This window comes from Peribacillus aracenensis (assembly GCF_025175645.1).
In the GTDB taxonomy this organism is placed as follows: domain Bacteria; phylum Bacillota; class Bacilli; order Bacillales; family DSM-1321; genus Peribacillus; species Peribacillus aracenensis.
This window is the reverse complement of the sequence record NZ_JANZMJ010000017.1, coordinates 57,672-115,342: the sequence shown is the minus strand read 5'-3', so window position 1 is coordinate 115,342 and position 57,671 is coordinate 57,672. Positions and strand designations below refer to the sequence as shown.

Below are 57,671 nucleotides of genomic sequence, written 5' to 3'. Positions count from 1 at the left end.
TTTCCTGTAGGAAGATGGGCAGCTTTTCCGGAATCCCCAGTCAGATTCACGTAATCTTGACCGTTCAGATTAAATCGACTGAGCACTCGCTCGACAAGTTCCGATGGATTTTGCGGAAGTACCCCGAGATGATCGCCTTCCTGATAATGTATTCCCTCTGGCAGAGTTAATTCTATATGCCTTGTACTTCTTCCGCTATCTTCATGTTGTAATTCTACATTCCTTTTTACGATGGAAGTAAAAGCATGATGGGTGCGGGCAAGTGGTGTGCCGCTCACATCACTTACGAAGTTCATCGTAATCGAGCTGACTGCCCGATCATTCCTATTCACTTCAATGTTCAGGGTTTTGGCGAGATTCGGCCAAAGGGCTTCTGTCCATTTCTCGTAATCTCCTTCAAAGTCATCGCTTGCATCTCCATAGCCTGTTTCCGACAGCCGCACTGCTCCTTTTTGTTCCAGCTGCTCATCAATGAGGATCGGAATGCGTTGGTACGTATTGGCCCAATTGCGGTCCCCGCAGCCGAAGATCGCATATTGAACACCATCCAATGTGTTACCCTTGCTTTCCTTCAGCCATGAAACGAAGTCACCTGCATTATCCGGTGGATTTCCATTATAAGATGCCGTGACTATAAGAACAGCTCCTTCTTGGGGAAGCCGATCGGTGTAATCATTTAAAGGGGCAACCTTGGCATTGAAGCCTTGTCGCTTCCCTGTTTCGGCAAGGTCACGAGCAATCCCTTCCGCTGTTCCCATATTTGATCCAAACAGGACGAGTAATGGTGTCCCATGTGCTGATTCGCTTGAAGATACCGTGGCTCCTTTGTCCGCTGGCTTTGATTCTGGAGGAGCAGCGGTAAATGACATCGCCGGCTTCCTCGGCGAAACGCGCATGGTCAATCCGTCCGGTTTGAGAGTCAAAGTTTCTTTAACATCCAATTGATATCCTTCATGATCAATCAAGTCAAAGTGCTGTAAAACCATACCAAGCATCAGTGTCGCTTCATGAAGGGCAAACTGCTGTCCGATACAGGCGCGCTGCCCGTTTCCAAACGGTTTATAAGCATGATAAGGGATGGAATCCAAATCCTCGAACCGCTCTGGAATGAACGATTCAACATCATTACCCCAAACGGATGGATCACGGTGAAGTTCGGGAATGAGCAGCGAGAACACATCACCTTTCTTCACATTATATTTTCCACCCAGCATGGTATCTTCTTTCGCATAAACGGAAAACGCCGGAGCTGTCGGCCACAGACGAAGCGTTTCATTCAGCACCATCCTTACATATTTCAGCTTTTTCACTTGTTTGTAATCAGGAACATCATCACCTAGCACTTCATCGACTTCCTGCTGCGCTTTTTTTAACTTATCTTTGTTATTCATGAGGAAATAGATGGCGAACGATAGGAGACCGCTCGTCGTTTCATGCCCAGCTATTAAAAAGGTAATGATTTGAAAGCGAATATTTTCATCATCCAGTGATAGGCCCGTTTCGGGATCGACTCCTTTCAACATATGGGAAAGAAGGTCATCTTCTCCCTGATCACCATTTTGTTTTCGGTCAGCAATCAATTCATCCACTAGAGAGAACATATATTGAATGTCTTCCCTGAATTGTTTTTTAGATTTGATCATCAGTTTATCTTGGATGCCAAGCCGCTGCGTTTGGCTCATCGCTTCATCCAACGCACGCACCATACTTGTGACAAATGGATGGGTGGTCTCCCGATAAAAGCTGTTAAAACGGTAATTGAACCCGCAGAGTCCGATCGTATCCAAGGTCAATCGTGTCATATCTTCGGGAACATCTATCCCATCAGCCGGATTCAGGCGGGCCCATTTTTGAATGAGTTGGGTAGCAAGATCCACCATTTTGGCATGATATCCCTTCATTGCTTGCTGGCTAAAGCTGGGCAGCAGGATGTTATGGGCCTTTTTCCAATTTGGCTCCTCCGTTTCACTTGTGAAAAGGCCATCGCCGCCAAATGCTCTCACTTTTTGCAGGGCTGGACCGACTTTCTTATCAAACCTTGTTTCATCACAAATTTCTTTTGCGAGGTCGGCACTGGATACGAATGTAGTGATTCGACCCGGAAATTGAAACTGAAAAACCGGCCCAAGTTCTCGTGCCAGCTTCATGAAGGACTGAAGCGGCTTATCCTTATCAATGATAGGCAGGCTGCCTAGGGGGCCATATGTCTTTGGCTGTGGAAACTGAGTTGTGTTTTCCATTTTATTAGCACCTCTTTACAATAGTTTAGAATGCGGAATGAACGTTCATTCCGTTTACATGTTAAAAATTTACCAGGCGTGCAATCGGACTGCATCCCAAAAGCTTTCCTCCACATCTGCCAAAAGTTTTGGGTCAGGATCTAACTCCCCGATGCGAACAAGTCGCTCAAGTTCAAGAAAGGCTCCATAAATGATGGCAATCAAAGCGGAAGAAGGAAGCTCCTTTATTTCTTTTTTCTCTTTTCCTGATTCAAAGAAATTTCTAAATATATCCAATAACCCTTGAAAGCTAGCATGACTATCTTCATTTAAAAAATGGGCTCCACTATGGATTTTAATAAAATAAATGGCTTGGTCCTGCTCGGTTGTAAAGTGAACCATTGATTTAAAAATATGGTGAAACTGATTGCGAATTGAATCATCATGAGGAAATCCATTCTTGACCGTTTCAGTAAAAATATCCAAGTACTCTTGAAAAATCTTGTTGCCCAGCACTTCCTTATTCTCGAAATATCGATAAATGGTACCCGCTCCAACTCCAGCCGATGTAGCAATCATCGGAATCGTCGTCGCATCATATCCCCGTTCTGCGAATAGCTCTAAAGCGCTGGATACTATACTGTCTCGTTTATTTACTGCAGTGATCATAATGATTCACCCCTTTGTTTCAAGATGCGGAATGAATGTTCATTCCTTTCAGTGTAAGTGTATACCCAATAAAATCCCATCTCAATCGCGCATACTACCCAGATTTTGTGAATTATTTGTTAACAAAGGGGGATCGAAGTATGGTTTTTTTATTTTTTATGCATTAAATAGGTAATACTACCTATAATTTACCGATAAAAAAAGCTGTTAGTCACAGCTCTTCAAGTTTAAAACAGGATGATTTTCATGTTAATCCATTGAATCAAAGGTTCTTATGCATGATGATAGCGTTCAGATAGTTTCTTTTTATGGGCATTGAACACTTCTTCCAATGGGATATTGTACTTGTTCGCAATCACAATCAAGTTTCCTAGCACATCTCCCAATTCTTCGGTTAACTCCTGTTTGTTTTCTTCATACGAACCAATGACCTCATCAGGTCTATCCCTGCCAATTTCAAGGGAGCGAATGGCTCGTGCCACTTCGCCAGTTTCTTCTGCCAAAAAGCCGATGCGAATGAAAATGTCCAATTCTGACCATCCTCGTGCTTCATAATAATCTTTCACCCATTGTTGAAATTCAGTGACGTTCATATTCATCCACCTTTCAGTTAGATTAATTCAAGTTTAACAAATCTTCCTGAATTTTGTATGATAAGAAAGGAAGATTACTAAATGGGAGATGTGATGTTTTGAAAAGTCTAGCTGTATTTTGTGGATCAAGCAAAGGTGCATCTGCTGTCTATGTAGATGAGGCTAAAAAACTGGGTGCGGAACTGGCAAGACGTAATATTACCCTTGTCTATGGGGGCTCAAGTGTAGGAATCATGGGCGCAGTTGCAGATTCCGTTCTGGAAGCAGGCGGAAAAGTAGTTGGCGTCATGCCAGATTTTCTAGAAAAAAAGGAAATAGCGCATAAGAACTTAACTGAATTGATCGTGGTGGAATCCATGCATGAAAGAAAAGCAAAAATGGCTGAGCTTGCAGATGGGTTCATGGCTTTGCCAGGCGGGCCAGGAACATTGGAAGAATTCTTTGAGATTTTCACTTGGGCTCAGCTCGGTCTTCATCAAAAACCTTGCGGACTCTTGAATATCAATCACTATTATGATCCTTTGGTCGCTTTATTCAATCATATGTCCGACGAACAATTCCTGCATGAAAAATTCCGTTCCATGGCGCTGGTGGATGTTGAACCAAATGGACTTCTTGATCAATTTAATACATATGAACCGCCAAGCGTAAAAACTTTCATTACCGAAAAACAAACCTGATCATAAAAAACAGCCGGCCAAGATCAATAATGACCTTGGCCGGTTGTCTGCTGCGCACTGACTGCTAATTGAATATCAGGTTTAAATAATCTCCATGTCCTTTACTAAGTTGCACTTCATGTTCGGATGAAATCCAGAAGAAATGAAATGTCAGCCCTTCTTCATCTCCTCCACCCGTTGGTTGATGGTCCCATTCATCAGGAACATCGTATACATGTATTTGGTAAAAATATCTATTATGTACGGCTCCGTCGGCGTTCTCCCAAAAATCTTCCGCAATTAATTTCTGCACATGAAAATTTTCCAGACCTGTTTCTTCTTTCATTTCCCTAATCACCGCTTGGCAAGCATCTTCTTGAGGCCTCACTGTTCCCTTGGGTATCTGTATGCCCGCTTCCTTAATGGGATGTTGAAAAACCAATACCTGTGTTTCTCCCTTATTGATTCTTGTCACATACCCATAAGCTTTTTTTATCGGCTTCACCATCATTCCCCCGTTATTGCACATGATAGATCAATCACCAAAAGCAAATATGATTTCTGTCTCGCATACAGTTTCTCCATCGACAGTAGCCCTTCCTTTTCCTTTACCGATGGGACCTTTCAAGCGAGTAATCTCTACTTCTAAACGTAACTGGTCCCCTGGCCTTACTTGCTTTTTAAAACGACATCCATCGATTCCAGCCAAAAGCCCGATCCGTCCTTTATTTTCTTCTTTTGTAAGCATGACAACAGCACTTACCTGCGCTAATGCCTCCACGATCAATACACCTGGCATCACTGGATAATTTGGAAAATGACCAGTAAAAAACTCTTCATTTGCTGAAACATTTTTAATGGCCACCGCTCTCTTTCCTTCCTCCAATTCCAGTACTCTATCAACTAAAAGAAATGGATAGCGATGCCTGATAATATCTTTGATTTCCTGGATATCAATCAATATTAAGTCCCCCATTACAATGGATTGTTTTTCCCTTTATTTTACCATCCAACAACATGATGTGGATATTTTTGTATTTATCAGACTGCACTTCAGTCAACAAAAAAAGGCTGCCTGAGCAACCTTTTTTTGATTCCGCCTACAAATCCTTTGATCTTTTTTCCTTCGCTTTTGTTAACGGGGTTAGAATCATTTGTTCACATCTCTCATAGCCCCCTAATAATTTATGAATCAAGCTTATTTTAGGAACAACAAGGTAAACCGCCAAGCCTGAAATGGTGCTCAGGATAGCTCCTGCCAGCACATCCGCCGGAAAGTGGACACCTACCCAAATACGGGAAATGCCAACAAGGAATGCCAGCATGATCCATAACAGCCACCATCCTCTTTTGTAAAGCCAAAAGGATACACAAAACGAGAAAAACAAGATGGTGTGATCGCTTGGAAATGAATTATCCACTGCCTTTTCAATCAACTTATTAACATTGGTCAATTCAGCAAATGGCTGATTGTTTGAATGCAATTTCCCTGCCATTTTCCCCATCACTTCTGCTATTACAAATGTAATCATCCCACAAACAACCATCATTCTACTCTGTTCATTTCGAGTGAACCATATTACGATGACAGCTAATGCTAAGAAAAAAACCATGTACTCGGCAATGAAAATGGCAGAGGGGTTTAAATAATCATATTGTTTCCCTAGGTCATTGATCATTCTAAATACCTTGATATTCAGCTCAAAAAAATCCATTCCTTACCCAACCTTCCTCTTTTTCTTACATATTAAAAGAGAAAGGAAGTATATCTCCATCGTTCTTCCTAACAGTTTAATCCATTATCTTACAATTTTGTCACACGCATGTTAGTTCCTATGCAGTTTCGCTAGTGTATTAAATCTTCTTGTATATTTCCTGAACATTCTATATAATCCATTAAAAACAAGGAGGGTAAAAATGCTGCACATTCAGAAAAATTCCGATACTGTCATCATTGTCATTCACGAAATATATGGACTGAACCAACATATGCAGGGTTTTTGTGAGTTATTATCAAAACAGGGTTTTGATGTGATTTGTCCGGATTTGTTAGAACGGGAGACGCCTTTTGATTATTCCCAAGAGGAGGCTGCGTATCGGCATTTTATGGAGAACGTGGGCTTCACGGGCGCTTTACATAAAATAAAGGATATATTATCGGATATTAAAGATGAATACCCAAAGATTTTTATCCTTGGATTCAGTGCAGGGGCAACTGTAGCATGGCTGTGCAGTGAGGAAGAATGTGTCGATGGAATAGTTGGATACTACGGTTCGCGTATTAGGAATTATGCAGAATTAGCGCCACAATGCCCTGCATTGCTATTTTTCCCACTGGAAGAGCCTTCATTTAATGTGGACGAGTTAATTTCAGCTTTAGAAATACAGAATCTAGAAATTCATAAATTCAATGGAAAACACGGATTCAGCGACCCTTACAGCTCAAACTATCATGCAGAATCAGCACAGATAGCCGTTAGCAAAATGATGAAATTTTTTATGGATCATGAACATCGGCCTAATGCCGTTTTGCATTGATCCAATGTATCGAACCCGCATCACTATGGGGATGACAGTCATTTTGAACCTTTTTATACTCTGTTTCCAATTCTTTTAAAGTTAAGTTCATCAACTGTTCCACACTCTTATTTACAGTATGGATCATCAGTTTATAGATCAATGCCTTCCGCCGTTCTTCCACGCCCTTCCTCATTTCTCCCTCTCCTTTTATTCTGATATTATATGAAATGTATCCTTAGACAGGGGGAATGACCGTCGGATTCCTTCTCCCCGATTTTACTTATTTTCATATATTCATTCTCTAAATCGGTTAAGGTCAATTCAAAAAGATGGATGTCATTCTTTTTATAAACTCCCTTGTTAATCAACTTGTTTATCAGGAAGTTTCTTTTTTTCTCAATCGCTTTACGTAATAATATCCCCATGTTAAATCCTCCTTTTTTATACGTATTGAAAGATAATCTTTCGGCTTGCCCATTCAAAAAAAACCGGAGACACCTCTTTACATGAAAGAAAAGTCTCCGGTTTTCCGGTCAATTAACCTATAATTCCTATTTAATTACTAGGTATTATTATTTTTAATGATACTAACTCTGTAATCCGCAGTCAATAATTTTTTTCCTGCATCTTATTTATTTTTGCTTCGCTTCATGAAATGCTGCTTTCACTTTATCCAACAGGTCTTGATCCGAAATCAATTTATACCCTGTAAGTGCAAGGGCTTTTGCTCCGGTCAGGATGGCTTTGTCTCCAGCAGGGGATTTGGCACAGTCGCGGAATTCATTCGTATGGGCAATCAGCTCATCATGGCCAATTTTTATGTAAGGATGTGCTGTCGGCACTACATGGCTTACATTACCTGCATCCGTCGAGCCATAGCCGCTCTCTTTTCGAGGAGCCACCGCTTCCCCTAATTGGTCCAGTTCTTCTTTTAACAGTTCATCCAGGACTGGATTAATGACAAAATCGAGCACTTCATTTTGGAAGCGTTCAACTTTTACGTTACTTCCTGTGGCAAGTGCTGCACCTTCAGCAACAGCACGTATTTTTTTGGACACTTCTTGGCAAAGTTTCCATGTTGTTGCTCTAATGTAAAATCTGGCGGAAGCATATTCAGGAATGATGTTAGGCGCTTCCCCGCCATTGGTGATGATACCATGGATTTTGACCTCAGCTGGGAGCTGCTGGCGCAAAGCATTAATGCCATTGAAAAGCTGAATCACCGCGTCAAGTGCATTCACGCCTTCTTCAGGTGCAGCTGCTGCATGCGCTGACTTCCCGTAAAAATGAAAATCAAGGGGGTCGACAGCCAAAAACGGACTTGTGACACCCGTTTTCCCGGCAGGATGGATAAGGATGGCCGCATCTACCCCATCAAATAAACCGTGCTTCACAAAACTCCCTTTTGCGCTTCCATTCGGACCGCCCTCTTCTGCCGGTGTTCCGAAAACAATCACCTCTCCGCCCGTTTCCTCCAGTACTTGAGCCAAGGAAATGCCCGCTGCAACACTTGTTGTGCCGATAATATTATGACCGCAAGCATGGCCTAAACCCGGCAATGCATCATACTCGGCTAAAAAGGCAATTGTGGGTCCTTTCTTTGAAGAGGTTTTTTTGGCGATGAATCCTGTTTCATGTCCGGCAATATTGCGGGTCACTTCAAATCCTTCATTTCGAAGTATTCCGGTTAATGTATCCGAAGCGAAGAATTCTTGATTCCCAATCTCGGGTTTGGCATGAATGGCTTGACTCGTTTCGATATATAATTTGGAATGAAGGTCGATGTGATCTTCAATGATCTGCTGATGCTGCTTCTGCACTAATTCTCTCGCCATATTCGTATCTCCCCTTTTTGGTTTAAGGAGCCGGAGAGGCATCTTTCATCCATCCGGCATTCCTTCACTTGTTCTCAAGCATTATTTTTCATTAGCTGGTTTTGTCCAAGCATCCTGGTAATTGACCAATTCATCTACAGAAACATATGCAGGAATGGTGTTTCCTTTAAACGTTTTTTCAATGAACGCTTCCACTTTTTTCGATTGATAAAGCTCCACTAATTTTTGCAGCTCAGGACGATCGGCATTGCCCTTTTTAACTGCAATGATATTAATATATGGTTTCGCCGTTTTACTTTCATGGAATAATGAATTTTTTAAAGTAAGGCCCGCTTCGACGGCAAAGTTATTATTGATGGCTGAAGCATCGGCATCATCCAATAGACGAGGCGTATTGCCGGCAGCAACAGGCTGGATTTTCAATTTTTTCGGATTGTCCTTAATGATTTCCAATGATCCCGATCCATTGAATTCCTCTTTCAAAGTAATCAATCCAGCTTCCTGAAGAAGGAGCAGTGCACGGCCAAAGTTTGTCGCTTCATTCGGAACGGCAATCGTAGCACCATCCGGAAGATCCTTAAGACTTTTATGTTTTTTCGAATAAAGGCCCATAGGCGCAATGACAGTCGACCCGATGGCCTCTAATTTCAGATTTTGATCTTGAACGAATTCATCGAAGTAAGCGACCGTTTGAAATGAATTGGCATCAATTTCACCTTCACTTAACGCAAGGTTCGGTTGGATATAATCATTGAAAGTGACCAGTTCGATATTAAGCCCTTCCTCTTTCGCTATATCGACAATGTATTCCCATGTTCTCGTATCCCCGCTGCTGACACCGACTTTCACTGTTTTCACATCATCCGAACCGCCTGATGCACCTTCTTTTTTCCCGCATGCTGCAGACACGATGGCCAATGCCAATACGATGATCGTTAATAAGATTTTCTTCATTTCTCATGCCTCCTGTTATGTTTATCTTCTTCTGATTTTTCTTGAAACGAAATTCCCGGTGGATTGCAATAATTGAACGATGATCACGAGCGCCGCCACCGTGACGATCATCGTCATCGTATCGAACCTTTGATAACCGTAAGCCAAAGCTAGATCTCCTACCCCGCCTGCACCGACGGCACCTGCCATGGCCGTAGAACCAACAAGCCCGATTGTCGCTGTTGTAAATGTAAGGATCAATGAACTAAGTCCCTCGGGAATCAAAAAGCGGTAAATGATTTGCCATGTCGTCGCCCCCATCGCCTGAGCTGCCTCGATGATCCCTTTGTCCACTTCCAACAGGGAGTTCTCCACAAGCCGGGCAATATAAGGAGCCGCATAAAAGATTAACGGAACAATCGCCGCATTCGTTCCGATTGCACTGCCTACAATCATTCTTGTAAACGGAATAAGTGCTACAAGCAAGATGATGAAAGGAACCGACCGCAATATATTGATGATCGGGTTCAATACATTAAAGACCCATTTATTCTCCAGGATGTGACCCTTTCTTGTAATGACAAGCAGGATACCGAGCGGAAGCCCAATCAATCCGGAAAATACCAATGAGATGGCTACCATATAAAGTGTGTCACCGAAAGCTGTCGACAGCTGATCTGCCGTTATTTCCATTCCCCAAAGCGTATTACCCATTAAACCTGCACCTCCTGGACGAGAATCCCCTCATCTTTAATATATTGATAAGCTTTGTCCACCTCATTTTTGTTTCCTGTCACTTCGATGATCAAATTCCCGAAAGGCGTTTCCTGAATTTCAGAAATATTGGCTGATAAAACACTTAAATGAACATCATATTTCTTCGAGATCGTTGAAAGTAAAGGAGTACCCGAAGTAGTCCCAATAAAATTAATTTTCCAAATAATCGGGATATGGGACCCTATGCTTTTTAGGAAACTTTGTGGGATTTCGTCATGTATGACCGTTCTCACGAAGTTTTTTGCAATATCCGTTTGCGGCTTCGCAAAAACCTCGAAAACCGAACCTTGTTCAACGACGCATCCGCCCTCCATGACTGCTACCTTATTGCAAATTTCCCTAATGACAGACATCTCATGAGTGATTAGCAGAATGGTGATATTGTATTCTTTATTGATTTTCTTTAAGAGCTGAAGAACGGCACTCGTTGTTTGTGGATCCAATGCCGAGGTAGCTTCATCACACAATAAGATCGATGGATTGGTGGCCAATGCTCTCGCAATGCCGATCCGCTGCTTTTGACCGCCGGATAATTGTTCCGGATAACTCTTTGCTTTGCTCGATAAGCCAACGAACTCCAACAGCTCGCCTACCCGCTTTTTGATTTCTTTACTAGGGGTTCCCGATAAAATCAGCGGCATGGCGATATTATCAAAAACGGTCTTTGAGTTCAGCAAATTGAAATGCTGAAAGATCATCCCGATTTTTTTCTTTTCTGCCCGCAATTCCTTCGGGTTCAATTTGGTTAAATCCTTGCCCCCAACAATCACCGAACCATCTGAAGGATGTTCAAGCAAATTGACCAACCTGATCAACGTACTCTTCCCGGCCCCGCTATAACCGACTACACCGAATATATCCCCCTTTTCCACTGTCAAATTGATGCCCTTCAAAGCCTCGACAGTCTGTTTCTTTGTTTGATAAACCTTTTTGACATGTTGAAACTCAATCATCCAATCTCCCCCCATGCTGTTTATTTGTACGAATTCATTATCTAGAGAAGAGCTTTGCCAAGTTTCATAATGATAAGGTTAATTTTTGGAACTTACGAGTAAATGCGCGGAATTCACGAGTAAATGCGTGAAACTCACGAGTAAATCTGCCAAATTCACGAGTAAATACGTGAAACTCACGAGTAAACCTGCCAAACTTACGAGTAAATGCACCAATACTCCAAATAACCATATACATTTTGAATAAACAAAAGAGGCCTCTTCCGTCATCAGACAGAAGAGGCCTCTTTTAGACATCAAAAAGAGTAAACTCTTAAATTAATTATCTAAGAAAAGCTCCTTCTTATCTTTCAAACTTTCGTCCGTTGGAATTAGCACAGTATTTTTACAAAAGTAAAAACCCGCTGCCGAGGTATCATAGGGCCAAGTCCCTCCACATCTCTTGATAAGAATTAACGTTATATTTAATTATGTCCTTCACTATATATTCTAATTTCTCTAAAGTCAACCGTGTTTTTCATCACGCTAAATATTTTTACAGTATAGTGAATTGATAGATTTTAATTATATTAATATAATTTTAAATCGATTTACTCATTCTCCATACAAGGTATTTTTCATTTTCTTCGCTTATCTTCTTCATGCCTGAATTCGTATATAAACGAATCGCCCTTCCATTATCCGGAGAAACCCTTAAATGATATTCGGAGACGTTAAATTGCCTGAAAAAGTTTTCTGCGTAACGAACCAATTCCTTGCCAAGGCCTTTACTGCGGTAATCGGGAATAAGATAAAAAAGATTCACATAGCCGATCTCCGTTCCTTCATACTCACGAATTTGAAGTTCCATCTGGCCAATCGGTTCTTGGTCCTTTTCAATAATCACCTGTCCATCCGGAAATTTCCGGACCCGTTCTTTCATTCGTTGCAGATATGTATTCTCATCTCCAAAACCATCTTCAGATCCAAAACTTACAACATAGGAATCTTTCCTGAATTTAATGATGATCTCTTTATCTTTATCGGTATCAATGGTACGAAAGATCAGATTCACCCACCCCTATCATTTTAGTGAAATAGTTTTTTAAAACAAGCAAATCTCATTTTACTTACGCATTTTTATGATATTTATTTTTTTCTTTTTCATAAATAATAGGCTTTGCGGGGCCCTTTCGTTTTTGTGCCTTGATGAAAAAACATTTGCCATCTTCCATTCGTACATTTCCAGATTGAACTCCTTAAGGTATGTTCCACTTTATCTTCATCAAAAATCCGGTACGTCGTTAAAACGGTATCCTCAGACAATGGATGCATATCAAATTGACTTAGTGTCATCTTCACCGCTCCGGCTCCCTCTTGTCCCAAAAAATCGTTTTTTGACCATATGTTACCCGAACTGCCGAACTCAAAGAAATCATCTTTCAATAATAATGAAAGCTCTTCTGGTGATTTACGGACTTCAGACTTTAACAATTTCTCCTCTAGCTGATACAAATGCTCTTTTAACAACGAAGATTCACTTTCCATTCATCTTGCCCTCCTTTTTCAGCTATTGTGAAATTCATGATCCATGCCGGCAAAGATTTTTTATCCAGTTGGTTAATATTTTGCGGTCAGCAACGTTTTTTGTATTTAACCGTTTTTGCCATACCTACTTGTTTTCATATTTCCAAGAAACTGGACTCAGGATGGACTTCAGAGTGTTAGTTACAATTTATTCTACAATACTAGCGGTCATTCCTTTTTGACGGCCATTCGCTGCGAATTATTCCTTACTGATCCTCCCACATCTTCATCATTGATTCCAAAAAAAAAGGAGCTGCAAATGGCAGCTCCTTTTTCTGTGCATCCGTTTGTTTTCCCATCAGGTTAACGTGATAGTGTACCTTGCAGGCGATTCGTTTCGGCGATTACTTTTTCTTCATCGATCGTTAAGCAGCGGCGATCTTTCACGACCATTTTGCCATCGATGTATACATCACATACATCATTTCCGCGTGCTGCATAGAGCAGGTGCGAATAGGCTTCACTCAGCGGCTGCAGATGTTCTTTGTCATATGGGTAAATGGTGATGAAATCTGCTTTTTTACCAGCTTCCAGTGATCCTGTATGGCTCATGCCTATCGCTTCTGCGCCCATTCTTGTGGCCATGGCGAGGGCTGTTTGGGCAGGGAATTTGGTGGCATCCTTATAGATTCCTTTTTGCAGTAATGCAGCTGTCCTCATTTCTTCGAACATATCGAAGTTGTTATTGGAGGCGACACCGTCTGTTGCTACTCCCACTTTAATGCCTGCATCAAGGAGACTGACGACATCGGCAATTCCAGATCCGAGCTTCAGGTTACTGATTGGATTGTGGGCAACGCGAACATCATGCTGTTTCAGTATCGCCCGCTCTTCATCATTGAGAACCACACCATGTGCCATCACGGTAGGCTGATCGAACAGACCTAGACGGCGAAGGTGCTCGACAGGACGGGATCCGTAACGCTTTTCGATGTCGAGGATTTCAAAATCCGTTTCCGATACGTGGATGTGCACCATCAAATCATTCTCTTTTGCAATCCGTGCACTTTCCATGATCGCTTCAGGTGTGCAGGCATATGGGCTATGTGGGGCGACCATGGTAGTCAGGCGTCCATCGGCAAACGTTTTATAGTTTTTTGAAAACATTTCTGCCCCCATGAGGTTCGCTTTTTGGTCTTTTTCGGTACCCAAGCTGAAGATCGTGTAGGAGAATGCTCCGCGCACTCCTGTTTCACCTATCGTCTCCATGACAGCACCTGCATCTATTCCATTCGGATTAAACATATCCGAAAATGTCGTGGTTCCTGATTTCATCATTTCCATAATGCCAAGCTGAGAGCTTACAGAGGCGATTTCCGTTGTAAACTGGCTTTCAAGCGGCCATATTTTCGTTTCAAGCCATGGCTTCAGCAGCATATCGTCCCCGATTCCGCGTAAAAGGGTCATTACAATATGCGAATGGGCATTCACAAGGCCTGGCATGATCCATTTCCCGCCAAGGTTGACCACCTGATCTGCATCTGCCAATTGTTGTTCATCATGCTGGCCGATGTAAGATATGGAATGATCTTGTACAATCATCATGCCGTTTTCAAAGATTTGATTTTCCTTGTCCATAGTAAAAAATGTAGCATTCACATATATGGTTTTCATAAGTAGTTCCTCCAAAGTCGTATCATGTATCAACATGGTCTATTCCGCATTCTAAACTAGCATCTTACAGGTAATCAAGTAATTTCATATTATCAGGGACCATTTCCATTTACCTTAGGAACCTATTGGAAGAGCTCCAAGATGCATGACTCATGCGAAATCAGTTGTTTAAGAAAATCTTCCCTCCATTGCTGGCGACTTGTATGGCTTCTTGCACATCTTGAAGGCTGTAGTAGGAAGCCGGCATCATGAACTTCAATCTTTTATCATTAATGAAACCCATCAAAAGGTTAAACGTTTCATGCCAAGTTTGTACAGAAGCCTGCTGATTCCAATGCCGAAGATGAAACATTTTAACATCCACTTTTGTCCTTTGTGAAATTTCCGCCCAATTTACAGACTGTCCTGATAAAAGGCCAATCGTTAATAAGATGCCATTAGGCCGAACACAAAAAGCTAGCTCTGAACCATCGTTGCCGCCCACTGAATCTATGGCCGCTTTCGCTCCGCGCCCATTCGTCCATTCCATCACTTCATCCTGCAAGGATGATCGGGACGTATCGATCACATATGAAGCACCAAGTTTAAGCAGTTCCTCCGTATACTTATTGTTTCTCGTTACAGCAATCAGCTTAAATCCAAGTATCTTGGATAACTGGGCAAGGATACGGCCAATGGCTGATCCGCAAGCATTTACGAGTAATACATCATCGGGTTTCAATGCCAATACTTCTGTACAGATTAGCCATGCGGTTATCGGGTTTATATATAATTGCGCTGCAATATAATCCTCGATCGAATCGGGAATGACGATGGCCAAATCCGCTGATGTTTTAACATATTCCTGCCAGGTCCCTTCACCGCGCAAAGGCAGAACACGCTTGCCTATCAGCTCGTTCGAAACCGATGGACCCACCTCTTCTACAATGCCGACCCCTTCATATCCGGGTATGGAAGGCAAGGGAATTCGGTGGGAATATGCACCGCGAATGGGCAGCAAATCAGACGGGTTAATGGGACGTGAAGTCATCCGAACGAGGACCTCCCCTTCGAAAGGTTTTTGAATACATTTATTTTCAACTTTTAAAACCTTTTGCGGATTCCCGAACTCATAGAACTTAACACATTTGGCTTCCAAGATGATAAGCCTCCTTCAATTTATTAGTCTTTCTATTTTATCATTTAAACTGATCCCACCTGGCACTTAAAGCGCTTTTAACTCTGGATTTATGTACATGTATTGTGGTTTTTCACGTGTTAATCCCTTTACATAAATTTGACGTTAAGAATCTTCTTATTTTTCCAAGCATATGGTTTATAAAACGTTTGTTTATACAAGGGGTGGAGAGATTGAATAAAGTAGGAAAAGATGATTTTGTATCTGGGTTCGTACCACATCATAATCATGGATCTGTTGATTATACCTCCGTAGCGGACGGCCATGTCCATCAATGTTTAGATGTAACTTCCCCGCCAATTTCATCACAAGAGGGAGAACATATTCATTATACTGAAGGATATGTGTTATTTGAGGATGGGCATACCCATTATTATAAGGCATATTCGGGACCACCCATCCCGGTTGGAAATGGAATGCACGTTCACTATTACGATTTTTACACAACGGAAGATGATGGGCATAGCCATAGAATTAAAGGGGTCGACCAACCTGCTCCAGGGAATAAATAAGATACATGATAAACAAAAAACATCAGGGGAATGTGAAATCCCCCTGATGTTTTTTTGCCTCCGATCGTCTGCCTCTAAATGCATCTCACTGATCTTGAGATAAACCAATTGGAATGCATAGGGGCGTTGATCAACAGGATTTTCAATAATGCAGCATTCCAGTCCGAAGACGTCCTTGATCATCTCTTTTGTAAAGACCGTTTCAGGCGGTCCTTCTTTATAGATTTTCCCCTTCTTGATGCTGATCAGATGATCGGCATACTGTGCCGCTTGATTCAAATCATGCAGGACCATGACAATCGTACGCCCATGAGTGAGGTTTAAATCGCGCAGTAATTCCAGTATTTCAATTTGGTGCGCTAAATCCAGATAGGTTGTCGGCTCATCCAACAGTAATAGGTCGGTTTCTTGTACCAAAGCCATTGAAATCCATGCCCTTTGCCTTTGTCCTCCAGATAATGCATCCAATGTCCGATCAGCGAATTCCGTCATTTTTGTTGCGGATAATGCACGGTCGACAATGGCATGATCTTCCGGGGTTTGTCTGGAAAATAAGCCTTTGTGCGGATGCCTGCCATAATAGCACAGTTCTTTAACGGTAATATCTTCAGGAGCTTCCGGAGCTTGGGGTAAGATAGCCAATTTCTTTGCCACATCCTTGGAAGATTGAAGATGAATGGCTTTTCCATCTAAATAGATCGTGCCTTGCTGGGGTGTTAATAATCTGGCTAGAGACCGTAGAATGGTAACTCCGATTAATATGACAGAAACACTTAACAACATATAACGCAGTAATTTTAATCTTTCACCGAGACCTGTGGCTATATCGTCGCCAAGGCTAAGTACATCCATTTTAGAAGTTAAGGCAATCAATACCGGGACAAGGACAAGAATTGGAAGCAAAATGAATACTTGATCCCATACTCTTCCCCATAGACTGCCAGTCAGCCACAGCAGTATCGTGTTTACATCATCCGGGAACTTGACCAAGAAATACTCTATCCCCGCTTGATATATGGTCCCTAAAGCAATTCCCACCAAAGCGATTGTATTTGGCTGGGCTCCTTTTTTATAAACAAATAGCATCAAAATTGCCGCCATGACCGCCGCTCCGATAAAAGCTGAATAAAGATCATTTTGGCCATTAAGGCAACCTGCATGCATTTTATTGTTTACGTGAAGTTGAACTTTAAAAAAAGTAAAAAAAGAGCAAACCCGTTAAGGTCTGCTCTCCTTGTATTGCCTTTTCAAAGAAACTATTTTCTTTCAATCAGCATCTCTTCAAGAGGATATTCTTCATTTGTAGCTTCTTTTTTTGGGCGTTTTATGGAGGTTTTAATAAGAATGGTAGAAACGATTGATAATGCCCCCATGATCAGGTAGCCTGTCGATCTAGAAAACACTTCAATCAAGATGCCGATTAGGACAGGTCCTAAAAACATACCAGCAGAATATAAACTTTGGAACAAGCCCATTCTCGTGGATTGTTTAATCTCCGGGATATTTTCAACAGCCCAGGAAGTGACGACCGTAAAGATCAATCCGTAACCGAAGCCTTGAAATGCCTGTAATAGAAAAAGCATCGTTAAATTTTCAGCATAAGGAATCAATATGATGATGACCCCTTGTAAAACCGCTCCCAAAATCGCTGTATTCATTAAACCGATTTTTTTATAAAAAAGGGCACCACATAATCCTGCGGCTAAACCATATATGATCAGGTGAGTGTTTGCCAGCATGCCAATCAATAGTGGATTTGCTCCAAGGTCGGTTGCAACTAAAGGTGTGAATGTATCCCTTGTTCCAATGGTGACCATCAAAGCAATCGTTGCCAAAACCGAAATGACCCAGATTTTTTTATCGGTGATTTGCTCGACAAGTATTTTCTTATCGTATTTAACTTTTACCCCTTTAATACTTAGGTCTTTTGTGAAAAACGTTAAAGCCAGCGCAAGTATGGCGGCGGCCACCGCTACTAAAAAGCTATACCGATACCCGTAACTATTGGCCACTACTGCACCGATGGTCGTCCCGAGTATGGAACCGACCGGCGATGCAACACCCAATATCGCCACTGCTTTTGCAGCTTCCTTCACACCAAAATAAGAGGCGAACATAACATTGTAAATAACCCAAGTGGAACCCGTTAAACCGTCCGAAATTTTCCCAAGGTACAATGTTGTTGAACTTGGTATGAAAAAGGCCAGCGTCCACATTACGATGGTTATCAGCAACCCCATTTGGATAAACAATCTTCGTTTATGCAGCATATCCGAAAATACGCCTATCGGAAGCCGTGTCAATAAAGCAACAATCCCTGAAATTCCGATGATACTACCTATCACAACTGAATCGAACCCAAGATCTTTAGCATAAGAGGAGATAAATGGATCAAATGCCGTAATGGTGACAAAGAACAACAAGCTAATGATAAAGAATAAGATGGTTTCTTTCCGATTATTAATTTTATTAGTTTTGTTCATATATTCCACCCTTTCATTCCCCTCCCTTTTGTCCCACTGGACATAAAGGCGATGCTATTATGGTTACACATATTCTCATTTACTTTCCAGGGTTGATACAGCCCATCCACCCGACATTTCAGGCAGAATGGGAGTATCCATTTCTTCAAGCGGCTGCACCGGAAGCATATCATTAATTGAATGCGTTTTCAGCAACCCTTATCATTTAGAAGCACACTCATGTCAACCTGACAGTGGCCGATAATTTATGGCCTTCCAAGCCTTCGATTTCGGATTGATCTTCCGCATGGGATGCCAGGAATTGTATGCCTTGGCCCGTGATTTCCTGATGTGTCATGACTTTCACATAACTTCCTGCCCAAAGTCCGCCCGTATATCTTGCTGCCTTTTGTGTCGGCAATGTATGGTTCGTTCCGGAGACTTTGTCAGAGAAGACGACGGAACTGCCTTCATCAAGGAACAATGATCCATAGTTATTTAGTTTATCCATCAATTCGCGGCTATTTTTAATATGCAAATGTAAATGTTCAATGGCATAATCATTGCAAATATCCAGTCCTTCTTGTAATGAATCTGCATGGATGATTTCCCCTCTTTTTTCCCATGATTCGTGTGCAGGGGAAGATGGTGAGAAGGTTTTCAAAAAGCCTTGGATTTCTTTTTCAGTTTCTTCGGCAACCGTTCGGGACGTTGTGACCAGAATGGCCCGTGCGTACGGATCGTGTTCAGCCTGGGCTAGTAAATCGGCCGCTATTTTCGTGGGTGACGCAAAATCATCAGCAAAAACCATCACTTCACTCGGTCCAGCAATAAGGTCTATGCCCACTTTACCGAACACTTGTCGTTTTGCTTCTGCTACAAACCGGTTTCCTGGTCCAGCGATGATATCCACTTCCGGGATGGACTCGGTTCCATATGCCATGGCGGCAATGGCCTGCGCCCCGCCAATTGCAAAAATGTCTGTAGCACCGGAGCGGATCAATCCATATAAAACTGCCGGATGGATGCCGCCTTCATAATTGGCCGGGCTTGCTGCAACGATTCTTTTTGCTCCCGCTACCTTTGCTGGGGCAACGACCATTGGTCCTGATGATAATAACGGAAATCTCCCGCCTGGTATATAAGCACCCACCTTTTCGATTGGTACGATTCTATGACCCATCCTGATTCCATCGCCAAAATCCTTTTCGAATGGAGTCAGGCAACTTAACTGTGCTTTAGCGAATTCGGAGACTCTTTCCACGACCCGGTCAATCAGTACTTTTACCTCTTCAGGAAGAGTCCTGATACAACGCTCGATCTCCTCTTCACTAACCCGGACCGGACGATCGGAATCACCGAATTTTTTTTCATATTCCCGGACGGCATCATCCCCGCCTGCTTTTACATTTTCAATAATGGACTTCACCGTTTGTTCTACTTCATGTGAAGAGGTCTGTTCAAATACGTCCGCTTTTTTCAAATATTCCATCCTATTTTCCCCCTAATCGTTGTTTAGTGAAGAGACGGCTGCTGCACAGCCGTCAGCTGGTCAATCAAGATACGCCGGTAAAATTCCCATCATCGATTGTGGATTCACCATCTTGTTGTGATTCGTTTTCATCAGGCAAATAGATCTGACGCAACACTTCCATTCCATCAAACAATAGCCATTCTTCCGAAATTTTTTCATTACGGATTTTATAGTGGCTGATGCCAGCAATATCAATGGCTTTTCCGCTTGGGGCCCCAAAGTATCCTGTTCCTTCGTGCACGCCTTGTATTCTCCAGCGAACCGCTACATCCCAATCACTGTCGGACCCTCGTCTATTACAAGTTACCCTTTCGAGAATCACTTTCCCATTCGGTATGGAGGCAAAGAGGCTCATGAACATTCCTTGAATTTCACTTACTCCGATTACATCCTTGTTGCAGACATAATGAACGACTGCATTTTCTTCATAAAATTCCCGAACAAAATTAAATGAGCGCCGAGCCCAAATTCGATTGAATACAAGCTGCATGAACTCCCCTATCTCGAACTCATCAGAAGATGGAGTGAATAGTTTTGGAGGAAGTCCCGTTTCTGCTGTCTCTTTAAATCCAAACTGTATAGCCGGAGCAAGCTTCTGCGTACTTTTAGCCATTTTTTTAGCAAACTCGACCGGATCCAATCCGAGTTGAAGGACAAGATGATATGTATCCATCACAAGCCATTCTTCGTAAATCTTATTATTTAAAATCATACAATCGGCGCTGGTTCTGAACATCACTTTCTTTCCGGTGGCAGGACCGTATAAACTATCTCCAAGGTTCGTTGCAACGGAACGTCCTCGATGTGAAGTGAAAAACCCTGCTTCATCATCACCTGACCAAATTACACTCCATCCCAGCCCTTTCCGATCCGGAAAAGCGTGCAATGTTTGCAGCGTCCCTGAAATGACTTCGTTAACCCCATGACTATTAATCAACCCTTTATGAACAGATATGCTTGTGCTATACGTATCGTAAATGAGCCCGATGTCTTTCTCTTTCCAGATTTGCCGCGTGATTTTCACAATATAATCAACGATGTTATTGTATTCTGGGTTAAAACCGTTCATCCTCTGTTTCTTTTGATTCGTTTCTTCTATATTAATGTAATCATAATCATCTTTTGTATCGAGCATATTAACGTCTTCAGCATCAGCATAGAAAATGAAGTTTGCTGATTTCTTGACCGGTTGGATTGTATTCTTTGCTGTTTTTTCTTCTTTTGGTGCTACTTCAATTGAACCTGTCTTCTTTTCTGCCATAATACCCATCCTTTTCGTATAAAGTAAATTCGTCAAAATGCAGGAATTCTTGTAAAGTCATTTAACAGATTGAGTGGCCTTGCTTGCAGAGATAACATCCGATAACGCAGTAGTAATCACATTATATAACACGATGCAAACAAATTTTGCGCCTTTGTCAAAAGCTCCATTTGCAGCATCGATGTTACTGGCTACGGTCCCGATCGGCACATCGAGTTCTTTACATTTTATGAATAGTTCATTGATGACCTTTTGCACTTCAGGATGACTTGCGCCTTCCAGTTGATAACCCATGTTCACCGAGAGGTCTGTGGAACCGATAAATGCCAAATCTATTCCAGGGACTGTTGCAATATCTTCAAAATTGGTTGCTGCATCAAGCGTTTCAATATGCACAATTATCATAACATTTTCATTACTCTCATCTAAATAGGGTTTTCCGCTATCTTTTCCGTAACGCGCCGGTCTGGTTGAATACGATACCCCTCTATTTCCATATGGGGGGAATTTACCCCGCTTAACTACATCAAGAGCCTCTTCCTTTGTATTGACCATCGGTACTTGTACACCTTTTGCCCCGCGATCCAAAGCCTTTTGAATACTGGAAGGGTCATATGAAACCCGGACGATCGGGACAAGCCCAACAGACTCTGCCGTACGGATAATGTTTTCAAGCTCTGATGGACTGAATGCACCATGCTCGTCATCAATTACGACGAAATCAAAGCCGGCATAACCGAGCATTTCGACTAATGGGGGGGAATTTATCCCTAAAAATGCACCAAGAACTTGTTCCCCACGTTTGATTTTTTCCTTTATGGCATTATTCTTCATCGTCTTCCTCTCTTTCCACAGACTCGTTCAATGCTGTAAAGATCACATTCTGTTCCCGGCATTTCAATCACCCGTCAACCATTTTCTCAATGCAGCGCTTACTTTTTCAGGCTGTTCCAAAGGGCTCAAATGTCCTGAATGGCTTACGATTTTAAGGCTCGCCGTCGGGATGTTTTCCGTTAAATACTCGGACATATGCAGGGGACATACCCTGTCTTCCCCTCCTGCCAAAATCATGGTCGGACATTCAATGGCAGGAAGGATGGGACGTTGATCCGAACGCGTCATCACTGCTTTTAATTGATTGATATATCCTTCAATGCCGACTTTTTCAGCCATAGCGATAATCTTGGAAACTAATGCTTCATCATTTCTACGGTCTGGATGGATTAACACCGGCAGAAGGTGATGGGTTGTAATATCCAGAAACTGACCATTATTCGCCATATCGATGAACCTCTCCCAACCTTCGATTTGTTCCAAGGTCGGAGGATTTGGATTTGTATCAAGCAAGGCCAATTTCATGATCCGTTCCGGTGCAAGTCGCATGATTTCCAGAGAAATGATGCCACCAAGTGATAAGCCTGCAAGTGCAAACTTATCAGGGGCCTCTTCCAATACCGACTTTGCGATTCCTTCTATAGTATCAGCCTTCGACACATCACAGACTTTCACATCTGCAAGATCTGCCAGGTTCACAGTTTCCCATAGACGTTCATCACAAAGTGTGCCCGGAAGCAAAATGAGCGGTACTTTGTCCATCCTTATTTTTCACCCATTTTCAATTTATCGGCAATTTCCTTTTCAAGTTCTTCAAAGTTATCAGGTTTGATCATTTTGCCTAAATCATTGGCAAAAAATCCATATTCAGCTGCATCCTTGATCACTTTTGGCGACCAGTAAGGGTCTTTTCCATCAAATACTTTATGTTGTTCAAGAACGGCGAAGATCCAAGAATCTTCTTCACTGATGTTTTCGAAACCTCTCCATAAGCCTGGCGGTAATGAAATTAAGTCCCATTGATCGATGATCGTTTCGCCATCAATTTCATCTGGACCCTTGCCCCAGTAGAAACGCCATTTTCCTGAAAGGGGTAGGAAGGATTCAATGTAATCATGCGTATGGTAAGCAGGCCCGTTTCCTTTTTGGGCTTTCACCATTCCAATTTGAAAACCATGCGGCTCAGTAATTTCAGGAGTGAAGTTATCATTTTCACTTGCTGTATCGCCTATTAATGTATAGTTGATGCGTTGGTGACCCGGAATGATACTATCAATGAACATTAACGGTATTCCTTTTGATTTCATTTGATCGAAACGAACGATCCAATTGTTTTCCATTTCCTCATTCGTTACGGCTTTTTTTACTTTAGGCTCTTGTACTGACATTTTAGTTTCCCCTTCCGTGTTCGTTAATTTTTTTCATTGCTCCATTTGGATGACATATCTAATTAGAGAGTAAAGACGGCTAGTTTTAATTCTGTCATTTCCTCGACTGAATACTTAACACCTTCCCTGCCATTCCCGCTGTTTTTCACACCGCCATATGGCATTTGGTCAACCCTGAAGGATGGTATGTCATTCACGATGACACCACCGACTTCAAGCCTTTCAACAGCATCAAAAGCCTTTGGCATCGAGGTCGTATATACACCTGCTTGAAGGCCGTATATAGAATCATTCACAAGGTCGATGGCTTCATCCCATGTGCTGTAGGAATTCACTGAAACGATTGGGGCAAATGCTTCTTTGCAGCTTATTTCCTGTGTTGGCCCTGCATTCTTGATAATGGTAGGATGAAGGGCTGCACCTGTTCTTTGACCGCCATATGCGATTTCCGTTCCAGCCATTCTGGCCGATTCGATCCACCCTTCCACTCGTTTTGCTTCATTTATGGAGATCAACGCGGAAAGATCTGTATCTTCTGATTCAGGGTTACCAAATTTAAGCTTCTTCGTCTTTTCTATAAACTTTTGCAAAAATGGCTCATATAAATCTTCCTGTACATAAATTCGTTGGACAGAGATGCAAACCTGACCTGAATAGACAAAGGAACCTTCTGTACAGCGCAGTGCAACGGCATCCAAGTCATCAGCACTGTCAATAATGACAGCTGAATTTGAACCAAGCTCCAATGTCACCTTTTTCAAACCCGCTTTTTCTTTGATCCCCAACCCGACTTCGACACTTCCTGTAAATGTAACCATTTTAATTCTCGGATCAGTGACCAATACATCGCCGACGACGCTTCCTTTACCCGTGACAACATTCAGCGCGCCTTTAGGTAAACCTGCTTCTTCAAAAATTTCAGCTGCAGCCAATGCACTAAGCGGCGTCTGTGAAGCAGGCTTTAAAATGACGGAGTTGCCTGCTGCAAACGCAGGTCCAAGTTTATGTGCCGCTAAATTAAATGGAAAGTTAAATGGTGTAATGGCGGCAATAACGCCAAGCGGTTCACGCTTTGTATAAGCAAAACGGCCTTTGCCATTTTTAGCGGCATCCATAGGAATCGTTTCACCATGGATCCGTTTTGCCTCTTCTGCTGCAAACTTGTATGTTTCAATCGTGCGTAATATTTCTCCTCTTGCAGCTTTCAAGGGCTTAGCATTTTCTTTAGTGAGTATTAGTGCACATTCCTCAAGTCTTTCCTTAAAGATTCCTGCTGCACGTTCTAATATATTTGAGCGTTCAAGGGCCGTTAACTTTTTCATTTCTTTTGCACCTTGTTCAGCACATTCTATCGCTTTTAGAACGGTTTCCTTTCCTGCCAAAGGCACTTGCGCAATCACTTTTCCGGAGTAAGGAGACCGAAGATCGTAATAATTATTTCCTTCCAGCCACTTCCCGCCAATGTATAATCTCTTTTTATCTGAATTGGTCGTGATCAATCAGTTTCCCACCCTTCCTTTAAAGGCGCTTTGGTAGATTCCGAGAATCTTTTGTTCATTTAGCTTATAAGGAGTATTCGATAGCAAGCGATCAATTTTTGCAGCCTGTTCCGCCAGCATCGGTAATGAGTCCTCTTCAATCCCAAGTTCTGATAACGATGTAGGTAAATCAAGATCTTCCAGAAGCTGATACATATAATCAACAACTGCCTTTAACGCTTCGCTTGGTTGTGCCTTGAAATCACCCAGTTGTAAAAAGGACGCTACATCCATCATTTCTTCCATGCATGTTTTCCCAATCACTTCGAAAACAAATGGCATCAAAAGGGCATTTGCGACTCCATGCTCAATATGATATTTACCGCCAAGCGGATATGCCAGAGCATGTACCGCTCCAACCCCTGCATTTGCTAGAGCCACACCAGCTAACGAGCTTACCCAGCTCATTCCGGTTCTAGATTCCAAATCATTTCCGTTATGGACAGCTCTTGTAATGTTCGCAGGAAATAGTTTCATCGCTTTCTCTGAATAAACTTTCGTAAGCGGTGTAGCCTTGATGGCAATATACGATTCAATAGCATGTGTAAAGGCGTCCACCCCTGATGCCGCGGTAACTCGTGCCGGGCAGGAAATGGTCAATTCCGGATCGATGATCGCTACATCCGGAAGGAATACCGGGCTTACGATCCCTCTTTTTACTTGCTGCTCTTCATCACCGAAAATGGCATTCATCGTCACTTCCGAACCTGTTCCTGAAGTTGTCGGCAAAAGAATGCATTTGACCGTTCTCGATTCAACTACTTTTTCGCCGTTTATATAAGTTGTTATATCGCCTTTCCCGCATAAAGCACTACTTGCTTTTGCTACATCCAGCGCACTTCCCCCGCCGATTCCGATGATTACATCACATTTTTCTGCATCCAGCGTTTGTACGGCATCCTTCAAGAGCTGAAACGTCGGCTCTCCCGAAATCTCCGTATATGTGATGGTTGGTATGGAAAGGGGCATAATGTGATCCAACACTTTTTGAACAACGCCCACTTTTTCCAGACCTTTGTCACTTACAATCGCAACCTTCTTTGCTCCCAGCTCTTCTATTTCCTTTACTAACGTCGTAAATGCTCCAACACCAAACCGAAAAACAGTCGGCATTCGAAAATCATGGATTACATTTTGAGCAGCTGACATTTTTTACCCTCCTTTGAATACGTATTCAAAAAAACTCACCAGACAGTCCAACCGCCATCAACCAACAATGTTTGACCTGTCATCATATCTGAACAATCCGATGCCAGATATACCACGCCGCCAAATAAATCCTCCGTTTTAGCAAGTCTTCCAAGCGGAATCCTGCTCAATACTTCCTCTTTGAACGCTTCATCTTCAAACATCGGCTTGGTCATCGGTGTTTCAATGAAGGTTGGAGCAATGGCATTGACATTGACTTGATGCGGAGCCCACTCTATCGCAAGCGCTTTCGTCAGTTGTGTAATGCCTCCTTTACTGGAGGAGTATGCAGCCCGTTTGTAATAACCGACGAATGCCATTTGCGAAGACATATTTATGATCTTGCCTTTTTTTTGGTCGATCATATACTTCCCTGCAGCTTGGCTCGTAAAAAATACACTTTTTAAATTTATGTCCAGTACTGTATCCCAATCTTGCGATGTCAACACTTCAGCTGACTTTGCCACGTTTATTCCTGCATTATTTATTAAAATATCAATCTTACCGAAGTGCTTGTATATTCCCTCCATTACTCCCGCCGTTTCATCAACCTTTGTTAAGTCAAATGAAACGGGTAAAACATTTGCACCGGTTTGCCCAATTTCATGTGCCGCTTCATCGAGTTGCTCTTCATTGCGGGCAACTATCGCTATATCGGCCCCAGCCTGCGCGAGCAAATGGGCTAAGTCTTTCCCGATTCCTTTACTTGCTCCTGTAATGATGGCCACTTTACCGCTTAAATTAAATAAATGATTTATATCCAATCTATCACCTATCTTTACCTCATCGAGGCGATTTTTGTACATTCAGACATTTTGCATTTTCATTTTGAATACGTATTCAAAATGAAACAAAATGCTTATTGGCGATTACAAGTTAAAATATAAACAACTTTCTGACTTTTGTAAATAGTAAAAATAATATTAAGTCTAAAATTTTTAAAAATGACCGATTTCTTTTAAAGGAGTGTTAAAACACTTAAGGTCCAATCCAAAACCGGCCTTTACCCTTAATCTTGTTTGGGGGCTGGCCCTGTTGTTTTACGGACCATCAGTTCAGGCTTAAGGAAAATTTGTATGGATGAAGATGATGTTTCTTTATTTTCTATGAGGTAGATTAATTTTTCCAAAGCTGTTAAAGACATTTGATCCATTTGTTGGGATACTGTGGTCAGCCCTATAAATTCATTAGCGGACAATCTTATATTATCAAACCCGACAACGGATAAATCAGCAGGGATTTTTAAATTCAGGCTTGAAGCTGCATCTAGGACTGCGAGAGCCATCTGATCAGACGCGGCAATGATTGCAGTCGGCCTGTCCTTCTTTTTCAACAGTTTTTTTGTAAATGAATAAATCTTGTCATAGGAAAATTCGCTATTGAAAATCAAACCTTCATCAATTTCATAGCCGTTCTCCAACAACTCTTCTTTATAACCCACCGTTCGTTCATAAGTCGCCAAGTATTTGGATGGGCCGGATATTTTCGCTATTTTTTTATGTCCTAATTTTATTAAATGCTGTACAGCGAGCCTGGCGCCTTTATTATTGTCCATTACGATAAAGTTTACGTCCTTGATATCGAGGAAACTATTATATAATAATACGGGAAATCCATTATCATGTAGCTTCTTGATTTTATCAGTATAATTTTTACTAACGCTTGTAAGGATGATTCCCTCTACCCTTTTGCCAATCAGCAAATTAATGGCTTGTTCCAAGTTTTCATCTTTATGCCCAGTGTTGTAAACGATGACATCATATTTTAATTCTTGTGCCCTTTCTATGATGACTTCCGCCGTTTCGGCAAAGAATGGATTTGAAATGCTCCCTAATATCAACCCTATTGATTTGGTTCTTTTTTCTACGAGGCTTCTGGCAATTTCATCCCTTGTAAATCCCAGTTCATTGATTACAGCAAGAACCTTGTCACGCGTGTTTTTCTTAATATAAGGGTAATCATTCAACACCCTGGAAACTGTTGATTGCGAAACACCCGCTATTTTTGCCACATCTTCTGTCGTCACTCTCTTCATGCTTCATTAATCCTTTCTACGTCTAGAAATTGTTATCCTAGGAAACTAAAATAACGCTTTTATATCAATATGAACATTATGATTTCCCTTTAATATATCATAATATTTAAAATTTTTCTTCCAGTTATGGAACTGTTTTGGGTTCTGAGTTGCGTCAGTTTGGACTTTTCCCAAAATATGTGGAATGAATCAGCCTTTGTTTCTTATCTTAGCTTCCTAAAGAAAGAGGAGCCCCTCTCTAAAGATGGGCTCCAGTCTGCAGACATTCATACAATTAAAAAACGTTCGATGTTGATTTCAGAAATCCGCTCCCGGGCCGCCCGCGGAAAGCGAGTGCCCTACCTTCCAATCAACGTTCAAGTTTTACAAACTAGTTTGGATCTTCTTGCCTTCCAGGTGATCTTAGTGAAACATTCCCTTTAAAAAGCGATATAGTCCGTCTTCTCGATATGAATGCTCCGTCACTTCATCGGCTTGTTCTTTGACCAGGTCCGTGGCGTTTTTCATGGCAACGCAATGCCCGGCGAGTTTAAATAGCGGGAGGTCATTTTCGCCATCGCCTACTGCCAGGATATTTTCCGGTGCCAGCTGGAAATGCTTCAGCAGCAGTTGAACGCCTGTTGCTTTTGTGATGCCTTCCACGGTCACTTCTACATTATGATGGGTGGAGGAGGCTGTGGTAAAGGCATTGTACTGCTTGATTCTCCCCAACTCCGCTTTCCATTTTCGAATCGTATTCATTTCATTGCTGAAGAAGTAGATTTTGGCTACGCTGCTTATATCCAGTTGTTCTGACCATCTTATTTTGTCTTCCACTGCATCCTGTCTTGATAGCCATTCATTTTCATCGACTGTCTCAGGCTTTGGCATCAAACCTTGTTTAACCATATAGTTTTTATCTTTAAGTAATGCCATCCGTGTTCCATCGTTCGGATGAACTTCGTAAAAAATCTCTTCCGCTCCTGCTTTGGCGACCAATTCTTCCACAAGTTCCGGCGGCAGGGCGTGTTCGACTATCTGCTTCTTTCCGATGAATACGGACATTCCATTGGCAGTCACCACTCCATCGGTTTCCATGCCGGATGGCAAAACGTCCCTCATTTCTTCAAGCGTCCTTCCTGTTGCAATGAAAATCAGCTTCCCTCTTTTCCTGAGTTCACCTATGTATTGTTCCAGCGTCTCGTTCACAGTGTTTCTTTCGTTCAATGTCGTGCCATCCAAATCGAGCACAATCGCTTTGTTGGTCATGCAAATCACCTCAAAAATCCGAATGATATGAAAATGCCAACAGCCCATTATCTATAAAGATCTTAGGCTGTTGGTTTCATTCATTTATTTTTGTTTCTTTACTTATCAGTATAACAGTTTAGGATAATCCTAAAAGTTTCATGACGCTTAGGATCAAGAGACCGACCACACCAAAGTCCGAATCACCGAATGTGGTACCTTCGAACCCTACATCCCCCAAGAAGACCAGGAGTATTGCCGGCAGGAAACTAATGATGAGCCCGTTGGCAAAGGATCCAAGCATCGCTCCGCGTCTGCCTCCTGTGGCATTTCCGAATACTCCTGCTGCAGCTCCGGTGAAGAAATGCGGTACGAGCCCTGGAACGATTACTTTCAATCCAAGTACCGGAAGGAGGAACATGGATAATAGTCCAGCCAAGAAACTGAATAGGAACCCGATGATCACTGCATTTGGAGCGAATGGAAAAATGGTCGGACAGTCCAATGCAGGTTTTGTATTCGGCGCGACTTTATCGGCAATCCCTTTGAATGCAGGGACGATTTCAGCAATTAACATCCGTACTCCTGCAAGGATGATATAGACTCCTGCAGCGAATGTTATCGCCTGGATGAAAGAGAATACGATGAAGTTCGAACCGCCGGATAATTCCGTTTCAATATAGTTCTGTCCGGCAAATAATGCGACGATCACGAAGAACATCGTCATTGTAAGCGATACAGCGACTGATGTGTCCCTCAGGAATCCTAAAGATTTTGGAACCTTGATTTGCTCTGTCGTTTTTTCCTTATTTCCAAACCATTTTCCAACAGTCGCGGATACAAAATATCCGATTGTCCCAAAATGTCCGATGGCAAAATCATCGCTTCCGGTAATCTTCCGTACGTATGGCTGAAGGAGGGCTGGAAACATCACCATGCATACTCCCAATAGAATGGAACCGACCAAGATAAGCGGAAATCCATTGAGCCCGCCGACCGAAAGCGTGACTGCAAGTAAACAAGCCATGAATAAGGTATGGTGTCCCGTTAAGAATATATATTTAAATGGCGTGAAACGAGCCAGCAATACATTGACAACCATACCAAAAACCATGATTAGTGCAGTCGAAGTCCCAAAATCACTTTGGGCGGCTGCGACAATGGCTTCGTTATTCGGTATGACGCCTTGTACATTGAATGCATGATCGAACATTTTACTGAATATATCAAGGGCGCCAATGAGCACTGCCGCTCCCGCTCCAATGATAATGAAGCCCATGACGGTTTTTAGCGTTCCAGATACAACATCCGCACTGGATTTCCGCTGTAACAGCAGGCCGATGAGGGCAAACAGCCCCACAAGTATGGAAGGTGTACCCAAGATGTCATTCATGATAAGTTCCAGCATTGCCTCTCCCCCTCTTCTTATGTTTACTTCTTATAGATGTGAAGCCAATTTCGATGTGATTTCAGGAATGCTCATCATGTTTTCCAGTGTGACGATCGTCCGGGTTCCATCATCCAGCTGACCGACAATATCCGCCGCTCCCAGGTAAATATCCGCCTGAACCGTTTTTGCGGATGCCAGATCCGTATGATCCACCTCGGCTGTCTTACCCATTTCCGTCAATGCTTTCTTCACATTCATCTCCATGATGAAGCTGCTTCCCAATCCATTTCCGCATACTACCATGATTTTCTTCATATCAATCTCTCCTTTTTTTATCCTACATGCATTTCCAATTTAGATTTGATTTCAGGGATGCTCATCATGTTTTCCAGTGTGACGATCGTCCGGGTTCCATCATCCAGCTGACCGACAATATCCGCCGCCCCCAGGAAAATATCCGCCTGAACCGTTTTTGCGGATGCCAGATCCGTATGATCCACCTCGGCTGTCTTGCCCATTTCCGTCAACGCTTTCTTCACATTCATCTCCATGATGAAGCTGCTTCCCAATCCGTTTCCGCATACTACCATGATTTTCATTCCGCTTCCTCCTTCGAATATTTATGAACGTACTCCATAAGGACCGATTTATCTGAAGTGCTTAAAATTTCTTCTATATTGGCTGGTTCATTCAATAATTGAGTGAGCTGGATCAATGCCCGCAGGTGCGAATCGTTATCCACGGCCGCCAAAATGATTATCAGGCGTACCGGTTTATCCGGCGCAAAGTCCACGGCTTCATCCAATTTCAGCAAACTCATGGATAAAGACCTGACCCCCTGCTCCGGACGTGCATGGGGAATCGCCACTCCAGGCGTTATCACTACATATGGTCCATTCGTTTCTATCGCCTCGATCATGGCATCCACATACCGTTCCTCTACGGTTCCTAAGTCCACGAGAGGCTTGGCCGCGACTTGAATGCCTTCTTTCCAATCGGAAACATGCCGCTGTAATTGAATCGTTTGCATATTGAGCAGTTCTTCTAACACAGGCTTCTCTGCCTCCTTTAAAGAAAATTGGGTTATTTTTGGTGTATGGGTATACACATTCGACTTCAAAGCTTTTTCAAGCTGATCCTGTTCATGGATGGTTGCATACTTGGATATGATCTTTAATAAAGCTGCAACATCCACACTTTCCGTCGTATATCCATACAATTCCTGCATGACCTGCTGGCGCAATGTATGTTTGTCCTGCATTTCCAAAATGGGCGGTACAACGAATAATGCCGCTTTTGTTCTCATATGCACCGTTGAAAAAACAAGATCGTACGACAGTGGGTATTCAGCCGCTTTTCTAACGGACAGAACGTCCAGGAACAATATATCCGGAAATAATTCCCTCAATGTATAAATGAGGATATTGCTGATGCCAATGCCATTCGGGCATACGACAATTGCCCGTTTTCGATCATCCAATGTCGTCCCTTGCCTGCGCAGCCATCCGCCAAAATAGACGGTGAAGTATGCGACTTCCTCTTCCGATACCGGACAACCAATTTCTTTCTCCAGCACCCACAGGGATTTTTTTGTCAAATGATGCAATTCAGGATAGACCTTCTGCACCCTTCCCGTCATCGGGTTCATTTGCGGGAGACCATACCGCAGGCGATGATATGCCGGTTTGAAATGAACGTATAATTGTTGGAATAGCTGTTCTTTGTCTTTCAAGTGAACAAATGCCAGCCTCTCGAACTCTGCCACGATTTCCTGCAAAAGATGTTGAATGGCTTCATCATCCTTAAGAGGCGAAATATCCTTCGTTCGATTCATGCTCAATAAATGTAAGGTTGCGTATAAGTTTTCCGTTTCGCTCCATACTGATTGAAAGGCATTCGTTCTGGTCATTTCCTCAACCATTTTGTATTCTTCCGTCGCAACAAACGGGGCCCAGCTCTGGTCTGCCTGTAACTCTTCCCCTTTTCCTATGAGCTGATCAGTACATAGAAATAAATAGCTCAGTTCATGAAGCCGTTCATCCGTAAAGGTGATGCCCAATTTACGTTCGATCCTTTCAAGCTGTAACCGGATCGGGCTGATTTTCTTTTCATGATTTCCCCATATGCATTCCATGATCAATTCACTATTGGGACTGTTCAGTACATCATGCACGAGACGTTCGATGATATATCTCTTTTCTCGGGTTTCCCCAATTACCACATAGCCATCTTGTTTGGAGTACTGGATTTTGAGCGAAATGTCCCTGTTTTTCTCTTTAAGTCTTTTTAAATCCTTCAACACCGTATTACGTGAAAGCCCGGTGATGGTCTGGAAATGATAGACGGACAATTCTTCTCTGCTTAACAGGATCATGAGGTAAAAAACTTTTTCCCTATCTGTCTCTGAAAATATATAATTGCGTTTTGTCAGTTTTACATTCAATTCTTCATCCCTGATCGTTTCAGAAAAGGAGTAGCCCATTTCACGATTATATTGAATCGGTTGATATCCATGAAATTGGAGCCAGTCATTCGCTTTGCTCAGACCATATTGGATTTGCCTTCTCGTCAGACCTGTTTGGGCTTCAAGTTCTTTCATTTTTGAAATGGGCGAATGCTGTAATAGTTTTAGTAAATTGGCGCTTCTTTCATCTAAAAACATTCTCAATCCCTCTCCCTGCTTCTACGATATCTCACTTCTTATTAAAAATGTAGCGTTTCTAAGTCCGAATGTTGTCATAGGTACTGCACAATAATATACTCTTTAAACAATTGTGCACAATACCGCATCTTTTTATTTCGTAAGCGATTTACAATAAAATTCGAGGCATATTGGAATGCACGATAGTGAAGTCTGGGGGCGGGGTGTAGCTGAGGGTTTGGCATGATGAGCCGTATTAAAGGGGCTAAACTTTGGCGATGGAATTCGGAATACGCATTCTTCAGCCAATCAAAATGACATATTTCACAAACCCTCAAAAAACGTTCGGAGTTGATTTCGGAAATCCATTGAGGGTTTCATAAAACAGTCAAAAAGCCATTAATGGATCTTGTTTTAAAATCATAGTCTTTAAAACAAAGCCTCCCGGACCGCCCGCGGAAAGCGAGTGCCTGGAGAGGACATAAAAAAAACTGTAGGCAAACTCGATTTTCATCAAGTTTGCCTACAGTCTGAGAGGGGACAAATGTCCCTTCCTTCATTTGTCTTTATATTTTGCTGAAATCGCGCTGAGCTCCCCTATAGCTCCCGATGATATTTTGATAACCTGGAAGCTGGCTGGAAAGTAAAGCACCAAATCCTTCAACGTCATTGCGCCAATCACGCTGTAATTCACACGCTACACTAAACCAGTTCATAAGCTGCACACCGCCGTGGGCCATACGTGCTAAAGCCGCATCAGCTACTTGTTTGCTGACTGTTCCAGAAGCATCCGTGACAGCGAATACTTCATAACCAGCGTTCAAAGCGGAAAGTGCCGGGAAAGCAACGCAGACATCCGTAACAACGCCCGCGATGATTAGTTGTTTTTTTCCGGTTTCTTCGATTGCTTTAACAAAATCTTCATTATCCCATGCGTTAATTTGTCCAGGGCGAGCTATTTTTGGTGCGTTAGGAAAGAGTTCTTCCAATTCTTGCATGAGCGGCCCGTTCGGTCCGTTTTCAAAGCTCGTTGTTAAAATGACTGGCAAATCAAAAAACTTTGCGGTGTTGGCAAGAGCCATAACATTGTTCTTGAATTCATCAACACCATAATCACGCACTAGCCCTGAAATAAGACCGGTTTGATGATCGACTAGCAGAACGGCAGCATCATCTTTGGAAATACGAGAATAGAGATCAGACATTTTTAAAGTCCCCCTTTTATTAAAGCTATCGAAGAAAGTTCATATGTAGGGAAATTCCCCCAACTCCTTCGTTGGTTGCAATCAGTTTATAACTTAACTGATTGTTATTTATAAGTTTATCTATAAACTTATAGCCTGTCAATCATCTATATAATAAGAATCATTGACTATGGCTAATTAATCTAGAACCGGAGTGTGATCGATCCAATGAATGAATTGTTGTAAATAACGCTCAAGATAACGTTTTGTTTGATCGTCAGTAAGAACTTTCCGATCAGAATCAATCTTTTTATGTACTTGCGATATCAGCATTTTTTGAAATGGAAGAACATGAACTTGCATGGCCTCCAATATTTGCCTGATTTGCATTTGAGCAAATGCAGTGCCCATTCCCCCAGGAGTTGCACCGATCAGGCCAACTGGTTTTTTGGTAAGTACAGCGGACTCCCGAGGTCTTGATGCCCAGTCCAATGCATTTTTTAATACGCCTGGTATTCCGGAATTATACTCTGGGCTTACGATAATGATACCGTCAACATCCTGAATGGCTGATTTAAATGACGTCACTGCTTCTGGAACGCCGCTTAATTCCAAGTCTTCGTTAAACAACGGAAGATCATGAATTTCGATCCAGCGAAATTGATAAGAATCAACCATACCTGTCAATGATTGTGCGATGATTCGATTATAAGAATTTTCCCGTAAACTGCCGCAAATAAGGCCGATGGTTCTGGTCATCTACTTCCCTCCCGTTTTGAAATCATCTCCTATAGTACCATAATATACCAAAGTCAAAAAAGTGACGTTATTCCTAATCACTAAATATGGCAAAACATAATAGCTGGGTAAAAAGAACTTCCTAAAATAAACATGAATTCTAAATTGCATGCACCAAAGTCCCTCTTCCATTTTCTGAATATTCACAACATACTATAAACTATAAGGCGACCGGGAGGAGTGCGGAAATGGATGAAAAGAAAGTTACATGGTTAGAGCTCTTTTATGATTTGTTATTTGTGGCAGCCGTTGCGGGCGCCACTCATGTTTTACTGCATGTTGAAGATGGATATATCCATCCAGAGTATTTATTTAAGTTCGTGTTGATTTTTATTCCTATCTGGTGGGCTTGGGTAGGGCAAACCATATTTATTAACCGGTTTGGTAAGGATGTATTTCATCAACGGCTATTTTTGATATTGCAAATGTTCTTTGTCCTCATTATGACATCAAGCTTATCTGTTGATTTTGATCCTTATTATCTTTCTTTTTTAATTGGTTATATTGGCTTAAGAGCCGTGACTGCCATCCAATACCTTGTTGTACAGCGGATAGAAGAGGGAGTTCGAAAAAAGGCAGCACTCTTTTTGGGAAGGTATTTTTGGATTGGAATTGCCATTTCATTGTTCTCCGTCCTTTTTGATTCCTGGCTTCGATATGCTGTGCTGTATTTGGGCATCCTGATCGATATCATCATCCCAATCCTTGGAAGAAAGTGCTTGGAAAAGGTTCCTACAAATACGGCCCACTTGTTGGAGCGCTTTGGCCTATTTACCATCATTCTTTTTGGGGAAGCTCTTGTGAGCACTCTTGCGGTCATTCAGCCTAAACAAGGAAATTGGGATTCGATAGCCTTTTCCATCATTTCATTTGCCCTGATAATAGCTATGTGGTGGCAATATTTCGATAACATGGAGAAAAAGGTCGACAAGTCTGTACAATCTTCCGGCCAAATCATCATTTACGGTCATCTGTTTATTTTAATGTCCATAAGCATGATTGCAGCAGCCATCAGATTATTGTTTTTACATGAAGTCCATTATTCTTTTATCCTATATTTTGTTTTCGGTTCCGTTTTGCTCTATTTCATGTCAACCACTTTTGTTTTCCATCAATATAGACATAAGCACCAGCGGTTGCAAATCTATCATTTAGGATTATTTTTAGGGATTTTAGCTATCTTTTTTATTTTTAATTTGTTTGTCGGGGTACCGAATATTGTGATAATAGGCGAATTAACACTGTTTTTTATCATCTTTGCTAAACTAACGACTACATAATGAAGGAATCAAAGGAACCAGTATCAATTGATCATACTGGTTTCTTTGATTCGAGGATGGAAGTTTTTGCATTTGACACCCTATTGGTTTATTCATAAGCTGATTGTGACGAAGAAAGAATGAGGTGACATTCATGAAAGAAAACACAACGAATCCCACCGCATCTAATGAGGAACGACTAGGTTTAATGTTATGGTTCCGAATAACACGAATATATAACCAGAGCATCCGGGAATCCAATCAACATTTAAAGAAATGGAATCTATCGGCAGCCCAATTCGATATCCTGGTTCAAGTAGGTTCACATGAACGATTGTCTCAGCAAGAACTGGCAAACAAGCTTTTTGTGACAAAAGGCAATATCACTCAACTAATAAGGAAAATGGAAGAGTTGGGATTGATTAAACGGGAACAGGAATGGAAAACAAAATATCTTTCATTGACAGAGGAAGGAAAAGAGTTTTTTCATGAAGTTGTTCCAAAACAAGAACATTTTCATGCATCACAGTTTGCCAACTTGAATGAGGCGGAAAAGCAGCAGCTTTTAGATTTACTTAGTAAAGTTCAAAAATGAAAACAGATCACCTGCTAGAATGGTGATCTGTTTTTTTACCTTTGTTACTTCGGTTTTTTCATGAACAGTGAAACCCCACCATACCAACCGGTCTATTTGTTACTATAACAAAAAAAAATTTTTGGATGTAAGTACTTTTTTGCCTCTCTAAATAACGAATTCACAATTTAGACAAACTTTTAATAAACGGTATTTTAATTTTTCCATTCTATTATCAGTTGACAATTTGTATACATATGTATACATTTAACACAAGACAAAAAATCGTATACATATGTATACACAAAAGGAGGTTTTAACATGAGAAACGAAGAACTCAAAAAAGAACGCCATCACAAAGGAAAAGACCACGGTTCACACCATCGCGGACCAAAAACATTTCGCCGCGGAAGGGCCGTTGCTTTTTTAGAAATGATGAATGTTAAACGTTCCACCATTAAGGAACAGTTAGATAAACCAGAGTTTCAATCCATTAATCAAATCTTAGTCGGTGAATTGAAGGCCATTGATATGTTAATCAACGAATTCATTCAATTATTTGAAATACAAGAAAATGAAGCAGCCGATAAGAAAAGTGAAGAAAAAGAAACTTCCAATAATGATGAGAAAGGAATGGAAATGAATGAAACAAATTAACAAGTATATCGATTCAGTATTTTATACAAAAGATGGCCTATTGGAAGAAGTCATTACGTCCATACAAGAAAACGGAATGCCGTCCATATCGGTATCCCCCTCATCTGGGAAACTTCTTACAATGCTTGTATCCATTTCAGGAGCTAAAAATGTTTTGGAAATAGGGGCTCTTGGGGGCTATAGCGGGATTTGCCTTGCCAGGGGATTCGGCAGTGAAGGAACATTAACCTCCCTTGAATTAAAGGAGGAATACGCCAAGTTAGCATATGGCAATCTATCCAAAGCCGGCTTTGGCGATCAAGTATCATATATGACCGGAGCAGCTCTGCAAAGCCTTGAAAAACTCGTTCAAGATAACAAGAAATTTGATTTTTTCTTTATAGATGCCGACAAGGACAATTATGAAAATTACCTGCAATATTGCATTAAGCTGGCGGAACCGGGTGCTTTGATCGTCATGGATAACGTACTTGCGAGGGGCAGTGTCGCAGATCCGGATGCTGAACCTGAACGTCACACTGCATTCATGAAAGCATTCAATGAAACGGTTGCCAAACACCCTCAACTGGAATCCATGCTCATTCCGATCGGTGATGGGCTGACTCTTTCAAAGGTAAGTGCTCAAACTCACGAGTAAATTGCGAATTCACGAGTAAAACAACTAAACTCACGAGTAAAACAGCTAAACTCACGAGTAAAATAGCTAAACTCACGAGTAAAACAGCTAAACTTACGAGTAAATTGCTCAATTTCACGAGTAAATCGCTCAATCTCACGAGTAAAGTGCGAATTCACGAGTAAAACAGCCAAACTCACGAGTAAATTGCTCAATCTCACGAGTAAAACAGCTAAACTCACGAGTAATGTGCCCAAATTCACGAGTAAAATAGCTAAACTCACGAGTAACACAGCCAATTTTACGAGTAAATTTGCGAACTATCGCCCATACTCTCGTATTTATCGCCTAAATATCCTTTTCATGAAGAAAAATGAAATGAATTTCTATAATCTTGAATGAAAATGATTTTTATTATCAATAATAAAAAGAAAGAAGGGTAACCAGTTGATGGTTACCCTCGATGATTTAAATTTCTGGATCAAATGTTTTGCAATCCGTTTCTTTGCTATTTGATGCTTGATTCCCTTTATGGCTGACAACATAAATAGCATCTGCACTGCATTTGTTTCCAGAATCCCAGTATTTACAATTATTCACTTCACATAGAACATCTTTTGCCATCTTATTACACCTCCTCATTTGCTATCATTAACAAAGTTGAGATTATTGATACTTTCCTTTTTCAGGTTTTTGTTAAGGCAAACGAAATTGAGAACATTTTCTAACACTCGCAACGAACAAAAATCCGGGCAGCTTCCACCCGGATTTTTTTTATGCTCATGCTGTTCTTTTCAGTAGTTCTGCTTGCGGGATTTTCCAAAGTTCCCGCCATTTTTTCAAGGCGGCAACCAGAATGATCAAGCCCAGGATTAACATGGTGATCGATAATATTCCGTTCAGGATGCTGAATCCTGCAGAGTCCGGGTTCAGGTATACGTTTCTGACCATCCAATACCCTGCTACATTAACCGTTACATATAAGTAGGCAAGGGGTACGAGGCATGTCCACATATACCAGCGTTTGTCTGCAATTTTCAATACGACGGTCGCACCGATGATGAGTCCAATCGAGGCCATGAGCTGGTTGGATACACCAAAGAGTGCCCAGATCGAACTAATGTCCCCAGAGTAAAGCAGGTATCCCCATATAAAGCAGGCTAACGCGCTGGCGAAGATGTTACCCGGCAGCCAGTCGACCCTTTTTAATGGTTTATAGAACTCCCCGAAGAAGTCCTGGATTAAGTAACGGGCAACACGTGTCCCTGAATCGATTGCGGTTAGTATGAACACCGCCTCGAACATGATGACGAATTGGAAGAAAAACGAAGCCAGTTTGTCAAAGAAGGGAATTTCGGTAAAAATATAGGTCATGCCGACAGCAAGTGTAACTGCGCCGCCTGTCCGTCCTTCCAGATTAATGCCGATTTCTTCACTAAGTTCGTTAAGGTGCACGGTTTCCATACCTAATGTTTGAAATACTTCAGGTGAAGAGTTAATCGCAAAATAATCTCCTGGCTGCAGCGAGACCGCAGCAATCAGTGCCATGATGGCAACGACACATTCCACAAGCATCGCTCCGAAACCGACGGATTTGATATCACTCCAACGGTTTAACATTTTTGGGGTTGTGCCCGATCCGACAAATGCATGGAATCCTGAAATCGCCCCACAGGCGATCGTTATTGAAATGAATGGCCAAACGGGTCCGGCTACAATCGGGCCTCCGCCATTAATGAATTCGGTAAACGCAGGAAACTGGATTTCTGGATTTACCACGAAAACGCCGATAATCAATGCGGCAAAAACACCGATTTTCATAAATGTACTCAAGTAATCACGAGGTGCCAGCAGCAGCCAAACAGGCAATGCGGCAGCGAAGAAAGCATAGATCGGCAGGATGATGGCAAGTGTGCTCGCCTCAAGTGTCAATAAGTCACCAAGTGCCGTTCCTTGAATGTTCGGACCAAGTAAAATCGCGGCCATGATAAGCGCAAACCCGACGATGGTCGCACCTTTCAGATTGCCGGTTTTTTTATGGTAAAGCCCTACTCCCATGGCGATGGGAATGGTGATCCCGACTGCAAACGTCCCCCATGGATTATTTTCCAATGCATGCAGCACGACCATTGAAAGTCCTGCCATCGTGATCGTAATGATAAAAAGCATCGCGAGTCCTGTAAAGAAACCTGCTACAGGTCCAAGTTCTTCTTTCGCAACTTCTGAAAGGGATTTGCCGTCTTTCCGCATCGACGCGAAAAGCACGACGGCATCATGGACGGCTCCCCCGATTACAGCCCCGATTAATAGCCATAATAAACTTGGCAAATAGCCGAATTGTGCAGCAAGGATCGGACCCACCAAAGGACCGGCCGCTGCGATGGCTGCAAAATGGTGGCCGAATGCCACCCATTTATTTGTTGGAACATAATCTTTTCCATCTTCTAATTTATGGGCCGGAGTCGGCTTCGAATCATCGAGTTTTAATACTTTAAGTGCTATGAATGTCCCGTATAAACGGTAGGCAATCATTAATATACAAATGGAGCCTATGACAATTGTAACCGCATTCATATTTGAACCCCCTCTATTTCTTACATCGTAAAATGATGATATCACAATGAAAGCGGCTTCAATGGGTTTTCAAGTTATAATGCAGATATCGGGGGATGGACTGCATTATGAAGAAGGTAAAATGCAGAATTATGAAAATTTTTAAAAACCGATAAGCTGCCTTAGCTCCTTCACATATGTGCGGCTTACCGGAATGTTCGATCCGTCACTCATAATGAGATTATAAGTCGAGTTGAACCAAGGCTGTATTTCAGATATATGGGTGACATTCACGATAAAACCGCGATGCACCCGTATAAATGAGCGATTATCGAGCTTCCTTTCAAGCACGATGAGGGGCTCACCGATTTTATATTCAATTTCTTCGGTTTTAATGATCGTCTTTCCTTCCACGAGTCCTATGAACAAAATATGATCCCGGTCGATCAAAACGATCCGATCATCTATCGATACAGCCAATTTACCTGTCTGTTCCACCGCCGTACGGCTGGCCGGAGGTGCTGTCCTGGATTCGCCTTTATCGATTTTCCGCTGCTTCATGAGCTTATCCAATGTTTGCCGAATCCTTTTTTCATTAAATGGCTTTAATAGATAATCAAAGGCATATAACTCGAAAGCTTGGAGGGCAAACTCATCATAAGCGGTCGCAAAAATGAGCGAAGGTGCAGGGTCAAGTTCCGCCAATTGCTTAGCCAAATGCAAGCCATTGCCTTCTGCAAGCTCAATGTCCAAAAAGACAAGTTCGGGTTTAAGGCGGGAGATTTCCCTCATGGCATCTTCTATCCCCTCGGCCTCACCCAAGACTTCAACTTGCCTGCTTCTCTTCAATAGATATTTCAATTCGTCTCTTGCCAGTGGTTCATCCTCTACGATAAATGCTTTCATCATCGTTGACATATGCTCCTTTTTCGTTGAGTGGTATTGATATTTTCACTTGTGCTCCGTGCCCCGGTTCACTTGCGATCGAGAGGCTGGCTTGTCCTTTATAGATCCCTTCCAGCCGTTCACTGATATTATGAAGGGCCGTTCCTGTACCCTTAGTCGATTCTACAGCATGCTTACCCAATTCATCTATTCTCCCGCCCGAAATCCCTTTTCCGTTATCTTCCACAACAATTTGCAATGAATGGTCTTTAAAGTATGCGTGAATGATGATTTCACCTTTGCCTTTCACAGGTGGAAATGCATGGTGTACCGCATTCTCAACTAGCGGCTGTAACGTGAATGGAGGGATGAGAACTTCCTTAAGCCTTGGCTCAATGCGGTAGTCGATATGATATTTATCTGGAAAACGCGCCTGCTCCAAGGATAAATAAGCGTTAACATGCTCCAATTCCTTTTCCAGCGGCACAAGAATTTGTCGGGCCCCTTGTAAATTAGAACGAAAGAAGGCACTGAGCTCCTGCAATAAATTTCTTGCCTTCTCGACATCCGTCCGGCATAGAACGGATATCGTATTAATGGCATTGAATAAAAAATGAGGATGGACCTGTGCCTGTAAGGCCTTAATTTCAGCATCCTTCAATAATTTCGTTTGCATTTCCGCTTTAGCGAGTTCCAATTGGGTGGAAAATAGTTTTGCCAACCCTTCAGCTAACTCTTGTTCCACTTGGCTTAATTTATCCGGATGCTTGAAATACATCTTCAAAGTCCCGACCGTTTTCTGTTGGACCTGCAACGGCAGGACCACGGCCGCCTCCAATGGGCATTGATCATGGAAACAATAAATGTCCTTTTTTGTTTTGGCCACGATGATTTCCCCTTGTTCAAGGGCTTTTTTCGTTAAGCCTGTCGCTATTCCCACCTTTGGGACATGGTGATCGGATGCAGCACCCACATGGGCAAGTACGCTATGTTCATTGGTAATGGCCACGGCGTCGGCTTCAGTCAGCCCCAAGATGATTTCAGCTATTCTCTTGCATGAAATTTGATTCAGACCTTGCCGGAAAAAGGGCAAAGTCTGATCCGCAATCAGGAACGCAAGATTGGTTTGTACAGCCCGCGTCCGTGCCTCGTCCCTCGTGATCGACTGAATGATGAGCATGAACAGTAAAGTCCCGAACCCGTTGATGATGATCATGGGAAGTCCGATTACTTGTACGAGCTCCCACGCCCTTTCAAATGGTTTGGCCGTCACCAGGATGATGCCCATTTGGATCGCTTCCAATGCCATGCAAATGGGAAGGGCGAACCAAGGGGTGATCGTCCCATGCTTTCGGCGCCTTTTCCCCAAAAAACCCGATAAAACCCCAGCCAAAATCGCAGCGATCGCACAAGCCCCCGCCGTAAAACCCCCGAGAAAGTAACGGTGAATGCCCGCAATCAAACCTACTCCCAATCCAACAAAGGGTCCTCCCAGCAAACCGCCGATAGCCACGCCCATAATCCTTGTGTTGGCAATCGCGTTCTCGGGAGCAATCTCAGCATGCCAATTCCCAGGCCAATCCCACTCCGGCATGGCATGATTCCCGATTTCGATCCCTGTATAGTTACTTATGATGCCGAACGTCCCAAAAAGTGCGATAAACATGATTTTCTTGGACAAATCATGTTCATGGCCTATCATTTGCCGAAACGGTTTCATATAGGAAAGCAGGAATGCGGCGATTACGATGATTCCCACTTTTTCAAACAGCGACGGTAATAAACCAACCAAAACATTCACCCCATTTCTGGCTTTTTCATTCATCTTACACCAGCGATGAAATCCTTGTCGAATTTTGTTTTTACACCGATAATCCAAGAACATGGAAACAACAGAGGAACCTCCATTTAATCATGTCACATTTGGGACATACGCCTTCAGATAGCATCGGGAACATGAGAATGCGGTGGTTGGTTCAATCCCGGTATGATCATTCAAAAAAAAGCCTATGAATACCAAGGCTTTTTAAATCACGGAGTCATTTATACAGAAACGTGTCAACATCCTCATGTAGATATTTATCAAGGTTTTCGTCAAAGAAGTTCCCGACAGATTCTGTGCACTTGTTTTATGTTATTGCAAAATACCACTGTAAATACTAAAAAATCAAATCTTCGGGGATAAAGAAATAGCTGATAATCTGTATATAAATGTTTCTGAGTTCGTAATTATATAAATAAACGGTTTGAAGAATTGGATATAACCTCCAGATCACAATTTATCTGCTTGTACTATGAAACTAAATTTTCATCCCTGCAAAATGGGATTTTTTATGTTCACTCGAAATATGCTAGGTGTTAAACAGGATGAAGCTTGTAGTATGTTAAAATTTAAAGGAATGGTATAATTTTTTTTTACTTGATAAACAGGTAATCATTATTCAATGGAGGTAACACAATAGCTGAAGATATGCCTTCTGTTTATGTGGAAATACTAAAAAAGAGTATAGGGCTGCCCAGCACATAGATATAAAAGATATTGTGGACTTACTTTCAATAAAGTAAATAAGATGGAGGCGATTATTATGTTGGTAGTTACCACAGAAAATATTGAAGGTTACAAAATTGTAGAAGTAAAAGGACCCGCCTTTGGTCTAATTGTAAGAAGCAGAGGGATTGGCGGCGATATCATGGCAGGGTTAAAATCCTTAGTAGGCGGAGAAATCAAGCAATATACAGCTATGCTTGAAGATTCAAGAAAAGAAGCTATGGACCGTATGATTAAAAATGCCAATCAAATGGGCGCAAACGCAATTGTAATGATGAGATATGATTCTGGGGAAATCGGTAAAAATATGAGTGAAATCGTTGCATATGGAACTGCCGTTATTGTGGAGGCAATATAATGAAATTCATCATAGGGTACTATATATTACAAATTGTTATAGTTATCTTATGCATTTTACTTGGATACTTTATCTATGATAAACGGTTTAAACGTAATCACGGTGTAAAAGTTCCTGACGGATTTCAGCCGACAGATGAAGTAAATATGGACCCTGTGACTGGAGAAAAAACAAGAGTGTATTATAATCCTGAAACAGGTGAACGCTTTTATAAAAAAGAAAAATGATTATAAAAAGCCACGTTTCATACAAAAACGTGGCCTTTTATAATGCTAAACTTAATGCTGATTTTATAGGTGAATCCCGTTAAATCAGTATTCATGGGTAAAAACTGGGACCAAATCGCTTCGCGGATGGGTCATCTAATTTACATCCTAATTTGTGTTGCAAATTATTTTTGTATTACGGGCTTATAGTGCCCGGGGACGTTTTGAGCTGAAATGGCCAATCTGTTCCAGCCGTTGATCGTGATGATGATGGTAACGAGATCGATATATTGTTTTTCATCAAAATGAAAGCGGACCCGTTCATACAGTTCATCAGGTACTCCGTTTGCAGAAATGGCCGTGACCGCTTCCGTCAATTCCAGCGCTGCCCTTTCCGGTTCAGAGTAGAATGGTGATTCACGCCAAGCACTCAGGCAGTAAATTCTTTGTTCCGTTTCACCCATTGCCCGGGCATCCTTTGTATGCATATCCAAGCAGTACGCACAGCCATTGATTTGAGACGCGCGAATTTTAATCAATTCGATTAATTTGCTATCGATTTCCGTTGTTTTCTTGTACTCCTCCAATCCCATCATTAATTTGACCACTTCCCGATTTGTCTTCATGTAGTTAATGCGTTGTTCCATGTCTATCTCCTCCATTAAATCTTTTTGGTTCCACTTATAAGACAAAATAGGGGTTTGATTTGTGACATACAAAAAAGAGAGCCCGTTATGAGCCCTCCGTCTACCCTATTATGGAATAGGAACATGATTTAATTTATCGGGATTGGTAACAATAAAGATTTTTCTGATATTTTTTTGCTTTGAATCCAATTCAAAGCAGATGACTTTGACAGGCTTTCCTTCTTTCATTTGCAAAATTCCTTCCTGACCATTGACCATCACCGGAAGAAGTTCTCCTATGAAACTTCCTTTAGCAGACACTCCTGTAAGAAAGGAGAATACGCGCTGTTTGTTTACAATCGGATTTAAGGCAGATAGCACTTTTCCTCCGCCATCAGTAACAAGGACAACATCTTCTGTAAGGATATCCAAAAGCTCCTCAAAGTTTCCTGTCGTAGATGCCTTTATGAATTTTTGTGCCAATAGATCGACATGTTTCGTATCCCCCGGATGGGCTGGCAGATCATTCTGTAATTTCCTCTTAGCCCGGCTGTAGATCTTTCTGCAGTTCACTTCATTCTTTTCCAGCATTTCAGCAATATCTTCATAGCTGTAAGCGAATGCTTCTCTAAGCACGAAAACCGCTCGTTCAACAGGTGAAAGCTGTTCCAGCAAAACGAGGAAGGCATATGCAACCGTTTCATCCGTTACAACCTTATCTAAAGGCTGATCTGTTTCGTTTACCCGAGGTTCAGGCAGCCAAGGTCCTGTGTAAACCTCCCTTCTCTTACGGGCTGAATTTAAAAAGTTCAGACAGCGATTAGTCGTCATCTTCGCAAGATATGCTTTCATGTCCTTAATATGTTCGGTATCAAGCTGAAGCTGCAGGAATAAATCATGAACGATATCTTCTGCGTCGGTAACAGATCCAAGCATCCGGTATGCGATGGAAAAAAGAAAAGGTTGATATGTCTTATATAATGTATCCAACTCCACTTGCTTCACCTATTTTCTATCAAATTCATTTTTGGTATGTCATCTTTCCATAACTATTCTCTAAGCCAATCATTTTTCCTTCCTAACCTGGTTTAAAGCATACAATCTACAACTTAAAAAGAACAGCCATAGAGCTGCTCCCAGAAAAGTCGATAATTATTCCCAATTCCGGATCCTCATTTATCAAGGTGCTTCATACCAAACGATATCATCAAACATTTTTACAACCCGCGGTATGAAGCCTTCTTCATATTCTTCTGGGTATTGAACTATCGCATAGTAAACCCGGTCGCCATGCTGAAAAACCGACACTGTACCCAATATTGAATTACTGCCATGCTGACTAATGTCAAATTCGACCTCAGACCAATCAAAACGGTTAGGCCTATTATCAGATCGCTGTTTAATCTCAAAGTCGTTGCTAATCACCACTTCCCTCGCAAACTCCTTCTTTTCTTCTATTGTCGCATTCGTACCCTCCCTTTTCGAAAATATCTGAACTTTGGCATCCTCATTTCTCTTGCCTGCAAAATTTGCAAAAACAATCATTGCATCTCCTTCACCAGAACTAGCCTCTTCAACGACCATGTCATCCACGATGTAGGTTGAGAATCCCAGTGCCTGACTATGATGAAGCCTGAATTGAAATGATTCTTCCATGCCTTCTAAAATGATCATATCCGTTTTCGTATTTGGCCGATCTTTTGTCGGATCATCGACCGATTCACCTGGAGGATTTTCATCTTGCCCGCCGGTTTGCTTAGGTTTATCATTTAGCTTTTCTGAAATTGGTGGAGATTCCTTATTTCCCTCCTGGACTCCGTTACAAGCACTAAGTCCTGTTACCAAAAAAACGGCTGCCAAAATAAACAATATCTTTTTCATTGGAACCCTCTTTTCATGTGTTTTAACAAATTATTATACGGCTCCATATGTAAAAAAGTTACACTATGCATCTTTGCAAGTATCAGACTTTATAGACCAAAAAAAGATCCATGCTCCTCTCTTTCCGAAAAGAAAATATGAATTTGATTCATTTACTGATTTCAAAAAAATACTACCCTTAAGTTAATAAGTAGCATTTCACAATAAGGCATTAATTACTATCCCTTTTTTCCATAACAAAGACGCTTTCCAGTTCAGGAAAAGCGCCCGATAAAGGAGCCATCAAAATATGCAAAGTTAGTTGATTTCATTTACGTTGCCAGGGCTTGCCGGATATGATATTCCCTAATTGAGACCAGGAATCCTTTGATGCATCCATATCTTTATTCAACTAAACTACTCGATAGGTGGTTGAATAAGGAGTACTTTTTAAAACCAATTTGAATATTTGATAATGTAAAGAATCGCATGTTCAAAAGGCCGCCCATTGGCGGCCTTCATAACTTCCTTTGCCTTATATATATCGTTTATGGTTAAGATCCAATGCTATGTTCTACTGCAGTATCCCAATTAGGAAAATAATACAATGCGTTTTTCATTAACTCCGGATCTGACTTCTTTACCTCTTTCTTTCGAGGTGGCTTCCCTTCTTTTTCTACTAATTCAGAAATTTGATTCACGACTTCTTCAACACTCATATTAACTTCCATCTTTGTTCCCTCCTCCTTGCTATTATTTATATATTTTCCCAATTGATGAAAAGTAATACAATTAGCTAAACAAAAACGTTTGGCTATTGGTTTTACTAGCCTCCTCGGGACTCTTTCCCCGCAGGAATCTCGTACCCCATTCAACAGGAACGATTTAAAAGAAAAAAACTATAGGCAAACTCGCTTTTCTTCGAGTTTGCCTACAGTCTGAAAGGCGAACAACCATTTTAGTTTTTCTCACTATAGTAAATTGCGATTAATCATCGGAAATTCCGGAAGGCTATCAACGGGTATCTCATCTTTTGAAATGATGCATATAGTTTCTTCCTCAAGAAGAAATCTTTCATCAAACCACTCTTATATAAATATTGCAAAATTAAACAGTCTTTTTCATCCATACGTTTTTGCCACCCCTAATAGTTTCGCAGCCTAATGATCGGTTTCAGCGATCCTCTATCATTCTATGTAAAGAATATCCTTCATATTAGCTCAGGAGTGGATCCAAGATTTTGCTTAAATCGGTTGTCATGATGAGCTTCAATGGTTTGTAAGAAGCTTTGCATGGAGTTTGTCATATAGGCGTCTTTACGGTGGATGAAGACAGTCGAAATATTGCCGTATTCTTCCGGAATTGCATGCACGTGCACTTTTTCAGTGGCTGTAAGGTGATTTACCGCTGATTGTGGTACGAGGGTAATGCCAAGGCCTAGTGTCACGCTTGTTAAGATCGTTTCCAATACATTGAACTCCATGATCCTTTTGGGCATCACTTCTTCTTCTTTCAGCCATTGTTCCAGTTTAGAGCGATAGCCACACCCCTGACTGAATACTAAAAATGGCTCTGTTATAATTTCTTCCAGGTTAAATGTTTCATTTCTTGTAACTAATACAAGTTTTTCTGTACACACATCGTATGGCTGAATGAGCGGATGTTTAATCGGTCCTGTAACAAAAGCGCCATCCAGCCTATGTTCGATGACATCTTTAATTAAATCCTCGGTTATCCCCGCCTTAATGGATAAATCGACATTTGGATACTGTTTATAATAAGAGGCTAGAATCTTGGGTAGATCGCTGACCGTTTCAACTGTACCGATGTTCAATATCCCTGTAGGTGTTTCACTATCCAGGAATACTTGCTTGAGTTCTTCCACATCAAGCAATATTTTGTTTACATACTCAAGCATTTTTCTAGCCTCTGCAGTTAAAGACATGCCACGTTTATGTCGATTGAATAAAGGCGTCCGCAACTCCTGCTCTAAATGCTTAATCCTGGCCGTTACATTGGATTGGACGTAATTCAATTCAACAGCCGCCTTACTTACGCTGCCATATTTAGCGACGCACTGGAATATTTGCAAATCCCGCATTTCCATAAAAGTGCCCCCCTTTCTTAACTATCATTAATAATGATGATTATATTCATTTTAAGTCATTTTACATGATAATGACTTTATCATAAGGTGTGTATAGGAATTTAATCAATCATTATTTTTGAGGGGAAGCTTTTATGAAAAAAAATCAAGTTTTAATCGGTGCACTTTTATGTTTGACAGCCAGCATTTCTTGGGGAGCGATGTTTCCAGTTGCAGAAAGGGCCTTAACATATATTGATCCATTTTATTTCTCTTTTTTGCGATATTTAGCTGTTAGTGTAATTTTAGCGATATTGCTATTCATTAAAGAGGGAAAGAAGTCTTTTAGCCTGGAAGGGAAAGGGAAGAAATTATTGTTTTTTGGAACGATGGCGTTCACTGTATACAACTTCCTCATTTTCGCAGGTCAAGACTTACTGGGGCATAACGGGGTAATTATCGCTTCCATCATGGAATCATTAATGCCCATGATTTCAATTTTAATTCTGTGGGTTTTCAAAAATACCAGACCCAAGAAGTATACCATCGCCAGTATGTTCATTGCCTTGATAGGGGCCATTCTCGTCATTACCAATGGCGACATATCATTCCTATTTTTATTGAAAGATAGCCTCATCCCTATCCTTTTCATTCTCATCGGGGTTATAGGCTGGGTTATATATACGATGGGCGGCGACCAATTCAAAGGATGGTCAACACTCCGCTATTCGACTTTAACGTGCATTTTAGGAACTGCAGTATCAGCAATCATAACATTCCTCGCAACTGCAATGGGCCTGTCTGTCCCTACAGCAGAGGTTATGCAATCCATTTATGGCGAAATGATTTTCATGATTATTTTTCCCGGTGCCATTGCCCTTTTAAGCTGGAATTCAGGCATTAAACTTTTAACGCCGATCAATGGGATCCTATTTATCAATTTAGTTCCAATAACCACATTGGTCATCGTTTTTATCCAAGGAAAATCACTATCATCATTCGAATTACTGGGAACTTTTTTAGTGATATATGCATTGATTCAAAACAATTATTATCAAAGAAAAAACTTGCCTTCCCAAGTTGAGGAATTGAATCCAAGGAAATTGAAAAGAATCATTTAATTAAAGGTACACAACATCAATAGGAGGGCAACGATGGATTTATTAACGCTTATGCTAATCTTTGGATTAGCTGTACTGTGGGAATTGGCTACGATTAATAAGAATGTGAAAAAGATGAAGAAGCAAAATGCAGAATTAATTAATCTATATCATGATAGAAGTAAAAGAATTAAGTAAAATAGACTTTTGGCGATACAACGCAAAAAAGCCTGTCATTTAGAGAGGCTTCATACTGCAGACAATTTGAACGCTGATTGGAACGCAGGGCGGCCACGAGCAAATAGAAAAGGGCATGTTTTGATTGATCAAAACATGCCCTTTTCATGGATAAGGCGTAAGCACTTCATACGCCTTATCCATGAACCATTCACTATTTTTGATTTTTTATGATAGTTCCTTTTGACATTTTATCATTATAAATTTAAATGGAGGTTTATGTTCCATATTCTTATGCGGCTCGACAATTTCCGAAGAATCTATCAATCCATATTTTCCAAATTCTTGTTCAATCGAATCGGAATCATAAAAAAACATTTTTACCCCTTCCATTATCTCGAAATAGTCTTTATCCAGTTGTTTTCCTTTTCCAAACATTGGCGCTTCTTTTGAAATAGTAGTAAAAATCATATATCCGTTTGGCTTTAACTGCTTATAGCAATCTTTAATAAACTTATCTCTCTCACGATTATTCAATAAGTGAATAAGTGCATAACAAAATATACCATCATAACGTTTGTTATCAAAAGGCATATCGGTTACTGAACCATGAAAAATACGATTATTAAGCCCATTTTGCCTTGCCAAATCAATCGCTGTTTTTGAAATCTCAATACCTGTTACATGTATTCCGTTGTCAATAAAAACCTTTGCGTTTCTGCCATATCCAATACCAGGAATCAATATATCCTTAACTTTATTCTCAAGGAAAAAGTCCTTTGCCAAGATTGCGGAGTCTGAAGGTTCAAATCCCCACATCATTTGATTTTCTATAAAACTTGTTTCCCAGAATTCTGTCATGCCTCAATCCCCTTTACAGATATTAGCTCTTTTTCTTTGGCTGTTTTCGCATACTTTGTTGCTATTCACCAAGTAATGCGGTGTGGCTGATTTCCCCTCCATTGCTCGCTTTCCGCGGGGCGGGCGGTGAACTCCCGCAGGAGTCTCGCACTTCCGCTCCAATCAACCTTAAATAGTTTCGTTTTAAAAACAACAATCTTTACCGAAAAGAGCTTTTTCTTTTTAAAGATGCTCTTATGCAGTCAAGGATTTTATGCCTCCAAAAGAAATGCAGCTTCAACTAAATCCATGATGAGTCCAGCGGCCGCTTTATTGCCCTCCGCCGCCGCTATCACCAGCTGAGAAGGCGTGCTGAGTGATGTATCTCCGCATGCATATACTCCTTCAACAGTTGTTCGTCCAAATGAATCCACTTTAATCCCGCCGTTTGGAGTGATCTCGCAGCCAAGCTGTTCCGCAAAAGGAGCAGACTGCACCAAGTCCGTCACCACAATCCCTGCCTCCCTTTTGATTTCCTGTCCGTTTTGCAGCCGGATCGATGTCAGCTGCCCTCCTCTCGTTTCAAGACCTTCGATCTTCTCTTCCATGACAGTTACGTTCTGCCTAGCCAAGATATCCTTCTCCTCATCAAGCATCCGATAGCCATTTGTGAACACAATTACATCACCGCTCCAGTTTGACAGCAGTTTCCCCATATGAAAGGCCCGCTCATTTTCTGCAATCACCGCCAATGCTTGGTCCCGCATTTCCCAGCCGTCACAAAACGGACAGCTGAAAACACTCGTTCCGTATACATCCTGTATGCTTGGAATCTCCGGCAAAACATCCCGAAGACCTGTGGCGAGAAGCACTTTTTTCGCCATGTAATCCATTCCGCCTTTCGTTTGAATCCGGAACGCACCACTGGCTTTTTCAATACTCTCCACCCGCTCCTCCTTAATGGAGACGGACGGATATTTCTGGACATCCGTTCTTGCCCGCTTCTTGAACTCTGACGGCTTCACCCCATCCTGTGTGATAAATCCGTGCGACTCCTGTGTCACCCGGTTACGGGGTTTATCCTCATCAAACAAAATCGTTTTCCGTCCAGCACGCCCCATGACCAATGCGGCATTCAGTCCTGCAGGTCCTCCGCCAATAATTACACAATCCAACATATGAAACACTCCTTCTTTATAAAATCTATTAAAGACCCTTAATATCCTTAATTAGTGTAAAAAAAATTTATTTTTCTTTTTTTGTCTCATGACCATGTTTTTTTTCTATCTGTTCCGCAATGCTTTGAATCGTTCGTCCAGCCAGTTCTTTCTTCATGTTGCCTTCCGCCTCGACCATCACGCGCTCAATTAAACACTCGCTTTCTTCATGGTCAAACGCACAGTTGAACAATACCGACTGACCCTCTACCGCTTCAATAACATCCAGAAACGAAATGTCCTGCGCGCGGCGTGAAATGCTGTAGCCGCCTTTTGCCCCTGGCACTGATTCAATCAATCCAGCCTTCACAAGCTTCGTCAAAATCTTCGACAAGTACGTCGGAGACAAATCCTGCATGTACGCCAGCTGATCCACGCTTACCGCCTGACCTTTTGGCTCCATCGTTAAATGCACCATTGTATGTAGTGCATAATTGGTTGCCTTTGAATACTTCATGGATGCACCTCATAATTAAAACTATTACAGACTTTTAATATCCGTAATTGATTGTAACTCAAGCTACGAAAAACCGCAAACTTTTTCACCTCACCTAACGATTGATTATCCTCCCAAAATCTATTCTTGTAATAATTTGACTTGTTACAATCCACACGGGAAAGGAAGGCAAAAACAAAGCATGAGCCCTGTAAATATACAGAACTCATACCCTGCCAATGTTGGTTTTTACATCAGGCTATTCACCAAGCTTCTTCCGGATATCCGCTGCTACGTTCTTTAGCGCTTTCTTTGACCCCCTTTCAAGGTCGTGGTTCAATTTCCTTTCTTTGTAGCTGACAAATAAAGTATTGAGATCATAGCCTTCAGGATATAAATCGGCGGCCTTTATTTCCAGCTCGAGCCTACTGGCATGAACTTCCTTGAAGGTATCTTCGAAAAGAACGGTGACATTATTGTATGCATCCTTTTTCTTATAAACGATTGCATAGCCATTCAGTTCGCTTACCTTCACTTTGTCACCGACCTCATATTCATAAGTTGCTTCCTTAGTAACGGCCGCTGGCTTCGCTTTTTTGATTTTACCTTCCTGGACACGCTCCAAGTCGTAGTCTTTATTGTCGATATAGAGCTTTGCCTTTTGCAGGACCTGTTCACGAACATTCATTTTTTGGGCTATCCAAAGGGCATTGCTTTCCCCGGATTGACCGATCAGCAGCTTGTATTTTGGCTCAAGTGTTTCACTGTTGAATTGCATGGCCGCATTCATGAAATCACTGTGCATTTCCGAATAGCGCTTGATTTCACCATAATGGGTGGTCGCAACAGTTATGCAGCCCCTCTGATAAAATTCCTCAAGGATGGCAATCGCCAATGCGGCTCCTTCATTCGGTTCCGTTCCGCTCCCGATTTCATCGAACAGCAGCAAGGAGTTATTGGTTAATGCCCCCATGATTTCCGAAATGTTTTTCATATGCGATGAAAACGTGCTCAGTGCATTTTCAATGCTTTGATTGTCACCGATATCGACGAATACCTGATCGAAGACGGCAAGTTCCGTCCCTTCTTTCCCGGCAACATGCAGCCCTGACATGACGGCCAATGTAAGGATGCCGATCGTTTTCAGGACGACTGTTTTCCCCCCGGCATTAGGGCCTGTAATAATCAAGCTGCGATAGTCCTTCCCGATTTCAAAATCCAAAGGTACGCTGTCCTGCGGCAAAAGGGGATGTTTACAGCCCTTTAATTTAATATGACCATGATCATTGATTTTCGGTTCGATGGCATCCATGCTTTTACTGAACTTGGCTTTTGCGAAGATCATGTCATATTGACTGATTAACTCGATGTTTATCTTGATCGGTTTCAGCTGTTCGAAAACCGTTCCCGATAATGTGGCCAAAAGCTGATACTCTTCCATCGATTCCTCCGCTTTTAAACTGGCCAATTCTACATTCAATTTCGTCACCGAGGCAGGTTCGATGAACACGGTAGCCCCTTTTGCCGATACTTCCACGATCGTTCCGGCCACTTGATTTTTATAGGAGGCTTTGATCGGGATGGTGTAGCGATCATCCTTTTTACTGATGAAAAATTCCTGAATGAACTCTTTATTGGCTCCGCTCTTCAAGAACTTATTCAGCCGTTCCTCTATTTTGCTTTCTGTCTTGATGATTTGGTTCCTGATCCGTTTCAGGTCCTTGCTTGCTTCGGAAACAACAGCATTTCCTTTTATGGTGAATTGGATTTCTTCTTCAATGCTCCTGAATTCAGTCATGGAGCGGGCATAGGCATGCAGTGTTGGTGCAAAGAATTCTTTATCGGTCATGAATTTCTTGATATTCCTGCAGCCTCTTAAAAAGTCTGCTATCGCCACTAACTCTGACGGCTCCAAAATCATGCCTTTTTCCAGTTTGTCGATATGGAGTCCAATATGTGAAATGCCTTTCAAGGGAATATGGCTTTCCGCATTCAGTAAGTTCCTTGCCTCCGTTGTCTCGTTCAAACGATTTTTAACGACTTTCAAAATGCTGCTCGGCTTAAGCTGATCCAATAACGCTTTTCCTAAACCGCTTACGCAATGGTTTTTCACCATTTCCTTGAGTTGGATATATTGTAATTTTTCATAAGTCATTATATTCATCTCATGATCCTCCTTGAATGAGTGAGTGATTAATTCCCGAATCCAAAAAATGCCCGCAATGGTCCCCCTACCTTTACAAATGAACAAGCCATTTGAGTAGAAAGCTCCTGCGGGCACGGCCTTATAAGGACCTAAAATCGATAACAAATTGGGCAGCTCGAATAGACCTGCGTACACAAAAAAGCATGATAGGACAAATCCCACCATGCTTTTCGCCGTAACACCTGCATGTTACACGATTTATGGAAAAGGAAGCAGTCTTAAGGTAGGTATTCACAATGCAGAATTGCACTGTGAAAAAAGGCATACTTAATCCACTGGCATATCAGTGATTAAATACCTTATTCAACTAAATTAGTTGATACCTACTCCCGACATAAAACACCACACCTTTTCTTAGATTGGAATTAACATACCATATCAGTAAGAAAGAGTCAATTCATTTTTTCATTTTTGGGCCATCCTCCGAATCTATTCATGTAAAACAAAGGGGCATTGGCTTTAACAGCCATAGTGCTTCAGTAGCTCCCCTTTTCATTGTCTGAATATTTACTTTAAAATCGGGGTATGTTATCCTTATATTAACATAAACTGAAAACAGCCCCATGCGCTAACATGAGGCTGACAACTAGCAAGAGTGGTTGGTCACAACTAACTTAATTAATCGTCAGAAGAAGAACCATTGCCATCTTGGGAGGATGAGTGGTTCTTTTTCCGTTTCTTGGCGAACATAGACAGGATAAGACTGGTTGCTACAGCAACAAATATCTCTTTACCCATATCTGTAATTAAGTTCAATAAGAAATGAATCAAGCGGTCACCTCCTTTCCCATCTATCATTAGGTGGAAAAGAAAAACTGTGACCTACCACTCTATCCTCAGTTGTCCTTCTATTTTATCACATCTTTCCTCTAGTGGTAATTATATACAAATAAAAAAAGAAGACATTTAGCCATTAAAAAATAGGGATTATCCAGTGGATAATCCCCTTTGCGGTTTAAGCTTCATCACCCATTATGAGAGGGACTGTTTTCCCTTCATTCACGTTAATCAACCCATGGTCGGTTATTTTCAGGGCCGGGCTGACAGGAAGCGATAAGGTGCTTAATGACATGATGACATTATAGTGTTCGTAGCCTAACGATTTCAGTGCATCTGTCAGGTGCTGAACCTGCCTTGATACGATATCCATTGGCTCTTCGGAAAGGATCCCCCCTACCGGAAGAGGAATCATGGATAGGACCTTGCCGTCTTCAACGCAGCAGACTCCGCCTTGCTTCCTTATGACTTCGTTAGCGGCCATCATCATATCCTGCTTATTATGGCCAATCACCAAAAGATTATGGTTATCATGTGAATAGGTCGTGGCGACCGCTCCACGCTTCAATACATCGCCGGTGATCAATCCGTGCGCCCGATTGCCGTTTTTCCCATATCGTTCGAATGTGGCGATTAAACCATAAGGGCTTTCTTCCCAGCATAATTGACCATTTTTCCCATCTAAATGATCATGGGTTTCAGATGTGAAAGTAGAACCATTCTGCACGTTTATGATCCTGCACTTGCTGCGTTCAAGCTTATCCGGGATTGTGATGGTAAAATCGTTTTCCGTAAGTTCCGTAAGCTTCACACTTTGATAGAAATGCTCAGGAAATTGTCTTTCCTTCACTTCTTGTACATATGGCCGTGAAGATTCATAAACGAGCTCACCTGTTTTGTATACTTGTTCAATTTCAAATGTTTCCAAGTCCGATAGCAGCAGGAAGTCTGCCGTTTTTCCAGGTGCAATGGCACCCCGGTCATACATCCTCATCCGCTGTGCAGGTGTATAGGTGCATGCATATATCGCTTTTTCCGGTGTCATCCCCATTTGAATGGCTTTCTTTAAAAGGACATTCAGATGTCCCCTGTTTTGGAATGAGTCGGTCATGACATCATCAGTGACAAAGCAGAAATGCTCATCCACTTGATTTTCCTTCAAGTAATCTATCACTTCTTCAGT

Annotated in this window: 61 protein-coding genes, 2 pseudogenes and 1 riboswitch (2 of these 64 cut by a window edge); of the genes and pseudogenes, 11 read left to right on the top strand and 52 right to left on the bottom strand. The window is 41.7% G+C overall.

The window, feature by feature from the left end; all coding sequences use genetic code 11:
• From N0M92_RS17470 to N0M92_RS17460, 3 genes are all read right to left on the bottom strand, one after another.
• Positions 1-2,240, bottom strand: the 5' portion of a protein-coding gene (locus N0M92_RS17470) for a bifunctional cytochrome P450/NADPH--P450 reductase (RefSeq protein WP_260287006.1). Its footprint begins 928 nt before the window's first position; only the first 2,240 of its 3,168 coding nucleotides appear in the window; its start codon is at positions 2,238-2,240; its stop codon lies beyond the left edge, outside the window.
• A 69-nt stretch (positions 2,241-2,309) separates the two neighbouring features.
• Positions 2,310-2,888 carry a TetR/AcrR family transcriptional regulator gene (locus N0M92_RS17465; RefSeq protein ID WP_260287005.1) on the bottom strand — a complete coding sequence of 193 codons (579 nt, stop codon included), beginning with the start codon at positions 2,886-2,888 and terminating at the stop codon, positions 2,310-2,312.
• 272 nt (positions 2,889-3,160) lie between these two features.
• A complete protein-coding gene (locus N0M92_RS17460) occupies positions 3,161-3,481 on the bottom strand; it encodes a MazG-like family protein (protein WP_260287004.1) in 321 nt (106 codons plus the stop codon).
• 98 nt (positions 3,482-3,579) lie between these two features.
• Here N0M92_RS17460 and N0M92_RS17455 point away from each other — a divergent pair, with 98 nt between their 5' ends.
• Positions 3,580-4,161, top strand: a complete 582-nt coding sequence (locus N0M92_RS17455; protein ID WP_260287003.1) for an LOG family protein — start codon at positions 3,580-3,582, stop codon at positions 4,159-4,161.
• A gap of 64 nt (positions 4,162-4,225) precedes the next feature.
• Here the strand turns inward: N0M92_RS17455 and N0M92_RS17450 are convergent, their stop codons facing one another.
• From N0M92_RS17450 to N0M92_RS17440, 3 genes are all read right to left on the bottom strand, one after another.
• Positions 4,226-4,648, bottom strand: a complete 423-nt coding sequence (locus N0M92_RS17450) for an NUDIX hydrolase (protein ID WP_260287002.1) — start codon at positions 4,646-4,648, stop codon at positions 4,226-4,228.
• Positions 4,649-4,675: 27 nt separating this feature from the next.
• Positions 4,676-5,101: a 3-hydroxyacyl-ACP dehydratase FabZ gene (fabZ, locus tag N0M92_RS17445; RefSeq protein ID WP_260287001.1), complete on the bottom strand. Its 426-nt coding sequence runs from the start codon at positions 5,099-5,101 to the stop codon at positions 4,676-4,678.
• A gap of 139 nt (positions 5,102-5,240) precedes the next feature.
• Positions 5,241-5,855: an undecaprenyl-diphosphatase gene (locus tag N0M92_RS17440; protein ID WP_260286999.1), complete on the bottom strand. Its 615-nt coding sequence runs from the start codon at positions 5,853-5,855 to the stop codon at positions 5,241-5,243.
• 202 nt (positions 5,856-6,057) lie between these two features.
• Here N0M92_RS17440 and N0M92_RS17435 point away from each other — a divergent pair, with 202 nt between their 5' ends.
• On the top strand, positions 6,058-6,678 hold the full coding sequence (locus tag N0M92_RS17435) for a dienelactone hydrolase family protein (protein ID WP_260286998.1): 621 nt from the start codon (positions 6,058-6,060) through the stop codon (positions 6,676-6,678).
• Here N0M92_RS17435 and N0M92_RS17430 read toward each other — a convergent pair.
• The 11 genes from N0M92_RS17430 to N0M92_RS17380 all read right to left on the bottom strand — a co-directional run bounded on the left by N0M92_RS17430 (position 6,659) and on the right by N0M92_RS17380 (position 15,476).
• A complete protein-coding gene (locus tag N0M92_RS17430; RefSeq protein WP_260286997.1) occupies positions 6,659-6,853 on the bottom strand; it encodes a Fur-regulated basic protein FbpA in 195 nt (64 codons plus the stop codon). The genes N0M92_RS17435 and N0M92_RS17430 overlap by 20 nt on opposite strands.
• Positions 6,854-6,878: 25 nt before the next feature.
• Positions 6,879-7,085, bottom strand: coding sequence for a Fur-regulated basic protein FbpA (locus N0M92_RS17425; protein ID WP_260286996.1), 207 nt, complete (start codon positions 7,083-7,085; stop codon positions 6,879-6,881).
• 207 nt (positions 7,086-7,292) lie between these two features.
• A complete protein-coding gene (locus tag N0M92_RS17420) occupies positions 7,293-8,495 on the bottom strand; it encodes a M20 family metallopeptidase (protein ID WP_260286994.1) in 1,203 nt (400 codons plus the stop codon).
• Between the two features lie 81 nt (positions 8,496-8,576).
• On the bottom strand, positions 8,577-9,449 hold the full coding sequence (locus N0M92_RS17415) for a MetQ/NlpA family ABC transporter substrate-binding protein (RefSeq protein ID WP_260286992.1): 873 nt from the start codon (positions 9,447-9,449) through the stop codon (positions 8,577-8,579).
• A 21-nt stretch (positions 9,450-9,470) separates the two neighbouring features.
• Entirely contained in the window at positions 9,471-10,121 is a 651-nt protein-coding gene (locus N0M92_RS17410; protein ID WP_053537357.1) for a methionine ABC transporter permease, read from the bottom strand.
• A gap of 20 nt (positions 10,122-10,141) precedes the next feature.
• Positions 10,142-11,158, bottom strand: coding sequence for a methionine ABC transporter ATP-binding protein (locus N0M92_RS17405; RefSeq protein ID WP_260286991.1), 1,017 nt, complete (start codon positions 11,156-11,158; stop codon positions 10,142-10,144).
• Positions 11,159-11,222: 64 nt separating this feature from the next.
• Positions 11,223-11,396 carry a hypothetical protein gene (locus N0M92_RS17400; RefSeq protein WP_260286990.1) on the bottom strand — a complete coding sequence of 58 codons (174 nt, stop codon included), beginning with the start codon at positions 11,394-11,396 and terminating at the stop codon, positions 11,223-11,225.
• Positions 11,397-11,498: 102 nt separating this feature from the next.
• A riboswitch (SAM riboswitch) is annotated at positions 11,499-11,610 on the bottom strand.
• A 128-nt stretch (positions 11,611-11,738) separates the two neighbouring features.
• Entirely contained in the window at positions 11,739-12,212 is a 474-nt protein-coding gene (locus N0M92_RS17395) for a GNAT family N-acetyltransferase (RefSeq protein ID WP_260286989.1), read from the bottom strand.
• Between the two features lie 89 nt (positions 12,213-12,301).
• Positions 12,302-12,685, bottom strand: a complete 384-nt coding sequence (locus tag N0M92_RS17390; protein WP_260286988.1) for a nuclear transport factor 2 family protein — start codon at positions 12,683-12,685, stop codon at positions 12,302-12,304.
• Positions 12,686-13,027: 342 nt separating this feature from the next.
• Complete coding sequence (locus N0M92_RS17385; RefSeq protein ID WP_260286987.1) at positions 13,028-14,338, bottom strand: amidohydrolase family protein; 1,311 nt, start codon at positions 14,336-14,338, stop codon at positions 13,028-13,030.
• 160 nt (positions 14,339-14,498) lie between these two features.
• Entirely contained in the window at positions 14,499-15,476 is a 978-nt protein-coding gene (locus N0M92_RS17380; protein ID WP_260286986.1) for a zinc-dependent alcohol dehydrogenase family protein, read from the bottom strand.
• Between the two features lie 212 nt (positions 15,477-15,688).
• Here N0M92_RS17380 and N0M92_RS17375 point away from each other — a divergent pair, with 212 nt between their 5' ends.
• Positions 15,689-16,027 (top strand): YmaF family protein, encoded by a 339-nt coding sequence (locus tag N0M92_RS17375; protein ID WP_260286984.1) that lies wholly within the window; start codon positions 15,689-15,691, stop codon positions 16,025-16,027.
• Positions 16,028-16,112: 85 nt separating this feature from the next.
• Here N0M92_RS17375 and N0M92_RS17370 read toward each other — a convergent pair.
• From N0M92_RS17370 to N0M92_RS17280, 19 genes and pseudogenes are all read right to left on the bottom strand, one after another.
• Positions 16,113-16,774 (bottom strand): annotated as a pseudogene (locus N0M92_RS17370) (ABC transporter ATP-binding protein); the annotation flags it as partial.
• Between the two features lie 54 nt (positions 16,775-16,828).
• Positions 16,829-17,113: pseudogene (locus tag N0M92_RS17365) on the bottom strand (iron chelate uptake ABC transporter family permease subunit); the annotation flags it as partial.
• 170 nt (positions 17,114-17,283) lie between these two features.
• Positions 17,284-18,510: an MFS transporter gene (locus N0M92_RS17360; RefSeq protein ID WP_260286983.1), complete on the bottom strand. Its 1,227-nt coding sequence runs from the start codon at positions 18,508-18,510 to the stop codon at positions 17,284-17,286.
• 217 nt (positions 18,511-18,727) lie between these two features.
• Positions 18,728-19,981 carry a histidinol dehydrogenase gene (hisD, locus tag N0M92_RS17355; protein WP_260286982.1) on the bottom strand — a complete coding sequence of 418 codons (1,254 nt, stop codon included), beginning with the start codon at positions 19,979-19,981 and terminating at the stop codon, positions 18,728-18,730.
• A 64-nt stretch (positions 19,982-20,045) separates the two neighbouring features.
• Positions 20,046-21,284, bottom strand: coding sequence for an ester cyclase (locus N0M92_RS17350; protein ID WP_260286981.1), 1,239 nt, complete (start codon positions 21,282-21,284; stop codon positions 20,046-20,048).
• A gap of 57 nt (positions 21,285-21,341) precedes the next feature.
• Entirely contained in the window at positions 21,342-22,118 is a 777-nt protein-coding gene (locus tag N0M92_RS17345) for an HpcH/HpaI aldolase family protein (RefSeq protein ID WP_260286980.1), read from the bottom strand.
• A gap of 63 nt (positions 22,119-22,181) precedes the next feature.
• Complete coding sequence (locus tag N0M92_RS17340; RefSeq protein WP_260286979.1) at positions 22,182-22,880, bottom strand: alpha/beta fold hydrolase; 699 nt, start codon at positions 22,878-22,880, stop codon at positions 22,182-22,184.
• 2 nt (positions 22,881-22,882) lie between these two features.
• Entirely contained in the window at positions 22,883-23,506 is a 624-nt protein-coding gene (locus N0M92_RS17335) for a cupin domain-containing protein (RefSeq protein ID WP_076372264.1), read from the bottom strand.
• 62 nt (positions 23,507-23,568) lie between these two features.
• Positions 23,569-25,002 carry an aldehyde dehydrogenase family protein gene (locus N0M92_RS17330; RefSeq protein WP_260287018.1) on the bottom strand — a complete coding sequence of 478 codons (1,434 nt, stop codon included), beginning with the start codon at positions 25,000-25,002 and terminating at the stop codon, positions 23,569-23,571.
• A 3-nt stretch (positions 25,003-25,005) separates the two neighbouring features.
• Positions 25,006-26,193: an iron-containing alcohol dehydrogenase gene (locus tag N0M92_RS17325; RefSeq protein ID WP_260286978.1), complete on the bottom strand. Its 1,188-nt coding sequence runs from the start codon at positions 26,191-26,193 to the stop codon at positions 25,006-25,008.
• Positions 26,194-26,228: 35 nt separating this feature from the next.
• The gene (locus N0M92_RS17320) at positions 26,229-26,996 is read right to left on the bottom strand and encodes an SDR family NAD(P)-dependent oxidoreductase (protein WP_260286977.1); all 768 of its coding nucleotides are present in this window, start codon (positions 26,994-26,996) and stop codon (positions 26,229-26,231) included.
• 245 nt (positions 26,997-27,241) lie between these two features.
• Positions 27,242-28,267, bottom strand: a complete 1,026-nt coding sequence (locus tag N0M92_RS17315) for a LacI family DNA-binding transcriptional regulator (protein WP_260286975.1) — start codon at positions 28,265-28,267, stop codon at positions 27,242-27,244.
• A 402-nt stretch (positions 28,268-28,669) separates the two neighbouring features.
• Positions 28,670-29,515 (bottom strand): HAD family hydrolase, encoded by an 846-nt coding sequence (locus N0M92_RS17310; RefSeq protein WP_260286974.1) that lies wholly within the window; start codon positions 29,513-29,515, stop codon positions 28,670-28,672.
• A gap of 118 nt (positions 29,516-29,633) precedes the next feature.
• Positions 29,634-30,902: a PTS ascorbate transporter subunit IIC gene (locus N0M92_RS17305; RefSeq protein WP_141992243.1), complete on the bottom strand. Its 1,269-nt coding sequence runs from the start codon at positions 30,900-30,902 to the stop codon at positions 29,634-29,636.
• A 30-nt stretch (positions 30,903-30,932) separates the two neighbouring features.
• Complete coding sequence (locus N0M92_RS17300; protein WP_076372257.1) at positions 30,933-31,199, bottom strand: PTS sugar transporter subunit IIB; 267 nt, start codon at positions 31,197-31,199, stop codon at positions 30,933-30,935.
• Between the two features lie 17 nt (positions 31,200-31,216).
• Entirely contained in the window at positions 31,217-31,483 is a 267-nt protein-coding gene (locus tag N0M92_RS17295) for a PTS sugar transporter subunit IIB (protein WP_048883162.1), read from the bottom strand.
• Positions 31,480-33,546, bottom strand: a complete 2,067-nt coding sequence (locus tag N0M92_RS17290) for a BglG family transcription antiterminator (RefSeq protein ID WP_260286973.1) — start codon at positions 33,544-33,546, stop codon at positions 31,480-31,482. Before N0M92_RS17290 ends, N0M92_RS17295 begins: the two co-directional genes overlap by 4 nt.
• Positions 33,547-34,091: 545 nt before the next feature.
• A complete protein-coding gene (gene ycaC / locus N0M92_RS17285; protein WP_144528841.1) occupies positions 34,092-34,730 on the bottom strand; it encodes an isochorismate family cysteine hydrolase YcaC in 639 nt (212 codons plus the stop codon).
• Positions 34,731-34,907: 177 nt separating this feature from the next.
• Positions 34,908-35,468, bottom strand: coding sequence for an NADPH-dependent FMN reductase (locus N0M92_RS17280; protein WP_260286972.1), 561 nt, complete (start codon positions 35,466-35,468; stop codon positions 34,908-34,910).
• Positions 35,469-35,695: 227 nt separating this feature from the next.
• On the opposite strand from N0M92_RS17280, the gene N0M92_RS17275 reads away from it, so the two are divergent.
• The 4 genes from N0M92_RS17275 (at position 35,696) to N0M92_RS17260 (ending at position 38,634) form a co-directional block, all read left to right on the top strand.
• Positions 35,696-36,787 (top strand): low temperature requirement protein A, encoded by a 1,092-nt coding sequence (locus N0M92_RS17275; RefSeq protein WP_260286970.1) that lies wholly within the window; start codon positions 35,696-35,698, stop codon positions 36,785-36,787.
• A gap of 133 nt (positions 36,788-36,920) precedes the next feature.
• A complete protein-coding gene (locus tag N0M92_RS17270; RefSeq protein WP_260286969.1) occupies positions 36,921-37,361 on the top strand; it encodes a MarR family winged helix-turn-helix transcriptional regulator in 441 nt (146 codons plus the stop codon).
• 300 nt (positions 37,362-37,661) lie between these two features.
• Positions 37,662-37,997, top strand: a complete 336-nt coding sequence (locus N0M92_RS17265; RefSeq protein WP_260286968.1) for a hypothetical protein — start codon at positions 37,662-37,664, stop codon at positions 37,995-37,997.
• Positions 37,984-38,634 carry an O-methyltransferase gene (locus tag N0M92_RS17260; protein WP_260286967.1) on the top strand — a complete coding sequence of 217 codons (651 nt, stop codon included), beginning with the start codon at positions 37,984-37,986 and terminating at the stop codon, positions 38,632-38,634. The genes N0M92_RS17265 and N0M92_RS17260 overlap by 14 nt, the downstream gene beginning before the upstream one ends.
• On the opposite strand, the gene N0M92_RS17255 is transcribed toward N0M92_RS17260, so the two are convergent.
• The 5 genes from N0M92_RS17255 to N0M92_RS17235 form a co-directional block, all read right to left on the bottom strand.
• Positions 38,625-38,897: a hypothetical protein gene (locus tag N0M92_RS17255; RefSeq protein WP_260286966.1), complete on the bottom strand. Its 273-nt coding sequence runs from the start codon at positions 38,895-38,897 to the stop codon at positions 38,625-38,627. The genes N0M92_RS17260 and N0M92_RS17255 overlap by 10 nt on opposite strands.
• Before the next feature lie 184 nt (positions 38,898-39,081).
• Positions 39,082-39,237: a DUF1540 domain-containing protein gene (locus tag N0M92_RS17250; RefSeq protein WP_065310844.1), complete on the bottom strand. Its 156-nt coding sequence runs from the start codon at positions 39,235-39,237 to the stop codon at positions 39,082-39,084.
• Positions 39,238-39,393: 156 nt separating this feature from the next.
• Positions 39,394-41,187, bottom strand: coding sequence for a carbon starvation protein CstA (gene cstA, locus N0M92_RS17245; protein WP_260286965.1), 1,794 nt, complete (start codon positions 41,185-41,187; stop codon positions 39,394-39,396).
• Positions 41,188-41,328: 141 nt separating this feature from the next.
• Positions 41,329-42,075, bottom strand: a complete 747-nt coding sequence (locus N0M92_RS17240) for a LytR/AlgR family response regulator transcription factor (RefSeq protein ID WP_260286964.1) — start codon at positions 42,073-42,075, stop codon at positions 41,329-41,331.
• Positions 42,047-43,843, bottom strand: coding sequence for a LytS/YhcK type 5TM receptor domain-containing protein (locus N0M92_RS17235; RefSeq protein WP_260286963.1), 1,797 nt, complete (start codon positions 43,841-43,843; stop codon positions 42,047-42,049). The genes N0M92_RS17240 and N0M92_RS17235 overlap by 29 nt, the downstream gene beginning before the upstream one ends.
• A 793-nt stretch (positions 43,844-44,636) precedes the next feature.
• Between N0M92_RS17235 and N0M92_RS17230 the strand changes: the two genes are divergently transcribed.
• Positions 44,637-44,957 carry a YbjQ family protein gene (locus tag N0M92_RS17230; protein WP_144528821.1) on the top strand — a complete coding sequence of 107 codons (321 nt, stop codon included), beginning with the start codon at positions 44,637-44,639 and terminating at the stop codon, positions 44,955-44,957.
• On the top strand, positions 44,957-45,184 hold the full coding sequence (locus N0M92_RS17225) for a hypothetical protein (protein ID WP_192206476.1): 228 nt from the start codon (positions 44,957-44,959) through the stop codon (positions 45,182-45,184). The genes N0M92_RS17230 and N0M92_RS17225 overlap by 1 nt, the downstream gene beginning before the upstream one ends.
• Before the next feature lie 164 nt (positions 45,185-45,348).
• On the opposite strand, the gene N0M92_RS17220 is transcribed toward N0M92_RS17225, so the two are convergent.
• The 5 genes from N0M92_RS17220 to N0M92_RS17200 all read right to left on the bottom strand — a co-directional run bounded on the left by N0M92_RS17220 (position 45,349) and on the right by N0M92_RS17200 (position 49,756).
• Positions 45,349-45,810, bottom strand: coding sequence for a carboxymuconolactone decarboxylase family protein (locus tag N0M92_RS17220; protein ID WP_260286962.1), 462 nt, complete (start codon positions 45,808-45,810; stop codon positions 45,349-45,351).
• 108 nt (positions 45,811-45,918) lie between these two features.
• Positions 45,919-46,785, bottom strand: a complete 867-nt coding sequence (locus N0M92_RS17215) for an RNA polymerase sigma-70 factor (protein ID WP_260286961.1) — start codon at positions 46,783-46,785, stop codon at positions 45,919-45,921.
• 183 nt (positions 46,786-46,968) lie between these two features.
• A complete protein-coding gene (locus tag N0M92_RS17210) occupies positions 46,969-47,670 on the bottom strand; it encodes a hypothetical protein (protein WP_260286960.1) in 702 nt (233 codons plus the stop codon).
• Between the two features lie 533 nt (positions 47,671-48,203).
• Complete coding sequence (locus tag N0M92_RS17205; protein WP_214786801.1) at positions 48,204-48,380, bottom strand: hypothetical protein; 177 nt, start codon at positions 48,378-48,380, stop codon at positions 48,204-48,206.
• A 479-nt stretch (positions 48,381-48,859) separates the two neighbouring features.
• Positions 48,860-49,756, bottom strand: a complete 897-nt coding sequence (locus tag N0M92_RS17200) for a LysR family transcriptional regulator (protein WP_260286958.1) — start codon at positions 49,754-49,756, stop codon at positions 48,860-48,862.
• Positions 49,757-49,890: 134 nt separating this feature from the next.
• Here N0M92_RS17200 and N0M92_RS17195 point away from each other — a divergent pair, with 134 nt between their 5' ends.
• Together N0M92_RS17195 and N0M92_RS17190 are read left to right on the top strand one after the other, a co-directional pair.
• The gene (locus tag N0M92_RS17195; RefSeq protein WP_260286956.1) at positions 49,891-50,856 is read left to right on the top strand and encodes a DMT family transporter; all 966 of its coding nucleotides are present in this window, start codon (positions 49,891-49,893) and stop codon (positions 50,854-50,856) included.
• Positions 50,857-50,889: 33 nt separating this feature from the next.
• Entirely contained in the window at positions 50,890-51,033 is a 144-nt protein-coding gene (locus N0M92_RS17190; protein ID WP_260286955.1) for a YrzO family protein, read from the top strand.
• A gap of 207 nt (positions 51,034-51,240) precedes the next feature.
• Here the strand turns inward: N0M92_RS17190 and N0M92_RS17185 are convergent, their stop codons facing one another.
• The 6 genes from N0M92_RS17185 to N0M92_RS17160 all read right to left on the bottom strand — a co-directional run.
• Positions 51,241-51,873, bottom strand: coding sequence for a class I SAM-dependent methyltransferase (locus N0M92_RS17185; protein ID WP_260286954.1), 633 nt, complete (start codon positions 51,871-51,873; stop codon positions 51,241-51,243).
• A 251-nt stretch (positions 51,874-52,124) separates the two neighbouring features.
• A complete protein-coding gene (locus N0M92_RS17180) occupies positions 52,125-53,030 on the bottom strand; it encodes an NAD(P)/FAD-dependent oxidoreductase (RefSeq protein WP_260286953.1) in 906 nt (301 codons plus the stop codon).
• Between the two features lie 67 nt (positions 53,031-53,097).
• Positions 53,098-53,526: an Rrf2 family transcriptional regulator gene (locus N0M92_RS17175; protein WP_260286951.1), complete on the bottom strand. Its 429-nt coding sequence runs from the start codon at positions 53,524-53,526 to the stop codon at positions 53,098-53,100.
• Between the two features lie 238 nt (positions 53,527-53,764).
• Positions 53,765-55,669, bottom strand: a complete 1,905-nt coding sequence (locus tag N0M92_RS17170) for an endonuclease MutS2 (RefSeq protein ID WP_260286950.1) — start codon at positions 55,667-55,669, stop codon at positions 53,765-53,767.
• 660 nt (positions 55,670-56,329) lie between these two features.
• Positions 56,330-56,482: a hypothetical protein gene (locus N0M92_RS17165; protein WP_153246156.1), complete on the bottom strand. Its 153-nt coding sequence runs from the start codon at positions 56,480-56,482 to the stop codon at positions 56,330-56,332.
• Positions 56,483-56,666: 184 nt separating this feature from the next.
• Positions 56,667-57,671, bottom strand: the 3' portion of a protein-coding gene (locus N0M92_RS17160) for an adenine deaminase (RefSeq protein WP_260286948.1). Its footprint extends 714 nt past the window's final position; the window shows 1,005 of its 1,719 coding nt (coding positions 715-1,719); its start codon lies off the right edge, out of view — the gene reads right to left on this strand; it ends in the stop codon at positions 56,667-56,669.

Bases quoted from the DNA above. Each gene is read 5' to 3' on its own strand.
- N0M92_RS17190 (WP_260286955.1), top strand. From the start codon at position 50,890: ATGGATTTATTAACGCTTATGCTAATCTTTGGATTAGCTGTACTGTGG.
- N0M92_RS17250 (WP_065310844.1), bottom strand. From the start codon at position 39,237: ATGGCAAAAGATGTTCTATGTGAAGTGAATAATTGTAAATACTGGGAT.
- cstA (WP_260286965.1), bottom strand. From the start codon at position 41,187: ATGAATGCGGTTACAATTGTCATAGGCTCCATTTGTATATTAATGATT.
- N0M92_RS17345 (WP_260286980.1), bottom strand. From the start codon at position 22,118: ATGAAGAATAATGCCATAAAGGAAAAAATCAAACGTGGGGAACAAGTT.
- N0M92_RS17420 (WP_260286994.1), bottom strand. From the start codon at position 8,495: ATGGCGAGAGAATTAGTGCAGAAGCAGCATCAGCAGATCATTGAAGAT.
- N0M92_RS17195 (WP_260286956.1), top strand. From the start codon at position 49,891: ATGAAAAAAAATCAAGTTTTAATCGGTGCACTTTTATGTTTGACAGCC.
- N0M92_RS17240 (WP_260286964.1), bottom strand. From the start codon at position 42,075: ATGATGAAAGCATTTATCGTAGAGGATGAACCACTGGCAAGAGACGAA.
- N0M92_RS17280 (WP_260286972.1), bottom strand. From the start codon at position 35,468: ATGACCAGAACCATCGGCCTTATTTGCGGCAGTTTACGGGAAAATTCT.
- N0M92_RS17180 (WP_260286953.1), bottom strand. From the start codon at position 53,030: ATGTTGGATTGTGTAATTATTGGCGGAGGACCTGCAGGACTGAATGCC.
- N0M92_RS17390 (WP_260286988.1), bottom strand. From the start codon at position 12,685: ATGGAAAGTGAATCTTCGTTGTTAAAAGAGCATTTGTATCAGCTAGAG.
- N0M92_RS17465 (WP_260287005.1), bottom strand. From the start codon at position 2,888: ATGATCACTGCAGTAAATAAACGAGACAGTATAGTATCCAGCGCTTTA.
- N0M92_RS17305 (WP_141992243.1), bottom strand. From the start codon at position 30,902: ATGCTGGAACTTATCATGAATGACATCTTGGGTACACCTTCCATACTT.
- N0M92_RS17385 (WP_260286987.1), bottom strand. From the start codon at position 14,338: ATGAAAACCATATATGTGAATGCTACATTTTTTACTATGGACAAGGAA.
- ycaC (WP_144528841.1), bottom strand. From the start codon at position 34,730: ATGTCTGATCTCTATTCTCGTATTTCCAAAGATGATGCTGCCGTTCTG.
- N0M92_RS17225 (WP_192206476.1), top strand. From the start codon at position 44,957: ATGAAATTCATCATAGGGTACTATATATTACAAATTGTTATAGTTATC.
- N0M92_RS17410 (WP_053537357.1), bottom strand. From the start codon at position 10,121: ATGGAAATAACGGCAGATCAGCTGTCGACAGCTTTCGGTGACACACTT.
- N0M92_RS17340 (WP_260286979.1), bottom strand. From the start codon at position 22,880: ATGGACAAAGTACCGCTCATTTTGCTTCCGGGCACACTTTGTGATGAA.
- N0M92_RS17400 (WP_260286990.1), bottom strand. From the start codon at position 11,396: ATGTATATGGTTATTTGGAGTATTGGTGCATTTACTCGTAAGTTTGGC.
- N0M92_RS17270 (WP_260286969.1), top strand. From the start codon at position 36,921: ATGAAAGAAAACACAACGAATCCCACCGCATCTAATGAGGAACGACTA.
- N0M92_RS17325 (WP_260286978.1), bottom strand. From the start codon at position 26,193: ATGTCAGCTGCTCAAAATGTAATCCATGATTTTCGAATGCCGACTGTT.
- N0M92_RS17350 (WP_260286981.1), bottom strand. From the start codon at position 21,284: ATGGCAGAAAAGAAGACAGGTTCAATTGAAGTAGCACCAAAAGAAGAA.
- N0M92_RS17170 (WP_260286950.1), bottom strand. From the start codon at position 55,669: ATGAATATAATGACTTATGAAAAATTACAATATATCCAACTCAAGGAA.
- N0M92_RS17435 (WP_260286998.1), top strand. From the start codon at position 6,058: ATGCTGCACATTCAGAAAAATTCCGATACTGTCATCATTGTCATTCAC.
- N0M92_RS17450 (WP_260287002.1), bottom strand. From the start codon at position 4,648: ATGGTGAAGCCGATAAAAAAAGCTTATGGGTATGTGACAAGAATCAAT.
- N0M92_RS17175 (WP_260286951.1), bottom strand. From the start codon at position 53,526: ATGAAGTATTCAAAGGCAACCAATTATGCACTACATACAATGGTGCAT.
- N0M92_RS17185 (WP_260286954.1), bottom strand. From the start codon at position 51,873: ATGACAGAATTCTGGGAAACAAGTTTTATAGAAAATCAAATGATGTGG.
- N0M92_RS17290 (WP_260286973.1), bottom strand. From the start codon at position 33,546: ATGTTTTTAGATGAAAGAAGCGCCAATTTACTAAAACTATTACAGCAT.
- N0M92_RS17295 (WP_048883162.1), bottom strand. From the start codon at position 31,483: ATGAAAATCATGGTAGTATGCGGAAACGGATTGGGAAGCAGCTTCATC.
- N0M92_RS17460 (WP_260287004.1), bottom strand. From the start codon at position 3,481: ATGAACGTCACTGAATTTCAACAATGGGTGAAAGATTATTATGAAGCA.
- N0M92_RS17230 (WP_144528821.1), top strand. From the start codon at position 44,637: ATGTTGGTAGTTACCACAGAAAATATTGAAGGTTACAAAATTGTAGAA.
- N0M92_RS17210 (WP_260286960.1), bottom strand. From the start codon at position 47,670: ATGAAAAAGATATTGTTTATTTTGGCAGCCGTTTTTTTGGTAACAGGA.
- N0M92_RS17260 (WP_260286967.1), top strand. From the start codon at position 37,984: ATGAAACAAATTAACAAGTATATCGATTCAGTATTTTATACAAAAGAT.
- N0M92_RS17310 (WP_260286974.1), bottom strand. From the start codon at position 29,515: ATGACCAACAAAGCGATTGTGCTCGATTTGGATGGCACGACATTGAAC.
- N0M92_RS17200 (WP_260286958.1), bottom strand. From the start codon at position 49,756: ATGGAAATGCGGGATTTGCAAATATTCCAGTGCGTCGCTAAATATGGC.
- N0M92_RS17315 (WP_260286975.1), bottom strand. From the start codon at position 28,267: ATGAAGAGAGTGACGACAGAAGATGTGGCAAAAATAGCGGGTGTTTCG.
- N0M92_RS17415 (WP_260286992.1), bottom strand. From the start codon at position 9,449: ATGAAGAAAATCTTATTAACGATCATCGTATTGGCATTGGCCATCGTG.
- N0M92_RS17430 (WP_260286997.1), bottom strand. From the start codon at position 6,853: ATGAGGAAGGGCGTGGAAGAACGGCGGAAGGCATTGATCTATAAACTG.
- N0M92_RS17205 (WP_214786801.1), bottom strand. From the start codon at position 48,380: ATGGAAGTTAATATGAGTGTTGAAGAAGTCGTGAATCAAATTTCTGAA.
- N0M92_RS17265 (WP_260286968.1), top strand. From the start codon at position 37,662: ATGAGAAACGAAGAACTCAAAAAAGAACGCCATCACAAAGGAAAAGAC.
- N0M92_RS17405 (WP_260286991.1), bottom strand. From the start codon at position 11,158: ATGATTGAGTTTCAACATGTCAAAAAGGTTTATCAAACAAAGAAACAG.
- N0M92_RS17440 (WP_260286999.1), bottom strand. From the start codon at position 5,855: ATGGATTTTTTTGAGCTGAATATCAAGGTATTTAGAATGATCAATGAC.
- N0M92_RS17220 (WP_260286962.1), bottom strand. From the start codon at position 45,810: ATGGAACAACGCATTAACTACATGAAGACAAATCGGGAAGTGGTCAAA.
- N0M92_RS17360 (WP_260286983.1), bottom strand. From the start codon at position 18,510: ATGAACAAAACTAATAAAATTAATAATCGGAAAGAAACCATCTTATTC.
- hisD (WP_260286982.1), bottom strand. From the start codon at position 19,981: ATGGAATATTTGAAAAAAGCGGACGTATTTGAACAGACCTCTTCACAT.
- N0M92_RS17300 (WP_076372257.1), bottom strand. From the start codon at position 31,199: ATGAAGAAAATCATGGTAGTATGCGGAAATGGATTGGGAAGCAGCTTC.
- N0M92_RS17425 (WP_260286996.1), bottom strand. From the start codon at position 7,085: ATGGGGATATTATTACGTAAAGCGATTGAGAAAAAAAGAAACTTCCTG.
- N0M92_RS17335 (WP_076372264.1), bottom strand. From the start codon at position 23,506: ATGTCAGTACAAGAGCCTAAAGTAAAAAAAGCCGTAACGAATGAGGAA.
- N0M92_RS17275 (WP_260286970.1), top strand. From the start codon at position 35,696: ATGGATGAAAAGAAAGTTACATGGTTAGAGCTCTTTTATGATTTGTTA.